Source organism: Paenibacillus sp. HGF5 (genome assembly GCF_000204455.1).
In the GTDB taxonomy this organism is placed as follows: Bacteria; Bacillota; Bacilli; order Paenibacillales; family Paenibacillaceae; genus Paenibacillus_AQ; species Paenibacillus_AQ lautus_A.
The window spans coordinates 1-57,671 of the sequence record NZ_AEXS01000102.1 but is presented as its reverse complement, the minus strand read 5'-3'; the positions used below and the strand labels follow the sequence as shown (position 1 = coordinate 57,671).

Genomic DNA, 57,671 nt, shown 5'->3' with positions numbered 1-57,671 from the left:
AGATAAAATCGAAATTTAATTAAACCGCTGCAGGGCGGCGTTTGCAGTCCAGATATCAGAAGATCCTATACAAGTGAAAGCCGCGTCGCAGGCGACGCGGCTTTCTAAAGTTAGCAGCAGGCAGCATGACGAGTACAGGATCGACAGTGACATTGAGGGGGGCCTCAAGTGAGCAATGAACGCTTGAATCATACGGAGACTGTCCTATGGACAGGCATTGTAACGGATTTGGCATTAGCCTTGTGCAAAGGGATAGCCGGTTACTTATCCGGCAGCAAGGCTCTCATCGGAGATGCCCTGCATTCTGCGGCGAATGCCGTAACTTTATTGGTGGACCGTTTGCCAAGCCTTGGTATATTCGGCACGAAAAGTCCGATGCGGGACAAACGGAACGTTTCGAATACGACGGAGCCCGTCATATCGATCTTGTTTGCCGTGTTATTGATCATGGGCGGCATTCAAATTGCGGTATCCGCGATCCAGACCATGGCATCGGACAACCTTGAGCCGCCGGCCACATCGGCGCTTCTTGCGATTTTCATATCGATGGCGGTGAACGAAGCGGTATTCCAATATCAAAGCTGGCAGATGAAAAGACTGCATGATCCCCGGTATGAAATGCTGTTGGCTGATCATCGGTTTGCCTTATATTCATCTTTAACGGTATTGATCGGCGTGTCGCTATCCATGGCAGGCTCTTATTTTGAATGGTCGCCTCTATTCTACATGGATTCCATAGCGGCTCTTATCGTGGCTTGTCTTGTGGTCCGGAAAGGATATATACTCATCGTTCATTCCGTTTACGGAACGCTTGCGGAGGAGAAACGCCATGAACACGAAGCCGAATTCATGGATACGATTCAGCGGGTGCACGGCGTGATCACGATCGAGGAGCTGAAGGTTCAGGAATACGGACAGATTCGCCACGTGAACATCGAAGTGAAAATCACCGTGAATCCGAGAACGTCCGTATTGGAAGCTCAGGAAATTGCCGAGCGAATCCGGAAGCTGTTGACCCATCGATTTATTCAGGTTACGGATGCCAAGGTTCACGTTGTGCCTTATGAACCCGGTTACCCGTATAAATCGAACTATGACTTGATGGACAACGATATGCCGACACTGCCGCAATAAGGGCCGGAGCTTTTAAGACAGCAGGAAATAGGCAGGAAAAGGAAGGTGAATCCCTGTGCTGTATTCCAAATATGAATGGAGAATACGAGAGGCAGCGTCAACGATCACCGAACGGCTGGCCCATGATTTGTCGCTGCCACCCATCGTGGCTTCCCTCATGGCGTCCCGGGGGATACAATCAGCCGAGGATGGCCGGGAATTTTTATATGGAACGTTTGAGCTGACGCACGACCCTTATCTCATGCTGGGAATGCGGGAGGCCGTGCCGCGTATCCGCAAAGCGCTGGAGGATCGGGAGCATATTCTGATCTACGGCGATTATGACGCGGACGGGGTTTCCAGCACATCATTGATGATTCATCTCATGCGTGATTTGGGAGCATCTTATGATATTTATATCCCTCACCGATCCAATGAAGGTTATGGCTTACATAATCATGCGCTGGATTGGGCCCATCAGCAAGGGGTCAGTCTGGTGATTACCGTAGATACCGGGATTAGTGCGGTCGAGCAAATCGCGTATGCCAACAGCCTTGGCATCGACGTCATCGTCACCGACCATCATGAGCCGCCTGAGTTGCTGCCTGAGGCATATGCATTGATCAATCCGAAGATCCCGACATGCCCGTATCCCTTTAAGGGGCTGGCCGGCGTAGGCGTGGCTTACAAATTGGCACAGGCTCTCGTGGGTGACCCGCCGGAGGAATGGCTCCAGATCGTTTCGATCGGAACGATCGCTGACTTGATGCCGCTCACGGGAGAGAATCGGGTGCTTGTGAAGCACGGGATCGAATCGATGCGAAAAACGCGGTATGAAGGCATCCGCAGCTTGCTTGAGGTTTCGGGAATTCATGTAGAGCAGGTGACGGCCGTTAACGTGGCCTTCTCCATGGCACCACGGATTAACGCCAGCGGCCGTTTGGATCATGCAGGCCGTGCCGTGACGCTGCTTACTACGGAACACAGGGAAGAGGCAGAGCGCCTTGCTTGGGAGCTGGACGGGCTGAACAAGGATCGGCAGCAAGTGGTCGAAAACATCGTCCAGGAAGCGCTGGGGATGGTTCAAAACCGCTGGGGAGGACAGGAGATCCCGCCTGTTATCGTATTGGCGGGCGAGGGCTGGAATGTCGGCGTGGTCGGCATCGTGGCTTCCAAAATCCTGGAGCGCTTTTACCGCCCCGTTGTAATACTTGGAATTGATCCCGAAACGGGAAACTGTAAAGGCTCTGCCCGTTCGATTCCCGGATTCGATATCTATGCGGCTCTGCTTTCTTGCAAAGACGTCATGGACCATTTTGGCGGCCATCCTTCCGCAGCCGGCATGAGCCTCCATCGAGACCGCTTGGAGGTATTCGAACAGGGGCTTCATCGATATGCGGAGGATGCGCTCGAAGCAGAGCATCTGATTGCCGTTTGCGAAGCGGACCTGGAAGCCAGTTTGTCGGAGGTATCCGTACCCATTCTGGAACAGATGGAACAGTTAGGCCCGTTCGGCATGGCGAATGCCGTACCGAAGATAGTTTTTCGGAACGTTGTCGTCAAGGACGTCCGCAAGATCGGCAAAGAGGGGAAGCATCTGAAGCTTCGTTTGCAGCAGGAGCGGGAGGTTATCGATGCGATCTCATTCGGCTGGGGCCATCTTGCCGATATTCTGCCGGTGGGTTCGGTTGTGGATGTGCTGGGCGAGCTTTCCGTCAATGAATGGAACGGGAGCCGTAAAGTGCAGCTCATGATTCAGGATATCTGCGCCCCTTATCAGCAGGTGTTTGATTACCGCGGGATCAAAGAGCCGATCCGGGAGATCCAGAGGTGGAGAGCTGAACTGGAGCCGCATCTGCGGTGCCCGGCTGTCCGTTCCGCGGTGGTGTACGCAAAAGATTCACATCCGGAAATAAAAAGTCAATTGTATGATATGTGCCTTTGGGTATATGATAGGAATGCTGGCATCGTGCCGGATAATGAAATCGCCGCGAGCGGCAGTCAAGAAGACATTTCCGTTTTGTTCGTACTGGATGTACCGGAGACGGCTGAGCAGCTCGCTGCATTCATGTCAGCCTTCCATTCCGTTCCCAATATATTTATGTTACATCCGACCCGGAACCTGCGCGAACGGCTGCAAATTCCGGACCGGGAACAGTTTAAGAAGCTGTACGTTTCACTCGCTGGACTGACGTCCGCTCCCATGTCGGAGAAAGAGGTCTTAGCACGTCTACAGAAGCAGACTTCGTTATCATCGCGTATGCTGGTCAAAGTACTGGATGTCTTTGAAGAATTGGCATTCATTCAGCGAGACCAGGGACAAATTACCTTTGTTCCGAAGCCGGAGAAAAAACCGCTCGACGCTTCCCGTCACTTCCGGGAATTAAGCGACTTGGCGGATATGGAGCAGCATCTGCTGCATGCCGGTACCGAACAGTTAACCCAGTGGATGACGTCCCGTACAAAAGGCGTATCTTAACCGCAACTATACAGGAGGAGATTATTTTGGATTTTAAAGATTATATTCGTGTCATTCCCGATTTTCCGCAAGCGGGGATCAGCTTCAAGGATATTACCACACTACTGAAGAATGGTGAGGTATATCGCAAAGCCATCGAGGAACTGAAGGTCTTGGTTTCCGATCTCAAAATTGATGTGATAGCTGGTCCCGAAGCTCGTGGATTCGTCGTGGGTGCTCCGCTGGCTTACGCGCTTGGCGTGGGATTCGCGCCCATTCGCAAAAGCGGCAAGCTGCCTTACGAAACGATTGAAGTGGGATATGACCTCGAATACGGTAAAGATCGCTTGGCGATGCATACCGATGCAATCGAGAAAGGGCAAAATGTATTGATTGCGGATGATCTTCTTGCAACAGGCGGTACGATTGCGACTTCGGTTAACCTCATCCGTCAATTGGGCGGAAACGTTGTTGGCGCTGCTTTCATGATCGAGCTGACGGATTTGAACGGCCGCTCGAAGCTGGATGACATCGATGTATTTACGTTGATGCAGTACGAGTAAACGACACTATTCTTCCCGATTTACCCGGGAAATAATAAAATGCCCTGAGCAATCAGCTCAGGGCATTTTTCTGTTTTTCAATAAAGTTGTCGGTTCAATCCGGCGTTTTTTCCACGAGCGGCTCATCATTCTTTTCATTGGAGAGGCCGGTAATCTCGAAGACTTTGAAGAGGAGGGCCATGAGAACACCTACGATGGTAGCCAGGGCCATGCCCTTCAGCTCGACCGTGTTAATCTTCAAGGTTACACCGCTGATTCCTGTTACCAGTACGATTGTAGCCAAGATCATGTTGCTTGCTTTGGAGAAATCCACCTTCTGTTCCACGAAGATTCGAAGGCCGGAAGCTGCGATTACCCCGAACAGCAAGAGAGACACGCCGCCCATAACTGGTGTTGGAATGTTCGCTACAACGGCGGAAAATGTTCCCGAGAAGGAAAGAATAATGGCAATAATGGCGGCGCCTCCGATGACAAACACGGAGTACACCTTCGTCAAAGCCATGACACCGATATTTTCGCCGTACGTTGTATTCGGCGTGGAACCAACAAATCCGGACAAGATGGTGGAAATACCGTTGCCGAGCAGGGAGCGGTGAAGGCCAGGATCCTTGGAAAGGTCTTTGCCCACGATATTGCTGGTTACCAGCAGGTGGCCGATGTGCTCTACGATAACTACGAGCGAAACCAGAATGATGGTCCAGATCGCCCCGCTATCGAAAACCGGGGTTGTCAACTCCGGGGCCGACAGGAACTTCGCGTTCGCGATTTTCTCCGTGTCCACGACCCCAAGCGCAAAGGAAAGCGCATATCCGACAACGATCCCGATCAGGATGTGGATAATTTTGGCGAAGCCGCGGAACAAGATGGAACCCAACACCGTAACTCCGAGGGTAACGAGCGAGATGGTAATGATTTTAGGATCGATGGACTGCCCTTCTTCCGGCAAAAAACCAGCCATGCCTGCGGCAACCGGAACCAGTTCAAGCCCGATCATCGCAATGATAGCACCCATAACCGCAGGCGGGAATACGAAGTCGATCCATTTGGTTCCCGCATATTTAACGATGAGCGCCACAAGACAGAAGATGATCCCCGTCACGATAAAGGCGCCCAAAGCTTTGCCGTAGTTGGCTTCCGGGTCGCCTTCCAGTACGATCAGCACCGGGGCGATAAAGGCGAAGCTGGAGCCGAGGTAGGCCGGAATCTTTCCTTTACATAAAAAAATGTAGAGCAGCGTGCCGACACCATTCATCAGCAGGATCATGCCGGGATCCACGCCGAATATGTTCGGTACAAGCACCGTGCTTCCGAACATGGCGAACAAATGCTGCAGGCTCAGAAGGAACCCTGGACCAAACGGAAGCTTCTCATCTACTTGAATTTCACGTTGCAAACCATTTCACTCCTCTATAGGACTTTAAATATAGGACCGTTCGCGTACGATCTTTAATAGATTAAATACAATCGTTCGTTTTTTCAACAATAATTTTTACAGTTCGTCAAAATATTCAATTCATGTCATGTTTTGATGTCCCCGTGCAGGAAAAGGGCATACTATAAGTGACCGAACGCTCCACATGTTGACGTATAACGCCGCAAGCGTCATAATGATAGGAAAACAATCACGAGGGAACCTGCACGTTTTGACAAGGGCGGGTTCCATTTTATATAGAAAGGGAAGAGAAGGACTCCAAAATGGGCATAGAGCGATTACTCGAAAAGGCCAGCGCCTATATAAAAGAACCCGATCTTCTCCGCATCCAGGAAGCTTATGAATTTGCGGAGCAAGCCCACCACGGACAAGTGCGGAAATCGGGAGAACCTTATATTCTTCATCCGCTTGCGGTTGCAGACATCGTGGTGAACATGCAGATGGACACATTGTCCATTATTGCTGCATTGCTTCACGATGTCGTTGAGGATACAACCGTATCGCTCGAGCAGATCCGCGAGCGTTTCGGGGATACCTGCGCAATGCTGGTGGATGGTTTAACGAAGTTGGAACGCATCCAATTCCGATCCAAAGAAGAGCAGCAAAACGAAAATTATCGCAAGATGTTTATCGCCATGGCACGGGATATCCGCGTAATCGTCATCAAGCTGGCGGACCGGCTTCATAATATGCGCACTCTTAAGTACCAGTCCGAGGAGAGCCAGCGCCGCATTTCCTATGAAACCTTGGAAATCTTTTGTCCGATAGCCCATCGTCTCGGTATTTCCGCGATCAAATGGGAGATGGAGGACATTGCGCTTCGTTACTTGAATCCGCAGCAGTATTACCGCATTGCGAATTTGATGCACAAGAAGCGTGCGGAGCGGGAGCAGTACATCGACAACGTCATCGTCTGCATCCGCGAGAAGCTTGACGAGATGGGCATTCAAGCCGATTTGTCAGGCCGACCTAAGCATATCTACAGCGTGTTCAAGAAAATGACGGTGAAAAACAAGCAATTCAACGAAATTTACGATCTCCTGGCAATCCGCATTATTGTGGACAATATCAAGGATTGTTATGCCACGCTCGGCATCATCCACACCCTGTGGAAGCCGATGCCTGGCCGTTTCAAAGATTATATCGCCATGCCAAAAACGAATATGTACCAGTCCCTCCACACAACGGTGGTAGGGCCTAATGGGGAGCCGACGGAGGTTCAGATCCGCACCTGGGAGATGCATCGAACGGCAGAGTTCGGTATCGCGGCACACTGGGCGTATAAAGAAGGCTCCGCAGGCAACGGGGGCAGCTTCGACAACAAGATGACGTTTTTCCGCGAGATATTGGAGCTGCAGCATGAAACGAAGGATGCGTCGGAATTTGTAGAATCTTTGAAAATGGACTTTTTCTCGGATTTGGTGTTTGTGTTTACGCCAAAAGGCGAGGTGATCGAGCTGCCTTCCGGCTCCGTTCCCCTCGACTTTGCCTACCGAATTCATACCGAAGTAGGAAACCGCACCATTGGCGCCAAGGTCAACGGAAGAATCGTTCCGCTGGACCATCAGCTCAAAACTGGCGATATCGTGGAAATTTTGACGTCGAAGCATTCCTACGGTCCAAGCCAGGACTGGCTGAAGATTGCCCAATCCTCGCATGCCCGAAGTAAAATCAAGCAGTGGTTCAAGAAAGAAAAGCGCGAAGAGAATGTCGAGAAGGGCCGCGAGATGCTGGAGCGCGAAATCAAGCGCCTCGGTCTTGACGTGTCCGAATGGACGACGGACGATAAATTAATGGAAGCGGCCAAGAAATTCGCTTTTAATGATATCGAGGATATGCTATCGGCGGTCGGCTTCGGCGGGATCACTGCCGCGCAGATCTGTACGAAGGTGACCGAGAAGCTGCGCAAGGAGCAGGAGGAAGCCAACCAGCTTGAATTAACCTCCGAGATGAAGGAAATCAAGCCGGCCGAGAAGCGAAGCCGCCCGACCAACGGCGTCCGCGTCAAAGGGATTGATAACCTGCTCGTGCGTTTCGCAAGATGCTGCAATCCCGTACCTGGCGATGATATTGTAGGCTATGTAACTCGCGGCCGCGGCGTATCGGTCCATCGTTCGGATTGTGCGAATCTGCCGACAACGGATGAGGGCGAGGATGCGGCACGCGTGATTGAGGTGGAATGGGAAACGGCCGTCGAGGCAAATTACAGCGTCGATATTGAAGTGACGGGACACGATCGCAACGGATTGCTGAACGAAGTCCTTCAGGCCGTCTCCGAGAGCAAGACGAACATTTCCGCCGTCACGGGGCGATCCGACAAGAACAAAATGGCCATGATCCACATGACCATCCTGATTCGCAATACGGATCATCTCCAATCCGTAGTGGAACGAATCAAGCGGGTGAAGGATGTGTACACCGTTCATCGGATCATGCAGTGACGGCACGATGCGCTAAGGGAATGGTCCCGGGGTTCATGACGATCCCGGAGGATGATACGAAAGCGGTCTGTAATCCTGCGGGAGACAGGCCGTTTTATTTTTGGAAGATGAAGGAGCTAACCCTATGAGAGTGGTCATTCAACGATGCAAGAATGCGCAAGTCGCAGTGGATAATGAAATCGTCGGCCAAATTGAAGCGGGATTGATGGTCCTGGTTGGCGTGACGCATGAGGATGAAGAGAAGGATGCCAAATACCTTGCCGAAAAGGTAGCGGGGCTGCGGATTTTTGAGGATGAGCAGGGAAAAATGAATTTCAGCGTCCAGGACGTGGGCGGAGCGATTCTGTCGGTGTCCCAATTTACCCTCTATGGAGACACCCGCAAAGGAAAGCGGCCGAACTTTATGGCTGCCGCAAAACCGGACGAAGCGAATGCATTGTACGAGTCGTTTAACCGCGAGCTTTCGGCGAAGGGGTTGCAGGTGGAGAGCGGGGTGTTCGGAGCGATGATGGACGTGTCGTTGACCAACTGGGGACCGGTGACGCTAATTATCGACAGCCGGTCCTAACCTGCCTAAAAAGGACGGCAGCATGCATCATATTGGAGAGATGGGGCATCCTGAGTGAATAATCGAAGGTTGTTATTCGCAAATAAAGGAGCCGTACGATATGCGTCAATCCCCCAAATTTTCGATATGGAGCAGTTTGCCTGCGACGGTCGGAACCGGAGGCGTCAGGGAAGCAGCCAGCACGGAACGCATGGTTTCGGCGCCGGAAGAATCTGCACAGCTCATCAGCATCAAGGGAAATATGCGGAAGCAGCTGCCCCGATCGTAGATTCGGCACAGCGTCGCGTGTCATGAAAGCGGCTTTTTATAAGCGGAGCCTGAGATGATCTCAGGCTCTTTTTGGCGTTCGCCGATCATCGCCATACTCAAGCTTCCTTCGGGACAGACATCTGTTGCAGGCAAGCGCCGTTCTTTGGCCTTTTTCATGAATTCCGCTGTTATAAAAAAGAGATTCCAGGGTAATAACAAATCGAGGACATTTCAGGAAGGAGACATGCCAGATGAGTAAAGTAGCATTTCTACTAGCCGACCAATTCGAAGATTCCGAGATGAAAACTCCTTACGATGCCGTGAAGGAAGCGGGGCATCAGGCTGATATTATTGGATTGAAACAAGGACAAGAGGTAAAGGGCAAACAGGGCAAGGCTTCCTACACAACCGATAAAGCCATTGCGGACGTCAACATAAACGATTATGATGCGGTGGTTATTCCAGGCGGTTCTTCTCCGGAAAACTTGCGTCTGGATTCCCATATATTGCAGTTTGTTGCAGCAGCGGACAAGGCGGGCAAACCGATTGCCTCGATATGCCACGGGCCGCAAATTTTGGCAAGCGCCGACCTGCTGAAGGGGCGCACGATCACTTCCTATCCTCCGCTTCAGGATGATATGGTAAACGCCGGCGCCAACTTTAAGGATGAGGAAGTCGTCGTGGATCGGAATTTCATTACGTCCCGGACTCCGAAAGACGAGCCGGCCTTCGTGCGCGAGCTGTTAAAAGCGCTGTAGGCGCTAAATTAGCTGTATGGTTGTCCATGTAATACCGATCTTTCAAACACACGGGTTGAAAAAAAGGAGGAATGGACATGTCTAGACAAATTCAAGCTTATTTCAGGACGGAAGACGACGCTGAAGGCGCAAGGACGAGGCTGCTGACGTACAACACGGAACAGCTGGAGGTAGGACAGCTTCAGGATTCGGTCCGAAGCGGAGGGAATATCCTGGTGCCGCTGGTGCCATGGGGTAATGCCGGCACGGGCGGTGCTACGGCAGGGGCAACAACGATGGGGGCTCCCGGCGGCGTAGTCGGGGCTCCCGGGGTGATTGTGGGGGCAAGGGATACCAGCCGCGACATCGCCCAGGACCGGCCGGACAGCGATGATCTGCCCGGCGACGGATGGCGGGAAGCGGACGTGACCGACGGGGACTATGACGATCTCAGGTACACCTTGTCCGTTAAGGTAAGGGATGAGGACTATGATCAGATCGTGCATGATTTGCGGGCGAATAACGCTTATGTGGAGCGATTTGATTAATGTCTGATTAGCGAAGAGACGCGCAGGCGATGAGCTGCTAAGAGGGAGCTTATCATTTGCAGGGCTTATCCGCCGAAACGCAAAAAAGGGCTGTTCCTTTGGTGGAGCAGCCCTTTTCAACTCTATGACATAAAAGCGCTTTCTTGCTTGTAATATAACTGTAATGTTTGTTCAATGTTTCTTTAATATTCCCTGTTTATAATAACAGCATGACCCCCTTTTTTATATAATATATGTTTTGGACCTACAACAGTGGTTTGTAGGTCTTTTTCTTTTTTCGGGAAATTTCTACAAAGTTTCTTGACTTTAGTGCGGCGGTTCATTAGAATCTAAAAATATAATGTTTTGGGTATACTATATTTATGAATAACGGATTTCATGACGGGAACAAGTACTCCATCCCCACAAGACCAGAGAAGAATCCCTTGGCTGTAAGGATTCGCTTGATGAGTGGACGAATGACCTCCCCGAGAACAGACGGCGAAGCAAGCACCGGTTAACCGGTGGGATAGACAGTAGCCGAACTGCGCGGCCGGGCGTTATACGGATGAAGCGGATGGTTGAACACATGTTAGGATGTGTCGCCGCCGGAATGTGGGTGGTACCACGGGTGATAAATTAAACATCTCTCGTCCCTGTTGTCTTAGGACAGCGGGGCGGGAGATTTTTTAGTTTCACGGCTTGTTGAGAAATGACTCCCTAGGAGTTTTTCCATAGTTAAACAGATCTAGGCAAGGGACATGTTCAAAAGGTGAGTATGTCATAGGACGCGGAGGGATGAAGATGGCAAACGAGAAATTCGAGAAACCGACAGGCACGCAGGACATCCTGCCAGGAGCCGTCGAGAAATGGCAGTTTATCGAGGAGAAGGCACGGGATCTATGCCGGAGGTACAACTACCGCGAAATTCGCACACCGATCTTCGAACAGACCGAATTGTTCGAACGCGGGGTCGGCGAAACGACGGATATCGTTGAGAAGGAAATGTACACGTTCAAGGACAAAGGGGATCGCAGCATGACACTTCGTCCGGAAGGGACGGCAGGCGTCGTTCGGGCTTACGTGCAAAACAAGCTGTATGGAGAGCCCGATGTCACGAAGCTGTACTATATGGGGCCCATGTTCCGCTATGAGCGGCCGCAGGCGGGCCGATACCGCCAGTTCCACCAGTTCGGCGTAGAGGTGTTCGGCACCGCGGATCCGGCTATCGATGCCGAGGTCATTGCGCTGGGTTACAGCTTCTACAAGGAACTTGGACTGAACGGGGTAAAAGCAGAGATTAACTCCGTGGGAACGCCCGAGGTAAGGGCAGCTTACCGCAGCGCGCTGCTTGCTTTCCTGGAACCGATGAAAGACAGCCTTTGCTCGGACTGCCAGTCGCGCATGGAACGCAACCCGCTTCGCGTGCTGGATTGCAAGAAGGACCAAGGGAAGTTCGGTGATGCGCCTTCGATCCTGGACAGCCTGGACGAGGAGTGCAGCACGCATTTCGAGAAAGTCAAAGGGCACCTGGACGCCATGGGCATCGAGTATGAAATCAATCCAAGACTGGTTCGGGGATTGGACTATTACACGCATACCGCCTTCGAATTCAAGGCCCAAGGCATCGGCGCGATTGATACGGTAGGCGGCGGCGGACGCTTCAACGGTCTCGTCGGCCAGATCGGCGGACCGGATCAGCCGGGCATCGGGTTCGGCATCGGCCTTGAGCGTATCCAATTGATTCTGGAGCATCAAGGCGTCAATCTGTCGGCCTCGAAGCCGCTGGACGTTTATCTGGTGGCGCTGGGTGAAGCCGCCGAACGGGAATTGGCGAAACTGATCTACGATCTCCGCAGCAAAGGCGTGTCCGCGGAGCGCGATTATCTCGGCCGGAAAATGAAAGCCCAGATGAAATCGGCCGATCGTCTGCAAGCCCGTTATACCGCCATTCTGGGCGACGACGAGCTGGCACGCGGCGAAATCGCGTTGAAGTCGATGGAGACCGGCGAGCAGCGAACCGTTAGGCTGGATAGCCTGGTCCAGGAATTTGTTTAATCGCCGTAAAGCGGCTTAATTATACTAAAGGGGAATGATAACCGATGAAAAGGACGCATCATTGCGGTCACTTGACAACCGCGAACATTGGAGAAACTGTGACACTGAACGGATGGGTACAAACCCGCCGGGACTTGGGCGGCGTGCTGTTCATCGATCTGCGCGATCGCAGCGGCATCATGCAAATCGTATTTAACCCGGATTTCTCCGGCGAGGCATTGGCCGTTGCCGATAAAGTCCGCAGCGAATTCGTGGTGGCCGTATCCGGGAAAGTCGTAAAGCGCGATCCGGAAACGTTCAACCCGAACCTGCCGACAGGCGAAATCGAAGTACAAGTAACCAGCATCGAAGTGCTGAACGCAGCCAAAACGCCTCCGTTCTTTATCGAAGACGGCGTGGAAGTGGATGAGCAGCTCCGCCTGAAGTATCGTTATCTGGACCTTCGCCGTCCGGAGATGCAAAAAACGCTGATGCTGCGCTCCAAAGCATCGAAAGTATTCCGCGACTTCCTGGACGATGAGGGCTTCGTGGATGTGGAGACGCCAATTCTGACCAAGAGCTCGCCGGAAGGCGCGCGCGACTATCTCGTGCCAAGCCGCGTACACGCAGGCGAATTCTTTGCGCTTCCGCAATCCCCGCAAATCTACAAGCAGCTCCTTATGGTGAGCGGGCTTGAGCGTTACTACCAAATTGCGCGCTGCTTCCGTGACGAAGACTTGCGGGCCGACCGTCAGCCGGAGTTTACCCAGGTCGACATCGAGACGTCCTTCATGGATCGGGAAGACCTGCTGAACATGATGGAGCAGCTGATGGTGAAGCTGTTCAAGGAAACCATCGGCGTTGAGCTGGCGACGCCGTTCCAGCGTATCAGTTATGCCGACGCCATGGGCAAATACGGCTCTGATAAGCCGGATCTCCGCTTCGGCATGGAACTGATCGAAATGAACGACATCGTTGCAAGCAGCGGCGTCAAAGTATTCTCTTCCGTCATTGAAAAAGGCGGCGAAGTGAAGTGTTTGAACGCTAAAGGCTGCGGCACCTGGACCCGTAAGGAAATTGACGATCTGGGACCGTATGCAGCCCGTTACGGAGCGAAGGGTCTTGCCTGGATTCAAGTGAAAGAGGGCGAATTCAAAGGGCCAATCGTGAAATTCTTCAGCGAGCAGGAAATTGAAGCGGTAAGAGAACGCACGGGAGCCGAAGACGGAGACCTGCTGCTGTTCTCCGCAGACAACAAAAAAGTGGTTGCCGACGTGCTTGGCGCGCTCCGTTTGAAAATCGGGCGCCAGCTTGGCCTGATCAACGACAACGAATACAAGTTCGCTTGGGTGCTGGACTTCCCGCTGTTCAGTTATGACGAAGAGGCGAAGCGCTATGTGGCCGAGCATCATCCGTTCACCCGTCCAAAAGACGAGGATCTGGAATTGATGGATACGGATCCGCTTGCCGTACGCGCTGAAGCTTACGACATCGTTCTGAATGGATACGAAGTAGGCGGCGGTTCCATGCGGATTTACAAACGCGAGATCCAAGAGAAAATGTTTGCGGCTCTTGGCATGTCGCCGGAAGTGGCGCACGATAAATTCGGCTATCTTATGGACGCCTTTGAGTACGGCACGCCTCCGCACGGCGGAATCGCCTTCGGGTTGGACCGTTTGGTCATGCTGCTTGCCGGACGCACCAATCTGCGCGAAACGATTGCGTTCCCAAAAACGGCAAGCGCAACGGATCTGTTGATGGACGCTCCTTCCCAGGTGGACGGAGGACAGCTGGAGCAGCTGCATATCAAACTCGCCAAGAAGCCGGGCGACGAGAAAAAATAAGCCTGTTGTTCTTGATAAAGGAGGTTGCTTGAATTATGCTGCACCAATTTTCCCGAACGGAATTAGCCATCGGTCCCGAAGGCCTTGAAGTGATGAAGAACAGCACCGTGGCGGTGCTGGGTATCGGCGGCGTGGGTTCCATTGCGGTGGAGGCCCTCGCCCGAACCGGAGTCGGCCGCATCATTCTGATCGACAAAGACGTGGTGGACATCACGAACATCAATCGGCAGATCCACGCGTTAACGACGACGGTGGGTCAGAAGAAAGCGGATTTGATGGTCGATCGGGTCAAACTGATCAATCCGGAATGTGAAGCGATCGCCCTGAACATGTTCTACACCGAAGAAACGTATGAAGAGCTGTTTAAGTACGAGCTGGATTATGTGATCGATGCCTCGGATACGATTATTTATAAAGTGCATTTAATCAAGGAGTGCCTGCGTCGCGGCATTCCGATCATCTCGAGCATGGGCGCGGCCAACAAAATGGACCCGACGAAGTTCCAGGTGGCCGACATCTCCAAAACCTCCATGGACCCGATTGCCCGAATCGTGCGCACCAAGCTGCGCAAGGACGGCATTAAGAAAGGGGTCAAGGTCGTGTTCTCTCTGGAAGAGCCGATGAAGCCCCGCCAGGACGTGACGGAGAAAATCGTGCCCGAGAATGCTCCGGAAATCCGAAAGGCGAAGCAGCCGCCGGCAAGCAATGCGTTCGTGCCGCCTGTGGCGGGCCTGATCATGGTTAGCGTGACGGTGAAAGAGCTGCTCGAAAAAGGCGGCGTCTCGTTATAAAGGAGTGTCCGGACACATTTAAACTCGGATCGAGAAAACGATAGACAAAAGGAAGGCTGAAAGAAAGAACAGCCTTTCGGTAAAATTGAGCGTGGTTAACCAAACGCAGTGTCCAGCAATGGACGCTGCGTTTTTTGCTGCCGTGGACAAGCGATTAGGACAGCAAACCCAAACAATAAAATTCCTGTGACAGCGCTTTGCTAGTATATCCCGGCGAGTTGTGCTACAATGGAACTCCTTTTTGTGTCACGGCCCTAAAGCCAGACTTCGATACGAAAAAATATGTTCTTAGGAGGTAACTGAAAGTGTCAGAATCTTTTCAAAGTGCCTATCAAGAAGAAGAGTCAAGGCTAAACGAGGTTATCGTTGAAATTGATCGACAGCTTGAACGGCTGCGCGGTATTCCGGTATACACGGGCCATGATTTTACGGAGCAGGTGCTCGAGGCAGGCCGGGAAGAGAAACGGCAGGCCCTCGCCAAAAGCTTGCCGGAGCCTTATTTCGGAAGGCTGGATTTTCAAGAGAACGGAACGGGGGCGAAGAAACCGCTCTACATCGGGAAGATAGGCTTCGACAAGGCGGACGCAGGGGACCATCCAATGGTGATTGATTGGCGGGCTCCGGTCGCGAGTCTATTCTACTCCTTTACGGGCGGTACCGATCCGGCTTCATTCGAAGCACCTGAAGGAATCATCGAGGGGCTTGTGTATTTAAAACGAAACGTCGTGATCCGCAAGCAAATTTTGGAGCGCGTATCGGACACGTACAATCGGGAAAGCGGCGGACCTGCCGTATCCGATGAGTTTTTGGTCTACCGTCTCGGAGAGAACAAGGATAACCGGCTGCGGGATATCGTATCCACGATCCAAGCGGAGCAGGATAAAATCATCCGGGCGGCCAAGAACACCGCCCTCATCATCCAAGGGGTGGCGGGAAGCGGAAAAACGACGGTGGCGCTGCATCGGCTGGCTTATTTGCTCTACCAGTACAAGGAGCAGGTAACGGCCGAGAAAATGATCATATTCGCGCCAAACCTCATGTTCCTGGATTACATATCCGATGTGCTGCCCGAGCTCGGAGTTGGCGATATTCAGCAGCGGACCTTTGGCGATTGGGCGGCGAAGCTGCTTGATATTCAGCTGTCCTCGGAGGATCATGCGCAGACGCTTCATCAGTGGTTCGAGACGGAACCGGGGCAAGGGACGCCGGATATCGACGATAATGTGAGCGGGCGCTATAAAGGCTCCTTAAGGCTGATGGATATCGTGCGTCGCTGCGTGGAGTCCATCGAAGCCGAAGCCCTTCCGGACGGGGATTTCTCTCCATGGGATGGAGCCGTGCTGAAGCAGGAGACGATGGCGGAATGGTTTTACCAGGAATATAAGCCCTATCCGCTGGCGAAACGGAAGGAACGGCTGCTCGCCAGATTACATCGCTGGGCCTTAATGGAGCTGAAGAAATCGCCATCGGCGGCCGTGATGAAAGAACGGAAGAAAAAAGCTGCACAACGCGAAAAGGCTTATGCCAATCGCTGGCCGAAATTTGAGCCAATCTCATTATATAAACAGTTATTTGGTGCGGCTAAGGTGACCGGAACGTGGTTTGAAGAGCTCTCCGCTCTTATTCCGTCCGAGGTGCTAGCCGCAACGCGCAAAGATCTGAAGAAGAATGTGGTCCGGGAGGAGGATTTGCCTGCCCTGCTGTATTTCCACTGCTTGCTGAACGATATTTCCTCAGAGCAGCGGTTTGACCACATCGTCATCGATGAAGCCCAGGATTTCTCTCCGTTTCAGGTGGCTGTGCTGGATCTGTTCGTAAGAGGACATTCCTTCACCATACTAGGGGATCTGTCGCAGGGCATTCATGCGTATCGCGGCGTGCATGCGTGGGAAGAAATGAGCTCCCTGTTCAAGGAAGAGGAAACGGCTTATTTTGCGCTGACGCGCAGCTACCGTTCCACGATGGAGATCATTGAATTTGCTAATGGGATACTGGAGAAGGGGGTCGCAAGCGACCTGCTGGCCGTGCCCGTATTCCGTAGCGGCGATGCCGTTCGCCTCATTCCTTATGATGCCGCGAACGCCAGAAGGAAGGATTTGGAGCGGGCCATGGGTGCGCTCATTGCCAAGGAATACCGGACGGTAGCCATTCTCACCCGCACCTTGCGGGAAGCGAAAGAGCTGCATGAGGAGTTAAGCACGTCCTGGCCGATGCTGAATCTGATCGATGGCAGCAAAGGAACGTATCAGGGCGGGTATTCCGTGCTCCCCGTGTATTTGTCCAAAGGTCTTGAGTTCGATGCCGTTGTGGTGGCAGATGCGGACCAGGCGCATTACGCGGAGAAAGCTTGGGATGCCAAGCTAATGTATGTAGGCTGTACGCGTGCACTGCATGAGCTGTGGCTGCTGCATGGGGAGCCGCTGCCATCGTATATCATGGCGGAGGCTTCAGAGATTATGGCGAGCGGCTGGCCTGCGGAGTAAGTGCGATTGCATAAAGGCTGTCGGATCCAGAAGTGTCAATAGAGAGAATCGGAAGTCCCGCAGGGATTCACATGGCAGCATGTGTTTGCCTCTGCGGGACTTTTTGTTGTGCAGGGGCTTGCTAGGGGTTTAACCAAGCATTTGGTAGGAGGAGCCGAGATTTTCGATAAACCGGATTAACGTCCATACAGCGAGGATGGAACAGGCAGCTGCCAGAAGGATGAAGAGGGTCATTTTTCGCTTACGCTCAGGCTTTCGTTTCAATTCCATAGTCTCCCTTCGTGCATAGTGGTTAAGTGACATGCTTTATAACAAGACCTCATCGTCGTCCTCACTCCGGATTCCCTGCCTGTACTCGTAAAGCATGATGGCTGAACGTATGAAGACGTACAAGCCGAGCAGGAACTGCAGGATGAGGACGGCATACAGCAGGTTTATCGCCAGTCTCTCATCGTCGAGGTAACCGGGGCCGAATGTTTCTTGTAAAAGATGATAGGTGCTGACATGAAGGTAGAGCCCCAGTATACTGATCGCCATATTTATTGCCGCGTTGTACAATTTGCGTACGGATTTTTTGCGAGTCGTCATAAGATTCTCCCCGGATCAGGTTTTTCAAACGCTTCCCTATTGTATGAAACGCTTCCGGTTCGATAAAAGTTGGATATGTTCAAAATAAGATGCAATATCCGAGCCATGGGACGAATGAAGCGTAGGACAGGAAGTTGCCGCAGCGCAGGCACGGCGAATTCGAATATGATATGATAGAGCGTGATGGATTGAATGGAAACGACTTATTTTTGCATCGATATCAGACAAGGAAGTGTTGTCATGGATTTATTCAGTATCGGGCGTGAAGGGGACCGGGATTCCCGGCTGCTGGCCGATCGGATGCGCCCTTCGTCGCTGGATGAATATATAGGACAAGAGCATATTATCGGACCGGGCAAACTGCTCCGGCGGGCCATAGAGGCAGACCAGGTCTCGTCGATTTTATTGTACGGCCCGCCGGGATGCGGCAAAACAACGCTTGCGCATATCATCTCCCAGCAAACGAAGGGGCATTTTGTTCGGTTGAACGCGGTGGAAGCCTCGGTTAAGGACGTCAGGGAAGTCATTGAGCAGGCCCAGAGCAACCGCAGCCTGTACGGCACCAAAACGATCCTGTTCCTGGATGAGGTGCACCGGTTCAACAGCTCCAGACAGGACGCGCTGCTGCCTGCCGTAGAGAACGGCACGATTATATTTATCGGCGCGACGACCGAGAACCCCTTTCATTACGTCAACGGGGCCCTAATGAGCCGGTCCACTTTATTCCAGCTTCAGCCGCTGACTAAGGACCATTCCATGATCGCGATGCGGCGCGCGCTGACCGATCAAGACAAGGGTCTTGGATTCATGGATCTCAAGGCCGATGAGGAAGCGCTGGAGCACATTGCAGCCATGGCGAACGGGGATATCCGGCGTGCACTCAATGCGTTGGAGCTGGCCGCGATGACAACGCCGCCGGACGCAAGCGGTACGGTCCATATCACGCTGGAGGTGGCGGAGGAATCGATTCGCCGGCCTACCGTGCGTGCGGACGAGTCCACGCAGTATGATGTGCTTTCCGCCTTTCACAAGAGTATTCGGGGCTCCAGCGATGCGGCGCTGTTCTGGTTTTTGTATGCGGTCGAAAAGCTCGGAATGGACCCGATGGTGTTCATTCGGCGCCTGATCGCTGCCAGCAGCGAGGATATCGGGCTTGCCAATCCCCAAGCCATGGTGCAGGCGGTAAGCGCATTGGATGCGTACCGGAACAACGGCTGGCCGGAAGCCAAGCTGAACATCGCCCAGGCGATCCTGTTCGCCGTGGAGAGCCCGAAATCCGATGGCGTTGTATCCGCCATATCCCGCGCGATGTCCGCCATGGATGAAGTGAAATCGGCGGAGGTTCCGCTGCATCTGCGCGATGCGCATTACTCGGGGGCGGTGAAGCTGGGACATGTCGGCTACAAGTACCCGCACGATTATCCGGGCCATTACGTGAAACAGGAGTATTTGCCGAAGGAGATCTCCCGCCGAGTGTTCTATCAGGCCACGGAGCAGGGGAACGAAGCCAAGATCGCTCACAACCAGCGGCTGCGGCGCGAAGAATAAGGAACTTTAACGAAAACGGTTCACGGCCGTTAGTTAAGTTAAATGGAGGAAATGAATGATGAAAACAGGGAAACAACGGTTTGTCATCCTGCTGCTGACCGCCGGCCTTATACTGAGCGGCTGTTCGGGAAAAAGCGCCCAGGAGCAAGGCGTAAGTGGACAGGCAGCCGAGGCGGCGCATGAGCACGGACATCAGACGCAGCTGTCCAACGGGGATATCCAGGAGGCGACGGCTTCGATCGATGAGCTGCCGACCTTTTTGAAGAGCCAGACCAGCGAGCTCCAAACGATTTATGCTTTGTCCGCGCAGGTGAGTGATGTCCTGAAATACATTCCTTGTTATTGCGGCTGCGGGGAAAGTGCCGGTCATGAGAGCAACCTGAACTGTTTTATCGATGAGATTCAGGAGAACGGCACGGTGGTGTGGGACGATCACGGCACCCGCTGCGGGGTGTGTTTGGACATTGCCGTGGAATCTGCCAAAATGAGCAGTGAGGGCATGAGCTTAACGGATATCCGGACCGCGATCGACGAGAAATACAGCACCGGCTATGCCAAGCCGACGCCAACCCCGATGCCGCCTGTGGAAAGTTAAATTGTTATTGGTCAAACAAGAAGGTACCCGATGGTGATCCCAGGATCGCCCGAGGTGCCTTTTTTTGTAGGGCACTATCCCCTCCGGGGTTAAGCGTAAGTGCAGCCCTATTCGATTTTAAAGACCGACCATCGTGATCTATATCACAGCATGAAACTATATATGGATGTAAATTGATAAAACAAAACTATATATAGTGTGTTAACGATATGAAGAAGAGGAGTTGTTCCTATTCATGAAGGTCATGAAGAGAGACGGATGCCTGGTGAAATTTGAGACAAGCCGGATCGTGGAGGCGGTGGATAAAGCGTTTATGGCGGTGGAGGGTGTTTCCCGCAAGGATGCTTCTTTGCGGATTGGAGATGAGGTTGCCCACGCCACTGCGGGGATGGAACAGGTTAGCGTGGAGGAGATACAAGATATCGTTGTGGAGCATTTGCAAAGCACGGGTTATCCCGAGGTAGCGGCTGCATATCAACATTACAGGGAGGCCCGCGATCTGGAGCGGATGCGGCGGGGAGAGCTTTATAAGATCAGCAGGGATGTGATCGGGGTAACCGATTTGGACCTGCTGCGGGAGAACGCGAATCTGAACGGGGAATCCTTCAGCGGAAAAAATGAGCCGGATCGGCTCCGAATACGCCAAATGGATGGCAAGCAAATTCATCCTCCCCACAGAGCTCACGAGAGCGGTGAGTGATGGGTATGTATACGTTCATGACCTGGACCAGTATGCGCTGGGAACGACGAACTGCATCTTCATCCCGTTCGGCCGGTTGCTGGCCAAGGGCTTCAATACCGGTAACGGATCGGTCAGGCCGCCGCAGAGCATCATGACCGCCATGGCGCTGGTAGCCATCATCTTTCAATCCCAGCAGAACAGCCAATTCGGCGGCGTGTCCGGCAGCAAAATCGATTGGGATCTCGCGCCGTATGTCGGCAAATCGTTTCGTCGGCATTTTCGCAAAGGGCTGGACTACTTCGGAGAAGCGGGGCTGGGAGAGGATCGGCCGTATGAACGAGCTCTTGAGGATCACGATATATACATAGACAATGAGCAGCTGAAGGACATATACCCGCGAATCTATCATTACGCCTATAGCGAAACGGTGAATGAAGCAAAGCAGGCTGCGGAATCCTTGATCCATAATTTGAATACGATGAGCAGCCGGGCCGGCGGACAAATTCCTTTCACTTCGCTGAATTACGGCATGTGCACGTCAACCGAAGGAAGGCTGGTGTCCCACGCCCTGTTGGATGCCACGATGAAGGGGCTCGGCGGGGGAGAGACGCCAATATTTCCGCAGCATATTTTCCAGTGCAAGCAGGGGGTCAACCAGGCGGAAGGCGAGCCGAATTACGACCTGTTCCTGAAAGCCGTCGAGTGCTCCAGCCGCAGGCTCTATCCGAATTTCGTCAACGTGGACGCGTCGTTTAATCTCGTCTATTATAACCCGGGCGACCCGGACACGATTATTGCCACCATGGGCTGCAGGACCCGCACGATTTCGGACCGCTTTGGGCGAAACCGGCTGAGCGGCAAGGGCAACCTGTCCTTTAATACGATCAATTTGGTCCGGTTCGGGATTGAACATGGCATCGTCCAAGGGAAGCGGGCAGTGCCGGACCTGAACCGTTTCTATCAACAGCTGGATCATTATATGAGAATTGCGGTGGAGGGTTTGATTCACCGTTACGAGCTGCAGGCCGACCAACCGGCCAAAGCGTCCGATTTCATGATGCGGGAGGGCGTGTGGGAAGGCGGCGAGGCGCTGGCGCCGGAGGATAAGGTGCGCGAGCTGATCAAGCACGGCACCCTGGCGCTTGGATTTATCGGGCTGGCCGAATGCCTGAAGGCGTTGACCGGACGGCATCACGGCGAGGATGAGGACAGCCGCGGGCTGGGGATCGAGATCATCCGGCATATGCGCCGGTTTTGCGATGCAGCCGGTGAAAGGTATAACTTGAACATCACGCTGTTTGCCACGCCTGCAGAAGGGTTATCCGGGAAATTCACGAAGCTGGACCGGCAGACCTTCGGGGTGATCGAGGGTGTGACTGACCGCGAATATTACACGAACTCTTTTCATATACCCGTGTACTATCCGATGGCCGCCTACCGCAAGATCCGTTCCGAAGCTCCTTTCCATGAGCTGTGCAACGCCGGCGCGATTTCGTATGTGGAGCTGGACGGCAACGCAAGGCAGAATACGACTGCTTTCCGGGATATCGTGCAGTTTGCCCTGCAGCAGAACATCGGATATTTCTCCGTTAACCATCCCGTCGACCGGTGCCCGGCATGCAACTACGAAGGCATTATCGGAAGTGCGTGCCCTGGATGCGGCGCCTTGGAGGCGGATGGAAACTTCCAGCGGCTGCGGCGGGTAACGGGATATTTAACGGGCAATTATACGGAGCGCTTCAATTCGGCCAAGCAGGCCGAGGTTCGGGATCGGGTGAAGCATTTGTGAATGTGTGCGGATACATCCCTGAGAGCATCAATGAAGGCCCCGGACTTCGTGCGGTTCTATTCGTGAGCGGCTGCCGCCATGCCTGCGCCGGATGTTTTAATACGGATTCCTGGGACTTTGAAGCGGGGAAGCCCTTTACCGAAGAAATGTCAGCGGCGATACTGCAGGATATCCTAGACAACCCTTTGCTGGATGGCGTGACCTTATGCGGTGGAGACCCCTTCTTCTCCCCGGAAGAATGTGCGGCGTTCGTACGCAGGCTCAGGACCCTCTGTCCCGCAAAAAACGTATGGGCCTACACGGGGTTCACCTTCGAAGCGCTGATGAGGCAGCCGAAGCTGCGCGAGTTGGCCCTGCTGTGCGATGTCATCGTTGACGGCAAATTCGAGTTGGAGCGCAGGGATGTCTCGCTTCCTTTCCGGGGCAGCTCGAATCAGCGTTTCATCGATGTAGCCGCCAGCATGGAGCAGGGAATTGCCGTGGAGTTTATTCTTCGCTAGCACGCAAAAAAAAGAGCACACGCTTTACGGAACATTCCGTATCAAGTGTGTGCTCTTCGCGTATCATTCAGCGGATTAATAAGGAACTTTATCCGCCGTTTCGATCGTTCCCCCGCCAAGGCAGTCGTCCCCTTGGTAGAAGACAACGGCTTGTCCCGGCGTGATCGCTTTTTGCGGCTTCGCAAACGCGACATGAACGGTTCCGTCTTCGCGAGGGGTTATGGTTACTTCCTGGTCCGGCTGACGGTAGCGGAATTTGGCGGTGCAGGCGTAGGCGTCTTTGGGCATAGCGTCTTGTCCTGCAATCCAGTTCATTCCGGAGGCAACGAGTCCGGTCGAATACAAGCTCGGATGATCGCCTTGAACAACGTACAAAATATTGTTGGTCAAATCTTTGTCGGCTACGAACCAAGGCTCACCGGAGCCGGATCCGCCGATCCCGAGGCCTTGGCGTTGCCCCAGCGTGTAGTACATCAAGCCGTCATGGCGGCCCTTTACTTCACCGGTGACAATGTCCACCATATCGCCGGATTGGGCGGGGAGGTATTGTCCGAGGAACTCCTTGAAATTCCGCTCGCCGATGAAGCAAACGCCGGTGCTGTCTTTTTTCTTGGCGGTATACAGCCCGGCCTCCTCAGCTAGTCGGCGGACCTCCGGCTTCGGCAGATGCCCGATCGGGAACATCGCCTTGGAAAGCTGCTCTTGGCTCAGCGCATTGAGGAAGTAGGTTTGGTCTTTGTTGCTGTCCACACCCCGCAGCAGCCGGTACTGTCCGTCCTCCTCGATGACGCGGGCATAATGGCCGGTAGCGACGTAGTCGGCTCCCAAGTCCATGGCCTTGTTCAGAAATTCGCCGAATTTGATCTCGCGGTTGCACATGACATCGGGGTTCGGCGTTCTCCCGGCTTTATATTCATCGAGGAAATAGGAAAATACTTTATCGAAGTATTCCTTCTCGAAATTGACGGTATAGTAGGGAATGTCGAGCTGCTCGCACACGCGGCGCACGTCTTCAGCGTCCGCTTCGGCTGTGCAGTAGCCAAGCTCATCGGTATCATCCCAATTTTTCATAAAGATGCCGATCACTTCATAGCCCTGCTGTTTGAGCAGGAGCGCTGTTACGGAGGAGTCGACTCCTCCCGACATGCCGACAACGATACGAGTGTTATGTTTTTCTTTTGACATCGTTATCACCATTTTCATATTGAATTGTGCCCATGGAGGTATTTTAACATATTGGAACAAGGTTCACACGCTTCATTTTGTCCACTCAGGGTGAACATTTTTCGAGTTTCCAGCTGGAATATTACCCATTGGGGTCCAGGATATGTTACGATAAGCTGAGGGTAATGATCGGAATACGGAGAAAAATACAGGATAAGCTGCTTTACTCATGGTTTATGCCGTATTTATCGCTCGCCCGCCACCTACAATTCATGTACAGGATGGACATAATATACAAATTACCGAAAGAGGTGTCACCTTTGAAGATATCAACAAAAGGAAGATACGGATTAACGATTATGATGGAGCTGGCCGCCAGGTTCGGCGAAGGGCCGACTTCGCTGAAGAGCATTGCCGAGAAGAACCAGCTGTCGGAACATTATCTTGAGCAGCTGATCGCGCCGCTGCGGAATGCGGGCTTGGTTAAGAGCATCCGCGGTGCATACGGCGGATATATCCTTTCCCGGGACCCGGCATCCATCACGGCAGGGGACGTCATCCGCGTGCTGGAAGGGCCGATATCCCCCGTCGATTTTACGGAAGAGGACGATCCGGCGAAGCGTGACCTCTGGCTCCGAATCCGCGACAGCATCGCTGAAGTGCTGGATTCCACGACGCTGGACTATCTGATCAATTACCATGAACAGTCTGCTGCAGACAACTATATGTTTTACATTTAAGGGTGACGACGGAGATGAAATCAGTATACTTGGATCATGCCGCATCAACCCCGGTTCATCCGGAGGTTGCGGAGCGGATGATGAATGTCATGACGAGCCAATACGGCAATGCTTCGAGCGTCCATGCTTTTGGACGGGAAGCGAAGAAGATCGTGAACGGGGCGCGTGATCGAATAGCGTCTTTGTTAGGATGCCATTCGGACGAGCTGGTGTTTACCGCAGGCGGGACCGAGAGCGATAACCTGGCAGTTCTGGGACTGCTGGAGTCCTTGGGCGCGGAAGGCAGACATGTGATTACGTCAGCGGTGGAGCACCATGCGGTGCTCCACACTTGCCATGAGCTGGAACGGCGGGGCTGCCAGGTTACCTATGTCCCGGTGGACCCTACAGGGCGTGTTTCTGCAGAGGACATTGCGGGCGCGATTCAGGACAACACGGTGCTGGTGACCATCATGTACGGCAACAATGAAGTAGGCACCGTTCAGCCGATCGCCGAAATCGGCGAGTTATGCCGGAGCCGAGGAATCGTATTCCATACCGATGCCGTTCAGGCATTGGGCTCGGAGGCGATCAACTGCCGCGAGCTTCCGGTGGATATGTGGAGCTTTTCCGCCCACAAAATCAACGGGCCGCAGGGCGTAGGCGCTTTGGTCGTCCGCAGGGGACTCAGCGTCTCTCCCCGTCTGTTCGGAGGGTTGCAGGAGAAGAAGCGCCGGGCCGGAACAGAGAATATGGCCGGAATCGCCGGTTTTGCGGCGGCAGTGGAATGGACCGTGCAGAATATGGATACGCGAATCCAGCATTATCGCGAACTGAGATCGACCCTCCTTGACGGGCTTCGTCAGGAGATTGGCGAGAATTCTTTTGTGATCAATGGAAACCCGGAACATCACCTACCTCACATCCTGAATATCAGCTTTCCCGGTGCCAATACGGAGACGATGCTGATGAACCTCGATATGGAAGGAATTGCGGCGGCAAGCGGCTCGGCTTGTACGTCGGGATCCCTGGAAATATCCCATGTACTCCGAGCAATGAAACTTTCTGACCCTGTTTTGCGCTCCGCGATTCGTTTTAGTTTCGGTTTGGGTAATACTACTCAAGAAATGGAGTACACTGCCCAAAAAATTGGAACCATCCTTAATCGGTTACGTAAATAGATGTTAAGGGATTTCTCCTTCTACGGAATAGGGGGTATGCGTTCGTCCATTTCATCCTTGGAAATTGCCCGCCGGTCAGCGTTTTTTGGGAACCGCGGTTGATTTCAAACCATGAAGGATGAGGAGGTGTCCACGGTTATGAAACTTCAAGAAATGATCGGACTGGCTGTATTCGACGTGGAGAACGGTAAGGAAATCGGCAAAATCCACGATTTTATACTAGATGAGAACTGGTTGATTACCGGATTGGAGCTTGAAGGCAAGGCTTTGTTTTCCTCGCATGTGAAAAGCGTCTCATGGGAAGATATCGTAGCCTACGGGGAAGATGCCGTCATGATCCGGAGCCAAGAGGCTGTCCGCAAATTGGGCGCCAACGATATACCGCTTACGTACCTTTTGGGCAAGCGCAAATTGAAAGAGATGCAGGTCCTGACAGAGGATGGTGTCCTGCTCGGTCGTATATCGGATGTTTATTTTGAGCAGGAACAGGGCAATACAATACTAGGGTTGGAAATATCCGATGGATTTGTCTCGGATTTGATCGAAGGTCGCAAATGGCTGCCTTGCACAGCGGAAATGGCTATCGGCGAGAGTGCCGTCATGGTACCCCCGATGAGCGAACAGCGTCTGGAAAAAGCCATTAATTCTGTGAACGGATAGGGTGAGGTAGGATGAAATGTCCAAACTGTAGTTCCAAAGATATCGGAAAAATCGGCTCCCACCAGTTTTATTGCTGGGGTTGCTTTATCGAATTGACGGTTAACGGAGAGAAAATGTCCGTATACCAGGTAGAAGAGGACGGCACGCTCAGCTCGCTGGATGATTTGTTCTTCGGCGATGACATGCAGCCGGATTTTCCTCAGATGCACGCGTCTTCCTGAAGAACGCGTACATAGCGTAAGAACAACGACTCCTTGCTTAAGGCCTGTGCGGCTGAATAGCAGGAGTCTTTTTCATTTTGGCCGGCGGAAATGTTAGTTTATTTCTGGAAGCTTGTACATATACTACAGGGTAGCTTTCGAAAAAAGGAGGGTGCCTGTGTGGAACAGCTAACCGAGAACAAATGGTTTCGGTTGTTGGTTTGGTTGATGCTTGGACTCATCTCCCTTTATTTTGTCTGGCTGCTGCGCCCGCTGTTTCTGGATGTCTATCGTTTTCTTAAGGCAGTCCTGGCGCCATTTTTGGTTGCCATGATCATATCGTATGTGTTGAATCCGATAGTATGCACGCTCTCTGACCGCAAAGTTCCGCGGAGCATTGCGGTGCTGCTCATTTATGCTGTCTTCCTGACTTCGCTGGCGGTCATTCTGATCAATATGATTCCGATGCTGATCCGGCAGCTGGAGGAGCTCAACGAGCACTTGCCTGAATTATCGATGAACGCCCAAAGCCTGATGACCAATCTGGACAGCAGGCTGCTGCCCCCGGGAGTAAGGACAGGCGTCAACAGCTGGTTCCTGCAGATGGAGTCGAGACTGGCTGGTGGAATTTCGGATTTCATGGACAATATCGGCAACACCATCAACATCCTGTTTAATGTGTTAATTGTTCCATTCCTGATCTTCTACATATTAAAAGATTTTGAGGTGTTCCAGCGAACCGCCGTATCCTATCTGCCGCGGAGCCGCCGGAAGTCGATTGTCACGCTGCTGAAAGAGATCGACACGGCCCTCGGGAATTATGTCCGCGGACAATTTCTGGTATGCTTGATCATCGGCGTTCTCGCTTATGTGGGGTACATGATCGTGGGCATGCCGTACGCGCTGCTGCTGGCCAGCATCGTGGCGGTGTTCAACATCATTCCGTATCTAGGCCCCTTTCTCGGGGCGGCTCCTGCGCTTGTGATGGCATCCACGATTTCCTGGAGGATGGTGCTGCTGGTGGCGGTGGTCAATATGGTCTGCCAGACGCTGGAGAGCAATGTCATCTCGCCGCAAGTGGTCGGCAAGAAGCTGCATATGCATCCGCTTCTGATCATATTTGCGCTCCTTGTCGGCGGACAGGTGGCAGGAACCGTGGGTCTGATTCTGGCTGTTCCGGTCTTTGCCGTCATCAAAGTGCTGCTGCAGCATGTTTTCGCTTATTATGTCAGGAAGAAATCCGGTTGACCCCTTCGGTCAATAACCAGGCATGTCCATGCATTGACAGATGGATTCCCCCTATATATACTTGAAATTAAACCTATAACCGTTAAAATCGATGACAAAATCGAGTAGGCTTTGTGCACCTTGCCCAGAGAACAGGTTCCTGCCGGAGAATTTCCGGCTGGCTGCGAGAACCTGGAAGCGTCCCTAGCCGAATGCTAATTTTCGAGTGTGATTCAAATTCACCGGGCGGCTCCCGTTATCAAGCTGTTACGAGGCGATCGTCGTATTCGTCATCCAAGGAAAACATGCTGGAGGATGAATGGACGATAACCAGGGTGGTACCGCGAGAACATTCGTCCCTGAATTATATTCAGGGGCGTTTTTTGTGTTCGGATACAAATGATCGTATCCCTATATTACGACTGAAGGAAGTGTAGAGATGAAAGCTAGTGAGATCCGTTCCAAATGGCTAGAGTTTTTTGCAGAGAAAGGCCACAATATTGAGCCAAGTGCATCGCTTGTACCGCATAATGACCCGTCCCTGCTCTGGATTAATGCAGGCATGGCTCCGCTCAAGCCTTACTTCGACGGGCGCGTGAAGCCGGAAAATCCGAGAATTGCCAACTCGCAGAAATGCATTCGTACCAACGATATCGAGAATGTCGGCAAGACCCGCCGGCACCATACATTCTTCGAAATGCTGGGCAACTTCTCCATCGGCGACTATTTTAAAGAAGAAGTGATCACCTGGGCCTGGGAATTCCTGACGGACAAAAAGTGGATCGGCTTCGATCCGGAGAAGCTGTCCGTAACCGTGTATCCGGAGGATGAGGAGGCCTATAAACTGTGGAACGAGAAAATCGGTCTCCCGAAGGAGCGCATCATCAAGCTGCAGGATAACTTCTGGGATATCGGCGAAGGACCATGCGGACCTTGCACCGAGATTTTCTATGACCGCGGCGAAGGATACGACACGGAGGCACCGGAATCCGAAATGTTCCCCGGCGGCGAGAATGAACGCTGGCTTGAAGTATGGAACCTCGTGTTCTCCCAGTTCAACCACAACAAGGACGGCAGCTACACACCGCTCCCGAACAAGAACATCGATACGGGTGCGGGTCTGGAGCGCTTTGCTTCCATTCTGCAAAACGTGGCTTCCAATTTCGATACCGACCTGTTCCAGCCGATCATTCAGAAGACGGCAGAGCTTGCCGGCGTAAAATACAACGAGAAGACGGAATACGATATCGCGCTGAAAGTCATTGCAGACCACATCCGTACGGTTGCATTCGCGGTAGGCGATGGCGTGCTGCCTTCCAACGAAGGCCGCGGCTATGTCATCCGTCGTTTGCTCCGCCGCGCGGTTCGTTACGGAAAGGTGCTCGGACTGGACAAACCGTTCATGTATACCTTGACCGGAACCGTAGGCGATATTATGGGAGTTTACTACCCAGAGGTCGTTGAGAAGCGCGCCTTTATCGAGAAGGTCATTGCGACGGAAGAAGAACAGTTCCATAAAACGCTCTCGGACGGCTTGAACATCCTGGCTGACGTCAGCGCCGAAGCGAAGAAGCAGGGCAAATCCGTCATCAGCGGCAGCGACGCGTTCAAATTGTATGATACGTACGGCTTCCCGTTTGATTTAACGGAGGATTATGCGTCCGAACACGGATTGACCGTGGACCGCGAGGGCTTTGATGCCGCGATGAAGGAACAGCGTGACCGTGCGCGCGCAGCCCGTCATGAAACGGAAAGCATGAAGGTCCAAGGCGGCGTTCTTTCCGATTATACGGTTAAAAGTGAATTTGTTGGATATAATGACACCGTCAGCGAGGCGAAAGTGCTCGCCATTGTGTCCGGTGACAGCTTTGCGGACAGCGTCAGTGAAGGCGAGACCTGTCAGGTCATTCTGGACGTTACCCCGTTCTATGCGGAAAGCGGCGGCCAGGTCAGCGATCAGGGGATGTTGGAAGGCGGATCCGTGCGTGCCCGAGTGGAAGGCCTCTTCAAGGCTCCGCATGGACAGCATGTGCATTTCGTAACCGTCGAGCTCGGCGAGCTCAAAGTGGGCGATACGGTCAAGGCGCAGGTCGACACCGCCATGCGCAATGACATCGTCAAGAATCATACAGCGACTCACCTTTTGCATAAAGCCTTGAAGGAAGTGCTTGGCGATCATGTCAATCAGGCAGGTTCCCTTGTCGAACCGCAGCGTCTGCGCTTCGACTTCTCCCATTTCGGCAGCATTACGCAGGAGGAACTGGCCGATATTGAGCGCCGCGTGAATGAACAGGTATGGAAGAGCGTTCCGGTCGTTATCGAACGCAAGGCCATTGATGAAGCGAAGGCGATGGGCGCCATGGCCTTGTTCGGCGAGAAATACGGCGATATCGTCCGTGTCGTTCAGGTCGGGGATTACAGCATCGAGCTGTGCGGCGGATGCCATGTGGACAACACGTCCCAGATCGGAATCTTCAAACTGCTTGGCGAGAGCGGCATCGGCTCCGGCGTTCGCCGCATTGAAGCCGTAACGGGACGTTACGCTTATGAGCATCTGGAGGGCCAAATGGACCTGCTCAAGCAGGCTGCCGGCTTGCTGAAGAGCAATCTTGCGGACGTGCCGAAGCGGATCGAAGGCCTGAACCAACAGGTGAAGGATCTTGCCCGGGAGAACGAGTCCCTGCAAGGCAAGCTGGGAGCCATTGAAGCCAGCCAGCTGACCGACAAAGTGAAGCAGGTCGGAAACACGTCGCTGCTGGCAGCCGAAGTACAGGCCGGCAGCATGGACGGACTCCGCGGCATCGCTGACGAATTGAAGGGCAAGCTGCCCGAGACCATCCTTGTGCTCGGCTCCAAAGCAGGCGACAAGGTGAATTTCGTCGTAGCGGTTCCGCAGGAGCTGGTGAAGCAGGGCTATCATGCCGGCAAGCTGGTTAAGGAAGTCGCATCGGTATGCGGCGGGGGCGGCGGAGGCCGTCCGGATATGGCCCAAGCCGGGGGCAAGGATGCTTCCAAGCTTGCCCAGGCGCTGCAGCATGCGGAGGACCTCGTAGCCCGGGGCGTGTAAACATGATTTGTCCAGATTGTGTACGGCAGGCGACCGTAAGCGGGAAGCGGCATTTGCTGTACACAATCCCGAATTTTTTGGAACACTCTCTAAATATTTCGCTTTGGATTTCCGTAGAGACTTAGGATTATGTTATGATATAACTAGATCAAGCTGGTAAATATTTATTCGACGAAGCATGGTAAACATGTTCTTTGAAGAAGCGAGGTGTGTCACACATGGACTCCATGGATAAGACAGTCAAGTTCAATGTAAAAGGTGATGAAAAGGAGGCTTCCGCCCAGGACATTCTACTTTCGGTGTACGATTCGCTGGTAGAGAAGGAGTACAATCCGATTAACCAAATCGTAGGGTATCTTTTGTCCGGGGATCCCGCTTATATACCTCGGCACAATAATGCCAGAAGTTTGATCCGGAAAAAAGAGCGAGATGAATTGATTGAAGAACTGGTCCGGTTCTACTTAGCCAGTCACCGTTAGGAGCACACAGGGATGAAGAAGATCATGGGATTAGATTACGGGGACCGCAGAATCGGTGTTGCCATCAGCGACGTGTTCGGATGGACGGCCCAAGGGGTTGAAGTTATCGAACGCCGCCGCGACGAAGGCGAGCTGGACAGAATTGCCGCACTCGTCAAAGACAACGAGGTCGGCGAGATTGTGGTCGGCCTGCCTAAGAATATGAACGGCACGATTGGTCCGCGGGGCGAAATCTGCATGGAATTCGCAAACACGTTGCGAGAGTCCCTATCCTTACCCGTTCACCTTTGGGATGAACGGCTATCAACAGTATCCGCTGAAAGGACATTGCTTGAAGCCGATGTCAGCCGAAAGAAGCGAAAACAGGTTGTAGATAAAATGGCGGCAAGCTTGATTTTGCAAAACTACTTGGATTCTAAAAGGTAAAGGTGAGGGTGATTACAATGGCTAATGAGCATATTGGTATGGAAGAAGAACCGGAAATTATTTATATTCCCGACGATGAAGGCAACGAGGAAGAGTTCGAAGTCATCATGAAATTCGAAGTGGATGGCTCGGATGCCAAATATATGATGGTCGTACCAAGGGAGTCTGCAGAAGAAGAGACTGACGAGGTTTACGCCTTCCGTTATGAGGAAGACGGAGAAGACCTGAAACTGTTTATGATCGAAGACGATGAAGAATGGGCCATTGTTGAAGAAACCTTCAATACGCTCGTGGAAGAGCTGGACGGGAGAGACGAATGATGTCTGATTTTTCGGTTGAGAATATCGTATGGACCCAAGCCCTTAAGGAAGCATTCGGTGAGAGTGTTGAGCTTGAGGACGATAAAGGCCATCTCGAGGTTTATGATATTGCCGCCGAATTTGAAGTGGATGGTCAAGGGTATGCCATTCTGGTTCAGCCGGACCGCACCGATGAGGAGTACGAAGTTCTCCGGATCGTGAAGAATGCGGATGGCGGATTGGAGCTGGCCACCATTGATGACGACGAGGAATGGGAGAATGTGTCCGAGCTCTACGATGAGCTGACGTTTCCCGAGGGAGACGAGGACTAAGCTCCCTCCTGCAGGAGCACATGCTTAATTTTCAAATGAAAGTTCAGGAAGGGGCGGAGCTGTCCGCCCCTTTTGGTGTGAAGGGATGAGTAGATTGAAGAAACTGGCAATAGCAGCATTGGTTCTGATCCTCATTGCAGGCGGGGCCGTATTCTACGTATGGAATGGTTTACAACCCGTTCAGAGCTCGGAAACTCCCGTCGAATTCACCGTGGAGTCCGGCATGAGCACATCCTCTATCGCCGATCTGCTTGAGGAAAAGGGACTGATCAAAAATGCTCTTATACTTAAAGGTTATCTGAAGCTTAGCGGCGAAGGCAGCCGTCTCATGGCTGGAACCTATGAAGCAACGCCGGGCACTCCCTTCCAGGAGCTGTTATCCAAGATGAACAACGGTGAAGTGAAGCCTGAGGAAATGGTCCGTTTCACGATCCCCGAGGGATATACGATCCTTCAGATGGCGGAAACCATCGCTCGCGAGAGCGGCATCGACAAGAAGGAGTTCCTGGAGGTTGTGGATCAGCCATCCGGCTGGAGTGTGCCCATAACGGAAGAGATTCCCGCTGAAGCAAATCTGAGGCATCATCTGGAGGGCTACTTATTCCCGGCGACCTATGAACTGCCGAAGAAGGATCTAACGGCAAAAGGCATCGCAGAGACCATGCTGAAGGAAACCGAGAAGCGTTTGGCTGAAATTCCGGATTGGGAGAGTCAGTTGGAGGCGCGAGGCGTGACGTTTCATGAGCTCATGACCATCGCTTCGCTGGTGGAGCGTGAAGTGGTTGCGGACCAGGAGCGCGCCCTGGTAGCCGGCGTGATTTATAACCGGCTGGACGAGGATATGAGGCTTGAAATCGATGCGACCGTTCAATATCTGTTAGATAAGCCGAAGGAACGGCTGCTTTACGCCGACCTGGAGGTCGAGAGCCCGTATAACACTTATCGTCAAAAGGGACTTCCGCCGGGGCCTATCTCGAGCCCGAGCCTGGAATCCATTCAGGCAGCCCTGAACCCGGAGAAATCCGATTATTTGTTCTATGTGACGAAGAAGGACGGTACGCAGGAACATCTCTTTGCCAAAACGTACAAAGAGCATTTAAAAAACATCGAAGCCAGCAAAAAGATGGCACAACAATAATATGACGTGTTCAGCAAGTCCGATTGCGGCAGGCAGGCGACGCCTCAGCACTACGGCATGAAAGAGGCTTGTTGAACAACCTCTAATAGGGAGGAAATCATCATGAGTATCAAACCTGAATTATTGGCGGCGGCCGGCTCCGTGGCCGATGCTGCTGCTTACCTGGAAGCCGGAGCCGATGCGCTGCTTGTCGGCGAAGACTGCTTCGGCATGAGATTGCCCGGCAGTTTGACCCTGGACGAAATTGCGCAAGTCGTGCAGCTTGCTCACGGGCAAGTGAGCAAAGTCTACGTAAGCTTGAACAACTTAATGACCAATGATTTGCTGCCGGAGCTTCCTGCTTATGTTAAGGCGCTCGGAGACATCGGAGTGGATGCGGTGGAGTTTAACGATCCCTCGGTGCTAACTACCGTAAAAGACTTGGCTCCGCAGTTAAAGCTCCACTGGAATGCGGAAATGACCGCCACCAACTATTCAACGGCCAATTACTGGGGAAGCAAAGGCGCCTCCCGGGTTATTTTGGCGCGTGAATTGAATATGGACGAAGTCACGGACATGAAGCCGCAGCTTCAGCTGGAAGCGCAGGTCCAGGTCCACGGCATGACCAACATCTATCACTCCAAGCGGCGCCTGGTGAACAGTTACATGCAGCAGCAGGGCAGACCGGTCAATGACGGCAGCCTGGGCAAAGAGCGAGGCCTGTTTCTCATCGAGGCCGAACGCCAGGACGAGAAATATCCGATCTATGAGGATATCAATGGCACCCATATCATGAGTTCGGAGGATATCTGCATTCTGGAGGATCTGCATCTGCTGATGGCAGCAGGCGTGGACAGCTTTAAGGTGGAGACGCTGCTGAAGCCGCGCCATTACAATGAGGTTGTAATTCGAACTTATCGTAAAGCGATCGATCTCTATGCTGCAGACGCTTCAGCTTATGCGTTTCAGGAAGAGTGGATGGACGGAATCCGCGCGATTCAGGATCCGGAACGCGAATTGTCGTTTGGATTTTTCTACAAGGAACAAGTTTATTAAGGAGTGGACAGCATGGAAGCAATGGCACAGCCAAAATACAAAGGCAAACGCTATCGCCTGGACAAGCCGGAATTGCTCGCCCCGGCCGGTAATTTGGAAAAACTGAAATTTGCGGTGCATTATGGCGCCGATGCGGTATATATCGGAGGGCAGAAATACGGCCTTCGTTCGAATGCGGACAACTTCAGCTTCGAAGAAATGAAAGAAGGCGTGGAATTCGCCAAGAAATACGGCGCGAAGGTGTTTGTGGCCACCAACATTTATGCGCATAACGAGGACATCGAAGGCATTGAATCCTACCTGCGAAGCCTGGAAGAAGCAGGCATAACAGCGATCATCGCTGCCGATCCGGCGATTATCGAGGTTGCCAAGCGCGCTGCGCCTAAACTTGAAGTACATCTGAGCACGCAGCAGTCCACGCTCAATTGGCAGGCGGTGAAATTCTGGAAGGACGAAGGATTGCCGCGGGTCGTACTGGGACGGGAGACAAGCCTGGAGGAAATCGCAGCGATTAAAGAGAATGTTGACATTGAGATCGAAGCCTTTATCCATGGAGCAATGTGCTCCTCGTTCTCCGGTCGCTGCGTATTGTCCAACCATTTTACGGACCGTGATTCGAACCGGGGCGGATGCTGCCAATCCTGCCGTTGGAAATATGATTTGTTCGAGGATGGAAGAGAAGAGCAAGGTCAATGGGTGTCGGAAGAGCAGCAGCTGATGGAACAGCCTGCCCCTGCTCCATCCCCGTTCAAACCGGGCGTTACCCAGATCCCGCTGTTCCAGCCGGAAGATAATCAGTTTACGATGGGGTCGAAGGATCTCTGCATGCTGGAGCATATTCCGGATCTGATCGAGGTCGGAATCGACAGCTTCAAGATTGAGGGACGGATGAAATCGATCCATTACGTTGCGACCGTGGTCAATGTGTACAGACAGGCGATTGATTCTTACATGGCCGACCCTGAGCAATATGTATTGAAGCCTGAATGGATCGAGGAAATTAATAAAGCGGCCAACCGACCGCTGAATACCGGGTTTTTCTATGATACGCCGGACCATGAGGATCATATTTATGAACCGGAAGAGAAGGCGGTCCCTTATGATTTCGCCGGATTGGTGATGGAATATGACGAGCGCTCGGGAACGGCCGTCATCCAGCAGCGGAACCACTTTAAGCCTGGGGATGAAATCGAGTTTTTCGGGCCGGAAGGGACCTTCTTTAAGCAGACGGTAGGGCCTATCCAGGATGAGAATGGAAGCGAACTGGATGCAGCTCGCCATCCCCTTCAGCTCATTCGCATGAAGGTGGATCAGCCGGTGCGTCATTTTGATATGATGCGAAAACGCAAAGGATAACAAAATATAGTTCTTCGGAACTACACAATTGAGAATCCGGGTCTGTGGATGGACCTTGGATTCTTTTTGTTTGCAAAAAAATTAGGATTTAAGAATTATTTTTTTGCGAAAACCCAAAGGAAAACACCCCCAATTGTCGAAATAAAGAATAACGAATACGTTTCAGGGGATTGGACCGGCGTATTAATAATATGATTGTGGTAGGTGAACAGCTAATGTCAGAAGTTGAGCAGCATGATAAGAAACCGAAAAAGGACAAGAAGCCCGGAGGAAACAAAGAGAAAAAGAAAACGCCTTCGGCATCATCAGGGATACATACTGCCAAGTCGTTCGTTTCTAACATGGGAACGGCCATAAGCCGGATGCCGATGAACCCGGCAAAATCCGTCGGCATCCGGTTGTTCCTGATCTTTTTGTCAGCCATTGTATTTTTTGTGATCGTCCTGGGTTATTTGTCTTACAACAAGGCAAAGGACACGATTGAGAAGAATGCTGCAAACGGCAATCAGCAGACGATTATCCAAACCTCCGAGAAAATCGACATCATTCTGGATAAGTACGAAAATGCCGGCAGACAAATCTTCTATGACATTGAATTGCAGAAGTTGTTGTCCGAGTACACGGATAAGAAGTTAAGCGAGTACGATGCGTTTACGGTGGAGCGGACCATTCGCGATAAGCTATCCAATCAGATTACATCGGACTCGGCCATTAGAGCCATTTATTTGATCCCTTCCAAGGGAGAGAAGATCATATCCGCAGGACAATCCTCGGAATCCTCCAAAACCGTCCTTGAGCAAAGCTGGTATGCCGAACTGAAGGAAGGCGACAAGAAGATTATGTGGCTGCCAACGATGCAGAACAGCGGTGCTCCGTATTTCACGATTGCCCGCTCCTTGGGTTCCATGAACGACCTGACGTCTACGTATGTCGTCATGTTTGAACTGAACGCCTCGGTGCTGGATGCCCAGCTGAAGGGAATTAACCTTGGCGAGAACGGCCAACTGCAATTGATCAGTCCTGAAGGCATCGTTGTTTCCTCCAGCGATTCCTCCATCGTGGGATCGGAAACCGCTTGGACGTTTGCGAAAGAGTTTCCGGCCGACACCAAAACGGATGACGTAAGAACGAAGGATGAGGAAGGAAGAAATGTACTGGCGGTTTATAATACGCTGAGCACGAACGATTGGAAGCTCGTAGGCTCTGTCCAAACCAGCGAGCTCACGAAGGATGCCTCCAGCATACTGGTCATCACGCTGATCGTGGCAGCCATCGACGTTATTTTTGCCATTCTGATCGGTATTTGGATGGTAAGAATGATTGCCCGTCCGATAGGCAAGCTTAACCTGCTGATGAAGGAAGGCGCTAAAGGGAATTTGAATGTTCGTACAGACCATAAGAGCCAGGACGAAATCGGTCAGCTTTCGGCCAGCTTCAACGATATGATGGAGCAGATTACCGGACTCGTGCAGCAAACGAGCAATACCGCCCAGGAAGTGCTTCGAACGGCTGCCGAATTAAGCGATGCCTCGAAGAAGACGGCGATTTCGGCCAAAGAAATTGCCGTAGCTACTGAGGAAATTGCGAACGGAGCAAGCAGTCTGGCGGTTGAAGCAGAGCGCGGCAGCGATCTGACTAATAACATCTCGAAGCAGATGCAAATCGTTGTTACGGCTAACGAAGAGATGGGCAAATCAGCCCGTCACGTAGAAAGCTCCAGTGAGCTGGGAACGAAGCATTTGAGCGACTTGCTGGATAAGACCCATCAGACCGAGGATATGACACGCTCGATGATGCATAAGGTTGATGGCTTGAAGGAAACGACATCTTCGGTTGCCAAAGTGCTTGATGTGCTTCAGAACATCACCAAGCAAACGAACATCCTCTCCTTGAATGCAACGATCGAAGCGGCCCGTGCCGGAGCAGCTGGTAAAGGCTTCATGGTCGTGGCCGATGAAATCCGCCAGTTGGCAGACCAATCCAGGCAATCCATCGATATGGTCAGCCAAATTACGGACCGCATCATGGCCGAGATGAACGAAACCGTGCAGGTACTGCTCGATGCGAACCCGCTCTTCAAGGGTCAGATGGATGCCGTTAAGGAAACGAACGATATCTTCGTATCCGTTCAACAGCAGATGGTAGAATTTATCGATCGCTTGGATTCCGTCACGCATTCGATTGATGAGCTGAATGAATCTCAAAATGTACTTTCGGAAGCGATGAGCAATGTGAGCGCGGTAGCCGAAGAATCCTCCGCAACTTCGGAAGAGGTGGCTTCTCTCTCCACAGAGCAGCAAAGCGTCAGCAGTCAGCTGGTTAATCTGTCAACACAGCTTGAGAATGTATCGAATGAGCTGAAAGAGACCTTGTCTCGTTTTAGATTATAGGAAGTTGTTTCATAGGCTGTTCCATCCGTTAAGCGGGTAGGAGCAGTCTTTTTTCTGTTACGGATAAAAATGGCTTTCAGAGGGTATCATAACGGAGAATATGGTTGAAGGAGTCGAGGTCACATGAAGACGAAGCAGCCTGGCCAAACGCCTGAATTCCTGTCAACGCACCTAAAGGAAAACCTGGAAACATTAAGTCTGTTGCTCAATGACCCCAGCGACCTCACCACGAAAGTGCTTCAGGTTGGGGGCAGTTCATACACCTCAGCCATTGTCAGCCTGGAAGGATTATCCGATCAGTTGTTGATTAAGGAGCAGATTATCCAGCCGATTCAGCATAACCCGGAGCAATACGCGTCATCCATGAAGGATGTACGGAATGTTCTCCATGAAATCGAGAATCGGATGATATCCCTCCAGATCACCAACCGAACGAGACGCTGGGATGAAGTCATTCCGGTCATTCTTTCGGGCGATACGATTCTTATGCTGGAGGGTTCGGATGAGGTCCTGCTGATCAAAACCCGCAAATGGCCGGGACGGAGCATTGAGGAGCCTCAAACCGAAGCGCTGGTGCGCGGCCCGAGAGTAGGATTTACGGAAAGTATCTACACCAACATCTCCCTGCTGCGAAGACATATTCGCGAGCCCAACCTGACGATTGACCCCCATACCATCGGCAGGCGATCGAACCAGTCGCTTGCAGTCGTCTATATTAAAGGATTGACGAATCCGGAGCTGATCGAAGAAGTCAACCGCCGGCTGAAGTCGCTGGATCTCGACTATGCCCCTGAATCCGGGACGGTGGAGCAATGGATCGAGGACAGCTTTTTATCGCCGTTTCCCCAGATCCTCAATACCGAGCGACCGGATAAAGTCACTTCCGCCCTGCTGCAGGGAAAAGTAGCGATTTTGCTGGACGGTACCCCTTTTGTGCTTCTGCTTCCGTTTACTTTCATTTCCCTGTTACATTCCCCGGAGGATTATTACGAACGATGGAGCATTGGCTCGCTGATACGTTTGCTGCGTCTTGTGGCCATCGGAATTACTTTGTTTCTTCCCGCGCTGTATATTGCCATCCTGTCTTTCCATCCCGGCATGATCCCGTTTAAGCTCGTATTCTCGATTGCTGCTTCACGGGAAGGGGTGCCCTTTCCTGCAGTGATCGAAGCCTTACTGATGGAAGTTACACTGGAATTGCTGCGCGAAGCGGGAATTCGCCTGCCGAAACCGATAGGTCAGACAATCGGCATTGTCGGAGGACTTGTAATCGGGGAGGCTGCGGTTCAGGCGGGGATCGTGAGCCCGATTATGGTCATCATCGTGGCACTGACAGCCATATCCTCCTTTGCCATTCCGTCTTACAGCGCAGGCATTTCTTTTCGAATGCTGCGCTTTGCGATCATGATTGCTGCAAGCTTTCTGGGACTGTATGGGATTGTGCTGACCTTTATCATGATCTGTATCCACTTGATGAGGCTGCACAGCTTCGGAATCCCTTATCTGAGTCCCATTGCCCCCTCTGTTCAGCACGATTGGAAGGATATGTTTATCCGCGTGCCGGTGACTTGGCTTACGCTTAGACCTTTATTTATGAAGCCCCAGGATATCCATCGGGCAAAAAAGCGGTGATTCGTAATGAACCTTAACCAACGAAGCAGTCAAACGATCGGCAGAAAAGAGATTGTTTACTCTGTCAGCAATATGATGATTGGACTCGGAATCCTCACGCTCCCCCATACGATTGCTAAGAAGACCCAGTTCTCGGATGGCTGGATGCCGATCATTCTCGGCGGCATGATCGCATTTGTATTTGCTTGGGCCATCGGCGTATTGGCTTCGAGGTTTCCCGGTAAAAACTATCATGCAATGGCCTCGATGATTTTGAGCCGAAAAGCAGCCCATGTGTTGACGCTGTTAATGAGCCTCTACTTTCTGTTATTTGTCAGTTACCAAGTGCGCGGCGTTTCTACGATAACGAGGCTGTATTTATTCGATAACACACCGGAGGAAATCATCGGGCTGGTTTATTTGCTGGTATTAATCTATGCCGTTGCCGGCCCAAGCATCGCTTTGGTGCGCTTGAACCTGATTTTTTTTCCTATCGTTATCACGATTTTGCTGTTGATCGTCCTCTTGAATCTTGGAAGCTTAAACATGCACTTTCTGCTGCCTGTGTTTAAAACGGACTGGAGGAGAATCGTTGCCTCTTCGAAGGATACCGTATTCTCCTATCTAGGACTTGAGATCATGCTGTTCTACAACATCTATGTCGCTAGGAAAAGCAAGCTTCCAGGCTCTATCTTACGCGGGCTGATGATACCAGTCTGCGTATACTTTGTTGTTTTCGTGTTTGTCATTGGCGTTTTTGGACCGATGGTGGTTTCCAATACGCTGTATCCGTTAGCCGAATTGGCCAAAGAGGTTGAAGTTCCGGGAGGAATATTCGAACGGTTTGAATTTTTCTTTTTTGTCATCTGGTTGATGACATTGTTCAGCACGAATGCGATGGCGTTTGACGTGGCTTTATTGGCGCTGGAATCCGTATTCCCTAAACATCGAAGATTTACGATGATCCTTGTTCTGGCACCGATACTGTTCATCCTCGGTTTATTGCCGAGCACGCTCCGAGAACTCAACGTATTTGCGGAATGGATCAGTTATATGGGGGTCGGATCCGCATGGGTGCTTCCGGCACTGCTGCTCTTGATCGCTAAAGTTCGGGGGGTGAAGGGGGATGGCTAGAAAACTCCGGATGCTCCTGGCGCTCCTGCTGTTATGGCCGACAGCGGGCTGCTGGGACCGCATCGAAATCGAGGAGCGGGGATTTGTAGTCGGCACGGCTCTTGACGCGGCAGAGGAAGGACAAATTAAGCTTACGTTTCAAATTGTCGTGCCTACGCAGATGAAAGGCTCCAGCGGCCAAAAGAGTGAGGGAGGGAGCCCTTTTATCAATCTGTCCTCAACCGCGAGCAGCGTATTCAAAGCCGCGCGGAAGATGTCGAATGAGATCAGCCGCTCTCCTTACCTGGCCCATAATCAAGTGATCATTATCTCCGAAGCGCTGGCCGGAACGGAGCACGTAGGCGATGTACTGGATTTGTTTGTCCGGGATCCGGAGAACCGGCGAGCTTCTAATATTATGGTCGCTGAGGGAGAGGCGAGCAAGATCCTGGAGATCCATTCAAAGATTGAAACCTTGCCTGTGCAGTACATTCGTTCAACGCAAGAAAATAAGGACAAAAGCGAATCCATCACGCCTCCAACGAATATGGGGGAACTGCATCATTTCCTGTTGTCCAAGTCGAGTTATGCGCTGCCCCGGGTATCGATCACGCAAGACGACAGAGTATCCACCAGCGGCGCAGCTGTGTTTAACGGCGAGAACTACAGGTTCATGGGATTCCTGGACAACGATGAAACCACGGGCCGGAACATGATGCAGGGAACGGTAAAAACCGCATCCCTGGAACTGGTCGTTCACGGCAAACAGCTCGTTTATGAAGTCAGGGAATTCAACCGGATCATTCGAGTCCATCTGGACGATCGCGGACTTCCCGAGTTTGACGTTGAAATTTCGGTCAGAGGCAATATTGGGGAAGCTGAGCTGGAAGAGAGCGAAATCGTTCGCGAACTAAACGGGGAGATCAAACGCAAGGCGGAGGAACGGATCAAGGAAATCGCAATGGATGTCATTCAAAAGGCCCAGAATGATTATAAATCGGACTTTTTGGGCTTCTGGAAGAAATGCCAAGAGCAGGAGTACGAAACATGGAACCGTTACAAGGACGACTGGGACCGAGGTCAAAACATTTTTTCGCAATGCAAGATCCATGTGCACGCAGACGCAAGAGTCCGGACCATTGGAACCATTACCGGGACGGAATAAGGAAGGCAGGTTGATGGAAATCATGGATTTTCGCTACGATATTTTGTTAAATCCGCTTGTCGTGATTGGTATACTGCTGCTCATCATCGTACCGTTGACCTTATTCCAAACAAACCGGTATCTGCACAAATATGGGGATCCGCCCTGGAAGCAGCCGGAGAAACCGGATGATGGTGCAGAGAGAAGCGAACATGATTGAGTCAGGTTCCATATGGAAATAATAAGGAAACAAAGACTCAATTGGAGGAGCGGAACCATGAGGCTAATCCGCAATAAGCGAATTACATACGGATGGCTGATTTTGACGGTATTGATTGCCATTTTGACGATGCGCCTTGCCTGGGTGCAGCTCGTGATGAAGCATCAACGGGTCCCCGGAAGCCGGCATACAATGGTTGAGGCATCGCTTATCCAGCGGGAACGGGGTATCGTGCTGGATTCGGGCCGCGGACATTTTACGGATCGCAACGGAAAACCGCTCACAGGCAATTTGATCTGGACCGCCGTATTGTTTCCGGCCGGCGAGAAGGAGCTGAGGGGCGCCCATCATCAGGTTGCCAAGCTGGCCCGCATCCTGGGAACGGACACGAATCAGTTGCTGCAAATCTGGGGCAAGCTAAAGGAGCCGCAGCTATGGCATGGAGCGGATTCCCGCATTCCACGTTCCTTGTCCAAGGAGCAGATCGAGCAGATTCGCGAGCTTGAGCTCCCCAAACTCAAGGTTCTTCCTTATGAGCAGCGGTACGGTAACCGCCAATCGGGCATGCAGTGGCTTGGTTTTGTATCCGGCCAGCGTAAGGAAAGCCTGTTCTTTCAGGATTATCCGGAGATTTCGGGAACCAGCGGCCTGGAGAAGACGATGGATTCGCTGATCCGGGGTGAAGGACCTACGATCGTCTATTTTCCGGTAAACAGCACGAATGATGTAATTCAGGATATGAAGCCGATGGTGAAGGCGCCGGACAATCGGTACTATCCGTTACGGGTATCCACAACGATAGATATCGATATTCAGCGGGGGATCGAGGCCATCACGGATAAAGCGGACATGAAAGAAGGAGCCGTTGTCGTGCTGGATGCACGCAATGCCGATATCGTGGCGATGGTATCCAGACCGTTTTACAATCCGGAGCAGATACATCCGAAAGACGGTCAGTGGGAGAATCGCGGATTGAAAGCGGCCACGCCAGGCTCCGTGTTCAAGCTTGTAACGGCAGCGGCCATTTTGGAGAATGGTCTCAGCTCGCCAAACGAACATTTTCATTGCGATGGGGAATTCGGCAAGTTCGGATTGTCCTGCTGGAAAAAGGGCGGGCATGGAACGATTGATCTGCGCGAGGGCTTTGCGGAATCCTGCAACGTCGTATTTGCCACGCTTGCGGAAAGATTAACCCCACAGCAAATAACCTCAGCGGCATCCGCGCTGGGCTTTGGGCAAAGCGTAGGCTGGCAATCACAGCAGTTTTTAGGGATTCGCTCATTTGCACCGTTGGATCATGAAGAGAAGGGGACGGTCTTTTCCGGCTCCGCAGATGCCTCCGATGCAGGCGTGAGAGTGCAGACAGGCATAGGCCAACGGGACGCTGCCGTATCCCCGCTCCAAGCCGCTAATGCGATGGTGACGCTGCTTCATGGCGGGGTGAAGACCAAGCCGCGTATTGTGAAGCAGATTCGGTACGCGAACGGCCAATTGCTTCAGGAAACGAAACCGCTGTACGAACGCCCATCAGGAAACGGTATTTCCCGGGAAACCTCTTCGATCCTGCTCGAATGGATGGAGGATGTCGTTCAAGAGGGAACAGGAAGCTCTTTGAGTCATCGGAAATGGACCCTTGCAGGCAAATCGGGAACCGCTCAGGTCAAAGTAAAGGGCCGCGCCCGAAACAACCAGTGGTTTGTCGGGTACGGCCCGGTGGAGAAGCCACGTTATGCGGTGGCAGTATTGGTGGAGAATCGGAGCACGAACAGCAGCAATCAGGCAACCGAAATATTCGGTCAGGTCTCCGATTTCTTGGCCTCGGTTGAAGCGGGCTCCGGCTCCGCGTAAGAGCGGGACATATCCCAAGGGGACACATCGAATTCTTCGCTCGGCAGATGAATCCACTGCTTCAGATATCCCTGCGCAAGCAATTCTTTGATGAGAATCAGCAGGATGGGAGCCAGAATCAAACCGGCAACCCCAAATATCGACAGGGAGATCATCATAAAGGACAGCATCAGAAAGGCGGAGGATACGCCGATCGAGTTTCCCGTAATTTTAGGCTCGAGCAGCTGTCTGGAAATGACCACCACGGCAAGCAGAACGATCAAGCCGATCGCAAGCCCGGTGTTGCCTACAATGAACAAATAGGTGATCCACGGAATAAGAATAACGGGAACCCCGAGCAGCGGCAATACATCGAATACGGCGCAGATAAGCGCAACGGACAGGGAATTGCCCGTACCTAATATCAAGAGTCCTATGTATACAATGACAAAGGTGATGCTGACCAGCTTCATCTGGGCTTTAATATAAGAGCCGATTGCCTTGAATACATTGTCCTTCAGGAAAACGAAAGCCGTCTTGAGCGTCTTCGGCGTCTTGTCCTTGGCGATTCTCCGCCAGCTGCCGATTTCCGTGCTCAGGAAGAAGGCGAGGATAATCGCAACCCCGAAATTCGCGATGAACGAGGAGAACGACCCCATAAATCCAACGATGTAACGGAAGAACGACTCTGCAGCGCCCTGGGCAAAGGTGGTAATGTCTTGGAAGTAACCGTTCAGGCGGTCCGTCAGATCCGGCGGCAGCGCGTCGAGCTTCGTCTGCAGGAACATCAGGGTTTCCGAGAAATGTTTCTGGATCGTTTGGGTGTAAGCCGGCAAATTATCCTGCAGATTCATGAATTGCGATACGATGAGCGCTCCGGCTCCAAACAGGATGCCAAGGATGACGAGCAGGAAGAGCAGAACGGATATCGCGGCGGCGAAAGGCTTCGGAAGCCCCCTGCGGTGCAGGAATTTGGAGAAAGGCTCAATAATCAGGAAAACGAGGAAAGATAAAAACACCGGAGCCGCAATCTGGTAAAGCTTACTGAATATGAGCATGATCAAGTAAACCGTAAGCACGATTAAACCTATATCGAAGGCTGTTCTCCAATATTTTTTATACAAGGGAAGCATAGTGGGATATCGGCTCCTTTATACTTTATTGATAGATATCATTGTACACGATTTGCGAAAAAAAAGCCTATTTCTTTAAGTGCTATGATAAAATAATAATAGTGTCTTCATTAGAAAAAGAAATAAAAAGCGGGGAGTTAGCATGCAAACGTTACTGCTATGGTTGTTTTACCTTTCATCTTTTTATGCATTCATTCCCGGCATCCTGACCCGGATATTCGGTTTTCGAGTATTTCGCAGGGGAACAGGCTTGGAAGACTTCGCCTTAACCTTTGATGATGGTCCTGATCCGTTCTATACGCCAAGACTGCTGGATCTATTGAAGCGGTATAATATGAAAGCGACTTTTTTTCTGGTCGGTTCCCATGCCGAGAAGCATCCGGAAGTCGTCAAACGCATTCATAGCGAGGGTCATCTGATCGGGATTCACAACTATGTTCACAAGAGCAATTGGTTAATGCGACCCGTGACCGTCCGCAAGCAAGTCAAGCGCACGGACGATATCATCTACGCCATAACCGGCGAGCGCTCGCGATATTACAGACCGCCTTGGGGAATCGTGAATTTATTCGATTTTGCCAAGAATACCGGCTGCCGCATCATCTTATGGTCCTCGATGTTTAATGATTGGCGAAGCAAGATCGGCGCTGACAAGCTGACTCAGCGTATGCTGGCCAAGCTGAACGGCGGCGAGGTTATGCTCCTCCATGACTGCGGTACGACGATGGGAGCGAACCCCGATGCGCCGGAGCAAATGCTGATTGCCTTGGAACGCGTACTGAAAGTCGCAGAGCAGAAGGGAATGAGAAGCATCCGAATCGACGACATGATGGCTAAGGAAAGCAAAGCGAAAGCGAAAGCGAAGAAGCTGTCTCCTCTCAAGCGGTTGATCGTCTCGTTGTGGCTCTTGTGGGAAAAAGCATTTCATGCGGTGTTCGCGCTCGAAACGGTTAATCCGGAGGATCCGATGCTGCATTTCCGAAAGCGTGCCTTCACCGGCAAAACGGTCGTGATGGAAGACGGCAGCCGACTTGAGAAGGGTGACCAGGTGCTCGAGCTCCACTTTGACAACAAAAAATTGTTCGAGATCGGCAGCCGCTCCCGCTCGGAAGTGCAGCTTGCCATCAAAATGATTCGTGCCGTGCAGAAGGATTTGCCTTCTCTGGCGAACATGGTGCTGGACCGGCCCGAGTTTAAGGATATCAAAGGTTTGTATGCCGTAACCATGATTTCGCGGGGCCCCGAGCAATTTGGATTCCATGTGATGGATTTGCCTCGGGGGCTGTTCGCAAGTTCGTCCAGATTGTATCTGAAACTGCTGCTCAGCGTCATTCACCCGAAAGGTCAGGCCCGCCTGAAGGAGGGCACCCAGATGATGGAGCCGAGAATGCTCATCATGCCGGTGGATGTTCTGATCGGACGCTATGCGGAAAAGAAAACGCAGGTTTTGCCTCCATCGGAGGAACAGCAGGAAGTTCAACAGGAGCACGCGGGTGATCTGGCGGTTGCCAGTGTCTCGCAAGGCATGTAGTTTATCGAAACGATGCTTTCCGCCATTATGCATGGATTATCTCTTAGATGGTTTTGGTTATTAAAAAAGGGGTTATCCCCGCAGGCTTTTGCTAATGCCTGCGCGGGATAACCCCTTTGCTTTATTTAGGATTAGATTTTCAATACGCCGCCAGAGCTGGCGTTGGTCACAAGCTTCGAGTAGCGGGCAAGGTAACCGGTTTTCACTTTAGGTTCGAACTCAACCCATTTGCTGCGGCGTACAGCCATTTCCTCTTCGGAAACGTCCAGCAATTGAATCGTCCGTTTATTCAGGTCCAGCTCGATGATATCTCCGTCTTCAACGAAAGCGATAGGTCCGCCTTCAGCCGCTTCCGGCGAGATGTGTCCGATGCTGATGCCGCGGGAAGCGCCGGAGAAGCGTCCGTCCGTGATCAGACCGACTTTGGCTCCAAGACCCATGCCTGCAATCTGCGAGGTCGGCGCCAGCATTTCCGGCATGCCCGGTCCGCCCTTCGGCCCTTCATATCGAATGACAACCACATGGCCTTCCTTGACCTTGCCGTTGGCAATGCCGCTAAGCGCCTCGTCCTGGGAGTCAAAGCAGATAGCAGGTCCTTTATGGTATCCGCCAACCGACGGATCGACCGCACCGACTTTGATGATGGAACCTTCAGGAGCCAGATTACCGTACAGTACCGCGAGTCCGCCGCGCTCGGAATACGGGGAATCGATCGGATGGATGACGTTCTCATCCTGGATTTCGCAGCCCTCTACGTTCTCGGCCAGCGTTTTGCCGGTTACGGTAATGCAATCTCCGTGCAATGCACCCGGCTTCTTCAGGAGCTCGTGCAGAACCGCGCTCACACCGCCTGCCAAATGCACATCCTCGATGAAGTAATCCGAAGCCGGAGCCAGCTTGGAGATGTGAGGAACGCGGTCAGCGACTTCGTTGATCCGCTCCAGCGGGTAATCAAGGCCGGCTTCATGGGCAAGCGCCAATGTATGAAGCACCGTGTTGGTGGAGCCGCCCATCGCCATATCGAGCGCAAACGCGTTGTCGATCGCTTCCACGGTTACGATGTCACGCGGCTTCAGGTCCATTTTGACAAGCTCCATCAATTGTTTGGCCGATTGTTTAACAAATTCTCTGCGCTCTTCGGCGATGGCAAGAATGGTGCCGTTGCCCGGCAGAGCCAGACCCAGCGCTTCGGCGAGGCAGTTCATGGAGTTGGCGGTGAACATGCCGGAGCAGGATCCGCAGGTTGGACATCCGTATTGTTCCAATTCCAGGAGCTCATCGTCATTGATTTTGCCGACCTGGTGAGCGCCGACGCCTTCGAATACGGAAGTCAGGGACAATTTGCGGCCTTTGCTGTCCACGCCGGCCTTCATCGGTCCGCCGCTGACAAACACCGTCGGGATGTTAACGCGCAGGGCGCCCATCAGCATGCCTGGCGTAATTTTGTCGCAGTTCGGGATACACACCATGCCGTCGAACCAGTGGGCGGATACAACGGTTTCCAGGGAATCCGCAATGATCTCGCGGCTTGGCAGCGAGTAGCGCATGCCGATATGTCCCATGGCAATTCCGTCATCCACGCCAATGGTGTTGAACTCGAACGGAACGCCGCCGGCTTCACGGATCGCATCCTTCACGATCTTGCCGAATTCCTGAAGATGCACGTGACCCGGAACGATATCGATGTAAGAGTTGCACACGGCGATGAACGGTTTGCCGAAATCCTCTTCCTTAACGCCTGCTGCACGCAGCAAGCTGCGGTGCGGCGCGCGGTCAAAGCCTTTCTTGATCATGTCTGAACGCATTTTTTTGGTTGTCATGATGTCGATTTCCCCCCAGATCTATTATAAAATTGTTACGCTTTAGCGCGGTCTTCCGGCAAAGCAGCCGGGTACCTGTAAACAGCGAATAGGTTTTAAATGAGTCTATCACAAAAAGGCAGGTTTTTCTACATGATATTAATAGGAAGCGATGGAAGGAAGGCTGTCGTGGCGGCCAAGAAAAAGCCTGTCCCCCTTGGTCGGGAACAGGCTTCCTACGGATTGGGTATGCTATTTCTTGCCGCCTTTGCGGCCAATTTCCTGATAGAATTCGCGATTATGATTCCGCGAGGTCGCTTCGCCGCCCTTTTGACCGATTTCCTGGTAAAACTCGCGGCTATGGTTTTTGGACGTCGCTTTGCCGCCTTTTTTGCCGATTTCCTGGTAGAATTCGCGGCTGTGTTTTTTGGCGGTGGCTTCGCCGCCAAGACGTCCGGCTTCTTCGCGGGTCATCTTTCGGTTGCTGTTGGTTGCCATGAACAAATCACTCCTTTACCGTCGTATTTGCTATGCGTATATGTTACTTACCACGGTCCATTTGTCATGAATCAAAACATTCGACTAAAGATTGGTAAATTTTCAAGTCGGAGCGATTTCTTGATCCCATGCGCTAATAACGCTTAAATCAGAGTTTATTTCATGGTTTAATAAGAGTATGATCAAGAATAGGATAGGGAGGTTTTGAACCGTTGCCGTTTGTTCAACTGAAAGGACGAACCGTTCCCTGCCAAGGGATCTTGTTTGATAAAGACGGTACGCTGCTTCATTTCATGGCGCTGTGGGGAGGATGGGCCGATTATGTGCTCGAGTTCATGGAGGAACGGCTGGAGCTGATGGGATCCGGCTTTACACTGCCGAAAGAGCAGGTGCTGGGGACCAAGCACGATGCCGGCGGACGCGTATCGGGGTATGATCTGCGGGGTCCGCTCGCCATGGGTACCGTGGAGGAGACGAACGGGCTTCTGGCATGGCAATTGTACGCAGCCGGGATGCCATGGAACGAGGCGATTGTGCAGGTCCATCAGATTACGAAAAATGCCATGTACGAAGTCCGCCAGCGAAAGCCGGCATTCCCGATGCCCGGACTGGAACATTTCCTGAAAAAATGCAGCATGGCCTCCGTGAAGATGGCAGTGGTGACTTCGGATCAAACCTCAGGTGCCATGGAGCAGTTGGAATGGATGGGGCTTCGCTCGTATTTTACGGTTATCATGGGAAGAGATCAGGTTCGAAATGGCAAGCCGCACCCCGAAATGACCGAGGCGGCCTGCCGCCGGCTCGGGATCAAACCGGAGGAAGCGGTCGTCATCGGCGACAGCAACGCGGATATGCAGATGGCAAAGCAAGCAGGCGCTGCGCTGGCCGTAGGTTTAATGACGGAGGAAGGGGAGCCGGCGCATCTGACAGATGCCGATGTTGTCATATCCGATTATAATGAATTAGACGTGCACAGGTAGACGTGTTATTTTAAGGGCTGTACGGAGGTGTATAAGAGTGGAGAACAGGGAAAAAATCGAGCAGTTGGCAACATGGATCGAAGCGAGCGACTACATTGTTTTTTTCGGGGGAGCCGGTACCTCCACCGAGAGCGGAATTCCGGACTTCCGTTCGGCAGCCGGACTGTACCAGAGCGAGCACCAGTCTCCGTATCCGCCGGAGGTCATGCTCAGCCATACTTTTTTTATGCAGCATCCGGAAGTGTTTTACGACTTTTACCGGAGCAAGATGCTGCACCCGTTTGCGCAGCCGAACGGCTGTCACCGCCTATTGTCGAGACTCGAGCATGATGGGAAGCTAAAGGCGGTCATCACGCAGAATATCGATGGTCTGCATCAGTCGGCGGGATGTTCCGAGGTGCTGGAGCTTCACGGTTCCGTGCACCGCAATTATTGCATGGATTGCTCCCGATTCTACAGCCTTCAGGATATTCTGGACATTAAGGAAATCGTCCCGCGCTGCAAGGATTGCGGGGGGCTGGTTCGGCCGGACGTCGTGCTGTATGAAGAGGAATTGGACCAGAACGTCATCATGCGCTCGATCCAGGAGATATCGACGGCCGATTTGTTGATTATTGGCGGGACTTCCCTGACGGTACACCCCGCTGCGAGTTTGATATCCTATTTTCATGGAAGCAAGGTAGCATTGCTGAATGCAGATCCAACCCCATACGATCACCGGGCAGGCCTCCTGATTGCGGATCGGATCGGTCAAGTCATGACGCAGGTGGATAAACTGATCAGCACGTGAGGGGACAAAAGGCGGCGTATTGCGGCACCTGCCCCTGTAATCGTTTTCTTGTCAAAGGAAGACCAAACGCGATAAGATGGAATTTAGCAATGGACCTATTCACTCAGAGAGGCAGGGATTGCAAGTGACCTATGTGGCTAGCGAAGACCGCTATGAAGGAATGAAGTATAACCGCGTGGGGCGGTCCGGGCTGAAACTTCCCGCGATCTCCCTTGGATTATGGCATAATTTCGGTGGCGTCGACACGTACGAGAACGGGCGGAACATGATTACGCGCTCCTTCGATCTGGGCATCACCCACTTCGATCTGGCGAACAATTACGGACCTCCTGCAGGCTCTGCCGAGGAGACTTTCGGTAAAGTGCTTTCCAGAGACCTTAAGGCATATCGTGACGAAATCGTCGTTTCGTCCAAAGCCGGCTATTATATGTGGCCCGGTCCTTACGGCGATTTCGGATCGCGTAAATATCTGGTATCAAGCCTCGACCAGAGCTTGAAGCGAATGGGCCTGGACTATGTGGATATTTTCTATCATCATCGGATGGATCCGGAAACGCCGCTCGAGGAAACCATGGCAGCGCTGGATCATCTCGTTCGTTCAGGCAAGGCGCTGTATGTCGGAGTCTCCAACTATTCGCCGGAGAAGACCCGGGAAGCGATATCGATCCTGAAAAGCCTGGGTACCCCGCTGCTCATCCATCAACCGAGCTACTCCATGCTGGACCGCTGGGTGGAGAACGGTTTGCTTGACGTCCTGGAAGAGAACGGGGTCGGAAGCATCGCCTTCACGCCGCTTGCCCAAGGGCTTTTGACGAACAAATATTTGAACGGCGTGCCTGTCGATTCCCGTGCCGCAAGCGCATCCGTGTTCCTGAACGAAAGCAATATCACGCCTGAGGTGCTGCGCAAGATCAGAGCCTTGAACCAAATCGCCCAAGCCCGGAACCAGAGTCTGGCTCAATTCGCGCTCGCCTGGGTTCTGCGCGGCGGCCGGGTGACGTCTGCCCTGATCGGAGCAAGCAAAGTAAGCCAGATAGAAGACAACGTGGCAGCTTTGAACAATCTGGAGTTCTCGAAGGAAGAGCTGGATCGGATCGAAGCGATTCTCAAAACGGAGAATGCATCTCCTTCGGAAGGATAGATACTGACGAAACATGGTGGCATTGAAATAGATACAAAAAAAGGGAGCGCCTTTAGGATGATAACCGACCTGAAGGGCGCTCCTTTTTTTGCTAAGGGATGGCTTGGGCGCACTCTTTAAGTAAGCGCGGATGAAGAGATGATGTCCTTGCGGTACCGCGACGGGGATCGGCCGACGAGCCGCTTGAATTGGCGCGAGAAATAGAGCGGATCGGTCAGTCCGACCGATGCGGAAACCTGCTCGATGGACAAATCGGGACGTTCGCGCAGCAGCCGTTTGGATTGGTCGATTCTTAATTTAAGCAGATACGTGATCGGAGTCATACCCGTTTCCTGCTTGAAGATCCGTGACAGGTATGCGCGGTTGTAACCCAGGCTCGTACACATCTGTTCGATCGAGACGGGATGGGCGTATTGGGAAGCCATGTAATTGATCATCTGCTTCACCGTGCGCTGAACCTGGGGTTCTGACAGCGTCAATCGGGACGGCCGATCGCTCTGATTCATGATCTCGGCCCAGATTAAATGCAGGTAACCGATGGCGGCCATGTGAGAGCTTTCTTCCCTGGATTGAAAATGGCCCTGGATGAGGGATACATAGCCGGGAATGGGGTTGTTCTCCACGAGGTGGAGGACAGGCTTTTCGGGCGTGAGCCCCAAACGGGATATCTCTTCATCGGCGTGTTCTCCGTCAAAGGCGACCCAGCGGTAACGCCACGGCTGGCTCGCATCGGATACATAGCTGACAATCTGGCCGGGATGGATCAGGAAGCAATCGCCGGGCCCGAGCTGGTATCTGTCGGTTTCGGTCCGAAATACGCCATGGCCCGATTCGATGATGTGCAAGAGGTAATGATCGAATATTTTCGGCCCCAACGCATGCTCCGGAAGGGTCTGGCTCTCGCCGGCGAATCGCACGTGGAGCCAGCCGCCGCCTTGCTGTGCTGGGTTGGAAGCAACAGAATAGGTTGGTTTCATCATTCATTTTCCTTTACAATGAGTTTGGGAAAAAGAGGAACTACAGGGATTTCGTGATCATGAATTTATTGTACCTCCATAAGTCACATAAATCCATATGTAACACACAAGATTTCATTATCGGTAAACGAGATTTCCATTATACTGAAGACAGTAAAACTACCATATGTACAGGATGGAGTGATAGGCAGTGACGACGCAACAGCTTATGGAAAGATTTATGGACAAGCACGGTGAGAGCCAGCATAAGGTTCGCATATTTAATGCGCCGGGGCGCGTGAACCTGATCGGAGAGCATTTGGATTACAACGGGGGCTATGTGCTTCCGGCAGCACTGGAGTTTGGCACAACCTTGATTATCCGGCCTCGTGACGATAACAAGGTGAGCTTTTCATCCACCAATATCCCCTATGAATTAACGATCAGTCTGGACGAGGATTATGGCTACAAAATCGATCAATGGACGGATTACCCGGTCGGCGTCATTACCGAGCTGAATAAAATCGGCTGCGGGCTCAGCAGCGGCTATGACCTGCTGTACCACGGGGATATCCCGAACGGGGCAGGCCTCTCGTCCTCGGCGTCCATCGAAGTGGTCACGGCTTACGCCTTCTTGAAGATGGAGGGCAAGGAGACGGATACGGTGGAGATCGCCAAGCTTTCGCAGCGGGTGGAGAACCTGTTCGTCGGCGTCAACTCCGGCATCATGGATCAATTCGCCGTAGCCAACGGCAAGCAGGATCATGCCATTCTGTTAATGTGCGATACGCTGGAGTATGAGCTGGTGCCTTTCCGGACCGGAGCATACAAAATCGTGATTTCGAATACCAACAAACGGCGCGGACTCGTCGATTCCAAATATAATGAACGCCGCAGCGAATGCGACCGCGCTTTGGAAATTTTGCAAAAGGAGCTTCCGGCGTTATCGTATCTCGCCCAGCTGAATCCGGATCAATTCGCGACCTTGCGGGACAGCATCCGGGATGAGACCGTCAGAAGACGCGCCCAGCATGTCGTTGAGGAGAACCAGCGCGTGCTTGATTCCGTGAAGGCTTTGAAAGAGGGGAATCTGGAAGTTTTCGGACAGTACATGAATCAGTCCCATGACTCTTTGCGTTATCTGTACGAAGTCACGGGCGACGAGTTGGATGCTCTGGTGGAAGAAGCCCAGCGGATTCCGGGTACGCTCGGTTCCAGAATGACGGGAGCCGGCTTTGGCGGCTGCACGGTATCCCTCGTGCACGAGGACGCGGTGGAACGTTTCATCGCGGAAGTGGGACAGCAGTATGAGGCCAGAACGGGACTGAAGGCGGACTTCTACGTATGCGGCGTAGGTCAAGGCGTGCATGAAGTAAAGGAGGGCGAATAATATGGCTATTTTAGTGACTGGCGGAGCAGGTTATATCGGTTCACATACCGTGGCGGAGCTGCTGGAGCAAGGGGAAGACGTTGTTGTCATCGACAGCCTGGAGACGGGGCATCGCGAAGCGCTGCTGGGCGGAAAACTGTATGTCGGCGATCTGCGCGACAAGGCGCTGCTGAAGCAGCTGTTCTCGGAAAACGATATTGATGCCGTTATCCATTTTGCCGCGAATTCTCTGGTCGGCGAGAGCATGAAGGATCCGGTGAAATATTACGATAACAACGTGTACGGCACGCTGTGCCTGCTGGAAGCGATGAATGAGGCGGGCGTTCGAAAGATCGTCTTCTCTTCAACGGCCGCGACCTACGGTGAGCCCGAGAAGGTGCCGATCGAGGAAACGGACCGGACCCAGCCGACGAACGTGTACGGGGAAACCAAGCTGATGATGGAACGGATGATGTCCTGGTTCGATACCGTGCTCGGGGTGAAGTATGTCTCCCTTCGTTACTTCAACGCGGCCGGCTCGCATGCCAGCGGCAAGATCGGCGAGGATCACCGGCCGGAGAGCCACTTGATTCCGCTCGTTCTGCAAACCGCTTTGAAGCAGCGCGCCAGCATTTCGGTGTTTGGCGACGATTACGCAACTCCCGATGGCACGTGCGTCCGCGATTACATTCACGTCAGCGATCTGGCGAATGCGCATCTGCGCGCGGTTGAATACCTTCGTCGCGGCGAGTCCAGCAATGTGTTCAATCTCGGCAACGGACTCGGGTTCTCGGTCAAGGAAGTGATCGAGACATCGAAGCGGGTGACGGGTGCCGACATTCCGGTTGTCATGGAAGCCCGCCGTGCGGGTGACCCTGCGGTATTGGTGGCGTCTTCGGACAAAGCGCGCACGGTTCTCGGATGGACGCCGTCCAGAACGACGCTGGAGGAGATTATCGAGAGCGCATGGAAGTGGCACAGCAGCCGTCCGGACGGTTACGGCGACAATTAATCCAAGGGGGACGATGAACATGAATGCTGCAACATCAAGTACTCCCGAATCCAAGCAGGTTCTGCATGCCATTGAAATGCTGGTGCGATTCGCGCTTCATAAAGGCCTGATCCAGGCAGCGGATGCGGATTACAGCCGCAACCTGCTGCTGGAGGATTTCGGGTTCAGCGAGCCTTACGGCGACGAAGTGAACGACCTGATGCCGGATGGGCCCCAGGCTATGCTCGACATCCTGATCGATTACGGTGCGGCGCATGGCATGATCCCGGAGAATACCGATACGTACCGGGATTTGCTGGACGCCAAAATCATGGGCCGCCTCATGGCAAGACCTTCGGAAGTAACCGCTCGGTTCCGGACGGTAGAGCAGGAGCAGGGGATCATCGAGGCTACCCGGCAATTTTACAACCTGTGCATCGACTCCAACTATATTCGGATGGATCGCGTAGCCAAAAACGAATACTGGCGGCATGCCAGCGCGTATGGCGATATTGAAATTACCATCAATCTATCCAAGCCGGAGAAGAGTCCGAAGGAAATCGCCATGGCCAAACTGCTGCCTCCGCCGATTTATCCGAAATGCCAGCTATGCCGGGAGAACGTGGGTTATGCAGGCAGGGTCAATCACCCGGCGCGGCAAAACCTGCGCATTATCCCGCTGGAGTTGAACGGTGAGCCATGGTTCTTCCAATACTCGCCGTATGTTTACTATAACGAGCACTGCATCGTATTCCACCACGATCACGTGCCGATGAAGCTGACCAAGGCGACGCTTGCCCGCCTCTTGAGTTTTGTTGATGCTTACCCGCATTATTTTCTCGGATCGAACGCGGATCTTCCGATTGTCGGGGGCTCCATTCTCACACATGATCATTTCCAGGGGGGACGGCATACCTTCCCGATCCAGAAAGCACCGAAGGTGGCCGGGTTTACGCACGGGGATTATCCGGGGGTATCCGTTGCCATCGTGAAATGGCCGATGTCGGTGATCCGGCTATCCTCAAGCGATCGGGATTCGCTGCTTGAATGCGCGAACGGCATTTACGAGGGCTGGAAAACCTACAGCGACCCTTCGGCAGACATTGAGGCCTTTAGCGAAGCGGACGGCGAACGGGTCCGCCATAATACGGTGACTCCGATTGCCCGCCGTAATGATGAGGGCATCTATGAGATGGATCTGGTTCTGCGGAACAATCGCACCAACGAGCAGCATCCGGAAGGGATCTTTCATCCTCATCGGGAGATGTTCCACATCAAGAAGGAAAACATCGGCTTGATCGAAGTGATGGGGCTGGCGATCCTGCCGGGTAGGCTCAAGGAAGAGCTGGATCAGATCGCCGAGATTCTGGCGGGGAACGAGGCACTGTATGCGGACAGCCAGGCTGCTGACCATCCGCTCGCCGTCCACGGCGACTGGATCGAGGAGCTGCGGGGCCGGGGTATAGCCGCATCCGATAAAGCCGGGGCCACCCAGCTGGTACGCCGGGAGGTCGGCAGCAAATTCACGACGATTTTGGAGCATGCCGGGGTATACAAACAGACGGCGGAAGGGCAGCAGGCATTTCAGCGCTTCCTGAGCCATATGGGATACGTCCCTGACAGCAGATAAATATTCTTGGATGGAAATATGATGTATTGAAGCTAACGATAACCAGGATCATCATTCAAACAGCCGATCATTCCGAAAGAAGGACGGCTGTTTGTTTTGCATAATGGGAATGGTATAGAATGAAAAAGCACGCATGAATGAATTAGATGCAAACCAGATGTGATGGAGGTAATGTGACATGAGACCTTTTGTCTTTCATAATCCGACTCAGTTGATTTTTGGCAAGGGCAAGCTGAGTGCTTTAAGCGGTGAAGTGGCCAAATACGGCCGGAATGTTTTGCTGGTGTACGGCGGCGGCAGCATCAAGCGCAGCGGCCTTT

Annotated in this window: 50 protein-coding genes and 3 pseudogenes (1 of these 53 running past the window's edge); 44 read left to right on the top strand and 9 right to left on the bottom strand. The window is 52.6% G+C overall.

From position 1 onward, the window contains the following. The 4 genes from secF to HMPREF9412_RS16520 form a co-directional block, all read left to right on the top strand. Nucleotides 1-19 carry the end of a protein translocase subunit SecF gene (gene secF / locus HMPREF9412_RS16535; protein WP_009592744.1) on the top strand. It extends 899 nt beyond the left edge of the window, so the window shows 19 of its 918 coding nt (coding positions 900-918); its start codon lies beyond the left edge, outside the window; it ends in the stop codon at nucleotides 17-19. 149 nt (nucleotides 20-168) lie between these two features. Beyond that, the gene (locus HMPREF9412_RS16530; protein WP_009592801.1) at nucleotides 169-1,134 is read left to right on the top strand and encodes a cation diffusion facilitator family transporter; all 966 of its coding nucleotides are present in this window, start codon (nucleotides 169-171) and stop codon (nucleotides 1,132-1,134) included. 55 nt (nucleotides 1,135-1,189) lie between these two features. After that, a complete protein-coding gene (recJ, locus tag HMPREF9412_RS16525; protein ID WP_009592792.1) occupies nucleotides 1,190-3,592 on the top strand; it encodes a single-stranded-DNA-specific exonuclease RecJ in 2,403 nt (800 codons plus the stop codon). A gap of 26 nt (nucleotides 3,593-3,618) precedes the next feature. Next, nucleotides 3,619-4,134 (top strand): adenine phosphoribosyltransferase, encoded by a 516-nt coding sequence (locus tag HMPREF9412_RS16520; RefSeq protein ID WP_009592753.1) that lies wholly within the window; start codon nucleotides 3,619-3,621, stop codon nucleotides 4,132-4,134. A gap of 94 nt (nucleotides 4,135-4,228) precedes the next feature. Here the strand turns inward: HMPREF9412_RS16520 and uraA are convergent, their stop codons facing one another. Continuing rightward, nucleotides 4,229-5,527 (bottom strand): uracil permease, encoded by a 1,299-nt coding sequence (gene uraA, locus HMPREF9412_RS16515; RefSeq protein ID WP_009592737.1) that lies wholly within the window; start codon nucleotides 5,525-5,527, stop codon nucleotides 4,229-4,231. 302 nt (nucleotides 5,528-5,829) lie between these two features. Here uraA and HMPREF9412_RS16510 point away from each other — a divergent pair, with 302 nt between their 5' ends. The 3 genes from HMPREF9412_RS16510 (at nucleotide 5,830) to HMPREF9412_RS32955 (ending at nucleotide 8,843) form a co-directional block, all read left to right on the top strand. Continuing rightward, nucleotides 5,830-8,007 carry a RelA/SpoT family protein gene (locus tag HMPREF9412_RS16510; RefSeq protein WP_009592739.1) on the top strand — a complete coding sequence of 726 codons (2,178 nt, stop codon included), beginning with the start codon at nucleotides 5,830-5,832 and terminating at the stop codon, nucleotides 8,005-8,007. Nucleotides 8,008-8,131: 124 nt separating this feature from the next. Then, entirely contained in the window at nucleotides 8,132-8,575 is a 444-nt protein-coding gene (dtd, locus tag HMPREF9412_RS16505) for a D-aminoacyl-tRNA deacylase (RefSeq protein ID WP_009592776.1), read from the top strand. A gap of 100 nt (nucleotides 8,576-8,675) precedes the next feature. Then, nucleotides 8,676-8,843 (top strand): hypothetical protein, encoded by a 168-nt coding sequence (locus tag HMPREF9412_RS32955; RefSeq protein WP_009592793.1) that lies wholly within the window; start codon nucleotides 8,676-8,678, stop codon nucleotides 8,841-8,843. A gap of 20 nt (nucleotides 8,844-8,863) precedes the next feature. Here HMPREF9412_RS32955 and HMPREF9412_RS32950 read toward each other — a convergent pair whose 3' ends face one another. Continuing rightward, nucleotides 8,864-9,001 carry a hypothetical protein gene (locus HMPREF9412_RS32950; protein WP_009592787.1) on the bottom strand — a complete coding sequence of 46 codons (138 nt, stop codon included), beginning with the start codon at nucleotides 8,999-9,001 and terminating at the stop codon, nucleotides 8,864-8,866. 74 nt (nucleotides 9,002-9,075) lie between these two features. Here HMPREF9412_RS32950 and HMPREF9412_RS16500 point away from each other — a divergent pair, with 74 nt between their 5' ends. From HMPREF9412_RS16500 to HMPREF9412_RS16475, 6 genes are all read left to right on the top strand, one after another. Continuing rightward, the gene (locus HMPREF9412_RS16500; RefSeq protein WP_009592768.1) at nucleotides 9,076-9,582 is read left to right on the top strand and encodes a type 1 glutamine amidotransferase domain-containing protein; all 507 of its coding nucleotides are present in this window, start codon (nucleotides 9,076-9,078) and stop codon (nucleotides 9,580-9,582) included. Nucleotides 9,583-9,659: 77 nt separating this feature from the next. Next, nucleotides 9,660-10,109: a hypothetical protein gene (locus tag HMPREF9412_RS16495; protein WP_009592790.1), complete on the top strand. Its 450-nt coding sequence runs from the start codon at nucleotides 9,660-9,662 to the stop codon at nucleotides 10,107-10,109. A gap of 783 nt (nucleotides 10,110-10,892) precedes the next feature. After that, nucleotides 10,893-12,146 (top strand): histidine--tRNA ligase, encoded by a 1,254-nt coding sequence (hisS, locus tag HMPREF9412_RS16490; protein WP_009592773.1) that lies wholly within the window; start codon nucleotides 10,893-10,895, stop codon nucleotides 12,144-12,146. A 44-nt stretch (nucleotides 12,147-12,190) separates the two neighbouring features. Then, nucleotides 12,191-13,969, top strand: a complete 1,779-nt coding sequence (gene aspS / locus HMPREF9412_RS16485; RefSeq protein WP_009592809.1) for an aspartate--tRNA ligase — start codon at nucleotides 12,191-12,193, stop codon at nucleotides 13,967-13,969. A gap of 35 nt (nucleotides 13,970-14,004) precedes the next feature. Further along, the gene (locus HMPREF9412_RS16480; RefSeq protein ID WP_009592791.1) at nucleotides 14,005-14,760 is read left to right on the top strand and encodes a tRNA threonylcarbamoyladenosine dehydratase; all 756 of its coding nucleotides are present in this window, start codon (nucleotides 14,005-14,007) and stop codon (nucleotides 14,758-14,760) included. 305 nt (nucleotides 14,761-15,065) lie between these two features. Continuing rightward, nucleotides 15,066-17,243: a HelD family protein gene (locus HMPREF9412_RS16475; protein ID WP_009592772.1), complete on the top strand. Its 2,178-nt coding sequence runs from the start codon at nucleotides 15,066-15,068 to the stop codon at nucleotides 17,241-17,243. A 129-nt stretch (nucleotides 17,244-17,372) separates the two neighbouring features. On the opposite strand, the gene HMPREF9412_RS33600 is transcribed toward HMPREF9412_RS16475, so the two are convergent. Then, nucleotides 17,373-17,507 carry a hypothetical protein gene (locus tag HMPREF9412_RS33600; protein WP_302621996.1) on the bottom strand — a complete coding sequence of 45 codons (135 nt, stop codon included), beginning with the start codon at nucleotides 17,505-17,507 and terminating at the stop codon, nucleotides 17,373-17,375. Between the two features lie 42 nt (nucleotides 17,508-17,549). Beyond that, nucleotides 17,550-17,831: a hypothetical protein gene (locus HMPREF9412_RS16470; protein ID WP_009592779.1), complete on the bottom strand. Its 282-nt coding sequence runs from the start codon at nucleotides 17,829-17,831 to the stop codon at nucleotides 17,550-17,552. Nucleotides 17,832-18,071: 240 nt separating this feature from the next. On the opposite strand from HMPREF9412_RS16470, the gene HMPREF9412_RS16465 reads away from it, so the two are divergent. The 4 genes and pseudogenes from HMPREF9412_RS16465 (at nucleotide 18,072) to nrdG (ending at nucleotide 22,945) form a co-directional block, all read left to right on the top strand. Then, the gene (locus HMPREF9412_RS16465) at nucleotides 18,072-19,379 is read left to right on the top strand and encodes a replication-associated recombination protein A (protein ID WP_009592786.1); all 1,308 of its coding nucleotides are present in this window, start codon (nucleotides 18,072-18,074) and stop codon (nucleotides 19,377-19,379) included. 55 nt (nucleotides 19,380-19,434) lie between these two features. Next, nucleotides 19,435-19,974: a PCYCGC domain-containing protein gene (locus HMPREF9412_RS16460; protein WP_009592767.1), complete on the top strand. Its 540-nt coding sequence runs from the start codon at nucleotides 19,435-19,437 to the stop codon at nucleotides 19,972-19,974. Between the two features lie 235 nt (nucleotides 19,975-20,209). Then, nucleotides 20,210-22,445: pseudogene (locus HMPREF9412_RS16450) on the top strand (anaerobic ribonucleoside triphosphate reductase). Then, nucleotides 22,442-22,945, top strand: a complete 504-nt coding sequence (nrdG, locus tag HMPREF9412_RS16445; protein ID WP_009592775.1) for an anaerobic ribonucleoside-triphosphate reductase activating protein — start codon at nucleotides 22,442-22,444, stop codon at nucleotides 22,943-22,945. Before HMPREF9412_RS16450 ends, nrdG begins: the two are co-directional and overlap by 4 nt. Nucleotides 22,946-23,020: 75 nt before the next feature. On the opposite strand, the gene mnmA is transcribed toward nrdG, so the two are convergent. After that, nucleotides 23,021-24,130 carry a tRNA 2-thiouridine(34) synthase MnmA gene (gene mnmA, locus HMPREF9412_RS16440; RefSeq protein ID WP_175320775.1) on the bottom strand — a complete coding sequence of 370 codons (1,110 nt, stop codon included), beginning with the start codon at nucleotides 24,128-24,130 and terminating at the stop codon, nucleotides 23,021-23,023. Nucleotides 24,131-24,429: 299 nt separating this feature from the next. Between mnmA and cymR the strand changes: the two genes are divergently transcribed. From cymR to HMPREF9412_RS16345, 19 genes are all read left to right on the top strand, one after another. Next, entirely contained in the window at nucleotides 24,430-24,849 is a 420-nt protein-coding gene (cymR, locus tag HMPREF9412_RS16435; RefSeq protein WP_009592789.1) for a cysteine metabolism transcriptional regulator CymR, read from the top strand. A gap of 14 nt (nucleotides 24,850-24,863) precedes the next feature. Further along, complete coding sequence (locus tag HMPREF9412_RS16430) at nucleotides 24,864-26,009, top strand: cysteine desulfurase family protein (RefSeq protein WP_009592783.1); 1,146 nt, start codon at nucleotides 24,864-24,866, stop codon at nucleotides 26,007-26,009. Nucleotides 26,010-26,147: 138 nt separating this feature from the next. After that, nucleotides 26,148-26,669 carry a PRC-barrel domain-containing protein gene (locus HMPREF9412_RS16425; RefSeq protein ID WP_009592754.1) on the top strand — a complete coding sequence of 174 codons (522 nt, stop codon included), beginning with the start codon at nucleotides 26,148-26,150 and terminating at the stop codon, nucleotides 26,667-26,669. Between the two features lie 11 nt (nucleotides 26,670-26,680). Then, nucleotides 26,681-26,890 carry a hypothetical protein gene (locus HMPREF9412_RS16420; RefSeq protein WP_015734058.1) on the top strand — a complete coding sequence of 70 codons (210 nt, stop codon included), beginning with the start codon at nucleotides 26,681-26,683 and terminating at the stop codon, nucleotides 26,888-26,890. Nucleotides 26,891-27,049: 159 nt separating this feature from the next. Beyond that, a complete protein-coding gene (locus HMPREF9412_RS16415) occupies nucleotides 27,050-28,117 on the top strand; it encodes an AI-2E family transporter (protein ID WP_009592785.1) in 1,068 nt (355 codons plus the stop codon). A 418-nt stretch (nucleotides 28,118-28,535) separates the two neighbouring features. Next, nucleotides 28,536-31,163, top strand: a complete 2,628-nt coding sequence (gene alaS / locus HMPREF9412_RS16410) for an alanine--tRNA ligase (protein WP_009592747.1) — start codon at nucleotides 28,536-28,538, stop codon at nucleotides 31,161-31,163. A 218-nt stretch (nucleotides 31,164-31,381) separates the two neighbouring features. Beyond that, on the top strand, nucleotides 31,382-31,642 hold the full coding sequence (locus tag HMPREF9412_RS16405) for an IreB family regulatory phosphoprotein (RefSeq protein ID WP_006208869.1): 261 nt from the start codon (nucleotides 31,382-31,384) through the stop codon (nucleotides 31,640-31,642). Between the two features lie 12 nt (nucleotides 31,643-31,654). Beyond that, complete coding sequence (ruvX, locus tag HMPREF9412_RS16400) at nucleotides 31,655-32,068, top strand: Holliday junction resolvase RuvX (RefSeq protein ID WP_009592756.1); 414 nt, start codon at nucleotides 31,655-31,657, stop codon at nucleotides 32,066-32,068. A 17-nt stretch (nucleotides 32,069-32,085) separates the two neighbouring features. Then, a complete protein-coding gene (locus HMPREF9412_RS16395) occupies nucleotides 32,086-32,388 on the top strand; it encodes a DUF1292 domain-containing protein (RefSeq protein WP_015734061.1) in 303 nt (100 codons plus the stop codon). Then, nucleotides 32,388-32,699: a DUF1292 domain-containing protein gene (locus HMPREF9412_RS16390; protein WP_175320776.1), complete on the top strand. Its 312-nt coding sequence runs from the start codon at nucleotides 32,388-32,390 to the stop codon at nucleotides 32,697-32,699. Before HMPREF9412_RS16395 ends, HMPREF9412_RS16390 begins: the two co-directional genes overlap by 1 nt. Nucleotides 32,700-32,793: 94 nt before the next feature. Continuing rightward, nucleotides 32,794-33,837: an endolytic transglycosylase MltG gene (gene mltG, locus HMPREF9412_RS16385; protein WP_009592743.1), complete on the top strand. Its 1,044-nt coding sequence runs from the start codon at nucleotides 32,794-32,796 to the stop codon at nucleotides 33,835-33,837. Between the two features lie 102 nt (nucleotides 33,838-33,939). Then, the gene (locus HMPREF9412_RS16380; protein ID WP_009592757.1) at nucleotides 33,940-34,872 is read left to right on the top strand and encodes a peptidase U32 family protein; all 933 of its coding nucleotides are present in this window, start codon (nucleotides 33,940-33,942) and stop codon (nucleotides 34,870-34,872) included. 12 nt (nucleotides 34,873-34,884) lie between these two features. Then, nucleotides 34,885-36,228 carry a peptidase U32 family protein gene (locus HMPREF9412_RS16375; protein ID WP_009592761.1) on the top strand — a complete coding sequence of 448 codons (1,344 nt, stop codon included), beginning with the start codon at nucleotides 34,885-34,887 and terminating at the stop codon, nucleotides 36,226-36,228. A gap of 215 nt (nucleotides 36,229-36,443) precedes the next feature. Beyond that, complete coding sequence (locus HMPREF9412_RS16370; RefSeq protein ID WP_009592774.1) at nucleotides 36,444-38,618, top strand: methyl-accepting chemotaxis protein; 2,175 nt, start codon at nucleotides 36,444-36,446, stop codon at nucleotides 38,616-38,618. A 123-nt stretch (nucleotides 38,619-38,741) separates the two neighbouring features. After that, nucleotides 38,742-40,250, top strand: coding sequence for a spore germination protein (locus HMPREF9412_RS16365; protein WP_009592808.1), 1,509 nt, complete (start codon nucleotides 38,742-38,744; stop codon nucleotides 40,248-40,250). A gap of 6 nt (nucleotides 40,251-40,256) precedes the next feature. Then, on the top strand, nucleotides 40,257-41,363 hold the full coding sequence (locus HMPREF9412_RS16360; protein ID WP_009592762.1) for a GerAB/ArcD/ProY family transporter: 1,107 nt from the start codon (nucleotides 40,257-40,259) through the stop codon (nucleotides 41,361-41,363). Then, on the top strand, nucleotides 41,356-42,507 hold the full coding sequence (locus HMPREF9412_RS16355; protein WP_009592764.1) for a Ger(x)C family spore germination protein: 1,152 nt from the start codon (nucleotides 41,356-41,358) through the stop codon (nucleotides 42,505-42,507). Before HMPREF9412_RS16360 ends, HMPREF9412_RS16355 begins: the two co-directional genes overlap by 8 nt. A gap of 13 nt (nucleotides 42,508-42,520) precedes the next feature. Then, entirely contained in the window at nucleotides 42,521-42,706 is a 186-nt protein-coding gene (locus HMPREF9412_RS16350) for a hypothetical protein (RefSeq protein WP_009592749.1), read from the top strand. Between the two features lie 57 nt (nucleotides 42,707-42,763). Then, nucleotides 42,764-44,554 carry a peptidoglycan D,D-transpeptidase FtsI family protein gene (locus HMPREF9412_RS16345; RefSeq protein WP_009592766.1) on the top strand — a complete coding sequence of 597 codons (1,791 nt, stop codon included), beginning with the start codon at nucleotides 42,764-42,766 and terminating at the stop codon, nucleotides 44,552-44,554. Here HMPREF9412_RS16345 and HMPREF9412_RS16340 read toward each other — a convergent pair. Next, nucleotides 44,503-45,666 (bottom strand): AI-2E family transporter, encoded by a 1,164-nt coding sequence (locus tag HMPREF9412_RS16340; protein ID WP_015734070.1) that lies wholly within the window; start codon nucleotides 45,664-45,666, stop codon nucleotides 44,503-44,505. The genes HMPREF9412_RS16345 and HMPREF9412_RS16340 overlap by 52 nt on opposite strands. Nucleotides 45,667-45,808: 142 nt before the next feature. Between HMPREF9412_RS16340 and HMPREF9412_RS16335 the strand changes: the two genes are divergently transcribed. Then, entirely contained in the window at nucleotides 45,809-47,197 is a 1,389-nt protein-coding gene (locus tag HMPREF9412_RS16335) for a polysaccharide deacetylase family protein (RefSeq protein WP_009592788.1), read from the top strand. 131 nt (nucleotides 47,198-47,328) lie between these two features. On the opposite strand, the gene ilvD is transcribed toward HMPREF9412_RS16335, so the two are convergent. Beyond that, nucleotides 47,329-49,017: a dihydroxy-acid dehydratase gene (gene ilvD, locus HMPREF9412_RS16330; RefSeq protein ID WP_009592740.1), complete on the bottom strand. Its 1,689-nt coding sequence runs from the start codon at nucleotides 49,015-49,017 to the stop codon at nucleotides 47,329-47,331. Between the two features lie 237 nt (nucleotides 49,018-49,254). Continuing rightward, a pseudogene (locus HMPREF9412_RS16325) lies at nucleotides 49,255-49,494 on the bottom strand (KGG domain-containing protein); the annotation flags it as partial. 212 nt (nucleotides 49,495-49,706) lie between these two features. On the opposite strand from HMPREF9412_RS16325, the gene HMPREF9412_RS16320 reads away from it, so the two are divergent. The 3 genes from HMPREF9412_RS16320 to mgrA all read left to right on the top strand — a co-directional run bounded on the left by HMPREF9412_RS16320 (nucleotide 49,707) and on the right by mgrA (nucleotide 52,405). Continuing rightward, nucleotides 49,707-50,474, top strand: a complete 768-nt coding sequence (locus HMPREF9412_RS16320; protein ID WP_009592760.1) for an HAD family hydrolase — start codon at nucleotides 49,707-49,709, stop codon at nucleotides 50,472-50,474. A 37-nt stretch (nucleotides 50,475-50,511) separates the two neighbouring features. Continuing rightward, entirely contained in the window at nucleotides 50,512-51,264 is a 753-nt protein-coding gene (locus HMPREF9412_RS16315) for an NAD-dependent protein deacylase (protein ID WP_009592798.1), read from the top strand. 124 nt (nucleotides 51,265-51,388) lie between these two features. Continuing rightward, a complete protein-coding gene (mgrA, locus tag HMPREF9412_RS16310; RefSeq protein ID WP_009592780.1) occupies nucleotides 51,389-52,405 on the top strand; it encodes an L-glyceraldehyde 3-phosphate reductase in 1,017 nt (338 codons plus the stop codon). Between the two features lie 116 nt (nucleotides 52,406-52,521). On the opposite strand, the gene HMPREF9412_RS16305 is transcribed toward mgrA, so the two are convergent. Next, nucleotides 52,522-53,385 (bottom strand): AraC family transcriptional regulator, encoded by an 864-nt coding sequence (locus HMPREF9412_RS16305; protein ID WP_009592745.1) that lies wholly within the window; start codon nucleotides 53,383-53,385, stop codon nucleotides 52,522-52,524. Between the two features lie 187 nt (nucleotides 53,386-53,572). Between HMPREF9412_RS16305 and HMPREF9412_RS16300 the strand changes: the two genes are divergently transcribed. The 4 genes and pseudogenes from HMPREF9412_RS16300 to HMPREF9412_RS33340 form a co-directional block, all read left to right on the top strand. Further along, a complete protein-coding gene (locus tag HMPREF9412_RS16300) occupies nucleotides 53,573-54,751 on the top strand; it encodes a galactokinase (protein ID WP_009592765.1) in 1,179 nt (392 codons plus the stop codon). 1 nt (nucleotide 54,752) lies between these two features. Beyond that, the gene (gene galE / locus HMPREF9412_RS16295; RefSeq protein ID WP_009592759.1) at nucleotides 54,753-55,742 is read left to right on the top strand and encodes a UDP-glucose 4-epimerase GalE; all 990 of its coding nucleotides are present in this window, start codon (nucleotides 54,753-54,755) and stop codon (nucleotides 55,740-55,742) included. A gap of 19 nt (nucleotides 55,743-55,761) precedes the next feature. Beyond that, a complete protein-coding gene (locus HMPREF9412_RS16290; protein WP_009592769.1) occupies nucleotides 55,762-57,351 on the top strand; it encodes a UDP-glucose--hexose-1-phosphate uridylyltransferase in 1,590 nt (529 codons plus the stop codon). 178 nt (nucleotides 57,352-57,529) lie between these two features. Next, nucleotides 57,530-57,671: pseudogene (locus HMPREF9412_RS33340) on the top strand (iron-containing alcohol dehydrogenase); the annotation flags it as partial.

What these genes read in the sequence shown, in the direction of transcription:
- HMPREF9412_RS16510 (WP_009592739.1), top strand. Translation starts at nt 5,830, where the DNA reads ATGGGCATAGAGCGATTACTCGAAAAGGCCAGCGCCTATATAAAAGAA.
- dtd (WP_009592776.1), top strand. Translation starts at nt 8,132, where the DNA reads ATGAGAGTGGTCATTCAACGATGCAAGAATGCGCAAGTCGCAGTGGAT.
- HMPREF9412_RS32955 (WP_009592793.1), top strand. Translation starts at nt 8,676, where the DNA reads ATGCGTCAATCCCCCAAATTTTCGATATGGAGCAGTTTGCCTGCGACG.
- HMPREF9412_RS32950 (WP_009592787.1), bottom strand. Translation starts at nt 9,001, where the DNA reads ATGAAAAAGGCCAAAGAACGGCGCTTGCCTGCAACAGATGTCTGTCCC.
- HMPREF9412_RS16500 (WP_009592768.1), top strand. Translation starts at nt 9,076, where the DNA reads ATGAGTAAAGTAGCATTTCTACTAGCCGACCAATTCGAAGATTCCGAG.
- HMPREF9412_RS16495 (WP_009592790.1), top strand. Translation starts at nt 9,660, where the DNA reads ATGTCTAGACAAATTCAAGCTTATTTCAGGACGGAAGACGACGCTGAA.
- hisS (WP_009592773.1), top strand. Translation starts at nt 10,893, where the DNA reads ATGGCAAACGAGAAATTCGAGAAACCGACAGGCACGCAGGACATCCTG.
- aspS (WP_009592809.1), top strand. Translation starts at nt 12,191, where the DNA reads ATGAAAAGGACGCATCATTGCGGTCACTTGACAACCGCGAACATTGGA.
- HMPREF9412_RS16480 (WP_009592791.1), top strand. Translation starts at nt 14,005, where the DNA reads ATGCTGCACCAATTTTCCCGAACGGAATTAGCCATCGGTCCCGAAGGC.
- HMPREF9412_RS16470 (WP_009592779.1), bottom strand. Translation starts at nt 17,831, where the DNA reads ATGACGACTCGCAAAAAATCCGTACGCAAATTGTACAACGCGGCAATA.
- HMPREF9412_RS16465 (WP_009592786.1), top strand. Translation starts at nt 18,072, where the DNA reads ATGGATTTATTCAGTATCGGGCGTGAAGGGGACCGGGATTCCCGGCTG.
- HMPREF9412_RS16460 (WP_009592767.1), top strand. Translation starts at nt 19,435, where the DNA reads ATGATGAAAACAGGGAAACAACGGTTTGTCATCCTGCTGCTGACCGCC.
- mnmA (WP_175320775.1), bottom strand. Translation starts at nt 24,130, where the DNA reads ATGTCAAAAGAAAAACATAACACTCGTATCGTTGTCGGCATGTCGGGA.
- HMPREF9412_RS16430 (WP_009592783.1), top strand. Translation starts at nt 24,864, where the DNA reads ATGAAATCAGTATACTTGGATCATGCCGCATCAACCCCGGTTCATCCG.
- HMPREF9412_RS16425 (WP_009592754.1), top strand. Translation starts at nt 26,148, where the DNA reads ATGAAACTTCAAGAAATGATCGGACTGGCTGTATTCGACGTGGAGAAC.
- HMPREF9412_RS16420 (WP_015734058.1), top strand. Translation starts at nt 26,681, where the DNA reads ATGAAATGTCCAAACTGTAGTTCCAAAGATATCGGAAAAATCGGCTCC.
- alaS (WP_009592747.1), top strand. Translation starts at nt 28,536, where the DNA reads ATGAAAGCTAGTGAGATCCGTTCCAAATGGCTAGAGTTTTTTGCAGAG.
- HMPREF9412_RS16405 (WP_006208869.1), top strand. Translation starts at nt 31,382, where the DNA reads ATGGACTCCATGGATAAGACAGTCAAGTTCAATGTAAAAGGTGATGAA.
- ruvX (WP_009592756.1), top strand. Translation starts at nt 31,655, where the DNA reads ATGAAGAAGATCATGGGATTAGATTACGGGGACCGCAGAATCGGTGTT.
- HMPREF9412_RS16395 (WP_015734061.1), top strand. Translation starts at nt 32,086, where the DNA reads ATGGCTAATGAGCATATTGGTATGGAAGAAGAACCGGAAATTATTTAT.
- HMPREF9412_RS16390 (WP_175320776.1), top strand. Translation starts at nt 32,388, where the DNA reads ATGTCTGATTTTTCGGTTGAGAATATCGTATGGACCCAAGCCCTTAAG.
- HMPREF9412_RS16380 (WP_009592757.1), top strand. Translation starts at nt 33,940, where the DNA reads ATGAGTATCAAACCTGAATTATTGGCGGCGGCCGGCTCCGTGGCCGAT.
- HMPREF9412_RS16375 (WP_009592761.1), top strand. Translation starts at nt 34,885, where the DNA reads ATGGAAGCAATGGCACAGCCAAAATACAAAGGCAAACGCTATCGCCTG.
- HMPREF9412_RS16370 (WP_009592774.1), top strand. Translation starts at nt 36,444, where the DNA reads ATGTCAGAAGTTGAGCAGCATGATAAGAAACCGAAAAAGGACAAGAAG.
- HMPREF9412_RS16365 (WP_009592808.1), top strand. Translation starts at nt 38,742, where the DNA reads ATGAAGACGAAGCAGCCTGGCCAAACGCCTGAATTCCTGTCAACGCAC.
- HMPREF9412_RS16360 (WP_009592762.1), top strand. Translation starts at nt 40,257, where the DNA reads ATGAACCTTAACCAACGAAGCAGTCAAACGATCGGCAGAAAAGAGATT.
- HMPREF9412_RS16355 (WP_009592764.1), top strand. Translation starts at nt 41,356, where the DNA reads ATGGCTAGAAAACTCCGGATGCTCCTGGCGCTCCTGCTGTTATGGCCG.
- HMPREF9412_RS16350 (WP_009592749.1), top strand. Translation starts at nt 42,521, where the DNA reads ATGGAAATCATGGATTTTCGCTACGATATTTTGTTAAATCCGCTTGTC.
- HMPREF9412_RS16345 (WP_009592766.1), top strand. Translation starts at nt 42,764, where the DNA reads ATGAGGCTAATCCGCAATAAGCGAATTACATACGGATGGCTGATTTTG.
- HMPREF9412_RS16340 (WP_015734070.1), bottom strand. Translation starts at nt 45,666, where the DNA reads ATGCTTCCCTTGTATAAAAAATATTGGAGAACAGCCTTCGATATAGGT.
- HMPREF9412_RS16335 (WP_009592788.1), top strand. Translation starts at nt 45,809, where the DNA reads ATGCAAACGTTACTGCTATGGTTGTTTTACCTTTCATCTTTTTATGCA.
- ilvD (WP_009592740.1), bottom strand. Translation starts at nt 49,017, where the DNA reads ATGACAACCAAAAAAATGCGTTCAGACATGATCAAGAAAGGCTTTGAC.
- HMPREF9412_RS16305 (WP_009592745.1), bottom strand. Translation starts at nt 53,385, where the DNA reads ATGATGAAACCAACCTATTCTGTTGCTTCCAACCCAGCACAGCAAGGC.
- galE (WP_009592759.1), top strand. Translation starts at nt 54,753, where the DNA reads ATGGCTATTTTAGTGACTGGCGGAGCAGGTTATATCGGTTCACATACC.
- HMPREF9412_RS16290 (WP_009592769.1), top strand. Translation starts at nt 55,762, where the DNA reads ATGAATGCTGCAACATCAAGTACTCCCGAATCCAAGCAGGTTCTGCAT.